A 40702-nucleotide genomic window follows, 5' to 3' on the forward strand; every position below is an offset into this window, starting at 1 on the left:
GGCGATTCCACTTGCGGTGCCCGGAAGCGCACCTGAAGGTCTCGTTCGGAACCGATCCGCTCGCCAAATCCAAGAATAAACAAATCGGTCAAAAACATCATTATATCCACACCCTTCAGAGTCAAGACAAACCGCTATGCGGTGCCAAAATTTGAAAAATGGAACATGCCGAAGCTATCTTCGGTCAGCCATTTTTTACATAACTAGTTGAATCTCAACGCTTAATTTCTCTCCCGCTTTCTCGTCACGCATGTCATTCTGAACGATTTGAATGTTTTATGCATTTTTCCCGAATTGACGGCTCATTTGCCTGAACTTATCATGCCCGAAATGGGAGGCTTGACTTAGTCATGGAAGCCATTGGTTGGAACCGCGCATGTCGGGGAACGCAGATGGGCTGCCCGCACTGGCCGGCGGTAGAATGAGTCCATGAGATTTTCAGAATTCCGGCAGGAAAAGATTCTTGAGATCCTGCGAGCCAACGAACGCGCGAGCGTCAATGCCTTAGCGGAGCGTCTCGAGGTCAGCCCTGAATCGATCAGGCGGGACCTACGCATCCTTGAAATCAATGGCTTCGCCCGAAGGGTCTATGGCGGTGCGGTCATCACACCCAACGAGGCCGACAAGCCCTTCGTCGAACGCAACAAGGTCAACGCGCCGGAAAAAAACCGGATCGCGGAGAAGGCAGCCAGCCTCGTTCGCGACGGGATGAAGATATTCGTCAGTTCCGGCACCACGACGCTCGCTTGCGTGAAGCAGCTGCACAAGCACCAAGACCTGACCATCTTCACAAATTCCATCGCCGTCGCGGCGCACTTCTTTTCGCACGGCTGGGGCACCAGCGTTCGCGTGCTCGGCGGCCCGATGGTGCCGGAGTACCAAGCAACCTTCGGCCACGCGACCATCACCGCGCTCAATGGCCATCGTTTCGATGTGGCGCTGATGGGCGCCAGCGCCGTTCACTACGACCATGGTTTCATGGGCTTCGGCGAGGACGAGGTCGCACTGCACGATGCCGCGAGACTGCAGGCTTCCACCACTATCATGGTGGCCGACGCATCGAAGTTCGGACGCTTCGGCTCCGTGCGTGCCTTCGGCCTTGGCGATGCGCATCACGTCATTACGACCAAGGGCGTGGGCGAGGAGTTCGTGCAACGTTTCGGCGAACTGGGCGTCGACCTCATCAGGGTCTAGTAGCGGCGCGCATTTCAAAAACTGCCTGCCCCCAAATCTTTCCTTTACACAAGGCACCAGAGCGATAGCATCGAACTGGCCCTGTCAGCGCCGTTGGCCAGACTTGCAGTGGCTTGTTCGAACAGTGCGCGAGACAATCCTAGCTTGACGGAAATGGCTCTGGCGGAAAAGGGCTCGACGCCCCGCAATGACTTGACGGAAGTCACCGGCCCTGCCGCGACGAACGCACTTCACGCGATTGTAGCGAAGGACTGGGATGGCCTTGTCGCTCGCGCGGCGACATCGCACTTGGACCGTCAGACATGGACTGCTGCCCGGGTAAACGTCGCGGCGGAGGCGGGCACGCCGGGTCTTCTGGTGCCTACGCATCGCGGCATCGACAGCACGAGGCTCGAACTATCGATGGAAGGCCATCGCCCTTCCCTGTTGCTGAAAGTCATTCATCCCGATCAGCGTCGCTATATCGATACGGCTGCTTCTTTCGACGCCCAGCGAAAGGCGGCGATACTCGGCTGCGCGCCCGACATCCTGGTATCGGACGCCGTGCGCGGCATCGCGCTGATGGAATTTCTGGGCGGATGGAGGACAGCACGCGTCAACGACTTGCGCAAGGCAGACGTCATGGATGCCGTGCTTGGCGTCAAGCGCAGAATCCATTCCGGCCCTCGCCTGACGCGTAGCTGGTCCGTCTTCGACAGGATCAGAATCCTTCAAGCGGAAATCGGACGCAACACGAGCGGTGCGCCGAGTGAACTGACCGCCTTGCAGGACGATGTGTTCCGTATCGAGCGCATGATCGAGGCTGCCGGTGTGGACACCGTACCGGCTCATGCCGATGGCCTCGCCTCCAACATCCTCATCGACACTCACGGCAAAATCCAACTCGTGGATTTCGACGAGGCGCGCAACGTCGACCCCTATTTCGAATTTGGTGTCCTGATGAACGAAGCCTTCGGGCCAGAAGAAGAGATGCTGCCTGCTCTGGAAATGTTCGAGGGCCGCGTGAGGCGTGAAAGCCTTCGCCGCGCCAAGCTCTATGCGATTGCCGATGACCTGGCGTGGACCATGTGGGGACTGGTCATGGACGCCGTCTCCACAAGGAAGGACGTCGAATTTTTCCGCTATGCATGTTGGCGCCTGATCCGGTGCCGCGCCACATTGGCCGGCGTCGATCTCGACCCCCGCGCCGGGTGGCTTTGAATGTCCGCCGTTGAAAAGGGCCTGGGTGAAGGCAACACCCTCGCCGAACGCCAACTCGAGGCAGCATTATCCAAGGTTACCACCTGGCAAGGCAGGGCCATTCGGTACCGGCCGATGTTCGGCGGCTTCAGCAACTCCAACTGGCGTGTCAGCGTGGCCGGCGAACAAAGCTCCTTTTTCGTCAAGTTGCCTGGCCCGGGCACGGAGCGCTTCATCAATCGCGCCGCGTCCTTGGAAGCGGGCCAGCGAGCCTACCTGCTCGGCATCGGGCCCCGGTGCTTCGACTATTTGAAAGACGAAGGCATAGAAATCTACGATTTCGTCGAGAATTCCCGCACATGCGTCACCAAGGATTTTCACATCGCCGGCGTCAGGGAGAGCACAATCGCGCTTTACCGCTCATTCAACGACTCCCCCCTTCTCGGCCTCACAAAGACCGTCTTCGACATGATAGAGGAACATCTCGAGCAACTGGCCGAACTGGCAGGGGAACTGCCCCTCGGCTTTCCTTCGATCCACGCACAGTATCGGGCAGCGCGTGCTGCGATCGAAGCCGCGGGGATCGATCTCGTGCCTTGCTACAACGATCCCGCCCCCGCCAACTTCCTGTCAACCAGCGATGGCCGTATCGTGATCGTCGATTTCGAATACGCCTCGAACAACGACCGTTGCTACGATTTGGCTACGTGGTGCTCGGAAATGTTCTTCGATGATTGTATGCACAACGAAGCCGTCGAAGCCTATTTCGGCCGCGTGGAGCCGGCCATTCAGGCGCGCATGTTCGTGTATCGGATGCTAGGCGATTTCAAATGGTCGCTCTGGGCCATGATCCAGATGGCTATCTCCGACATCGATTTCGATTTCTATAAATTCGGCGCCTGGAAGCGGATGAGACTGCATTCGACGCTGAACGACCAACGCTGGGGCCGATCGCTGACCTCGCTCTGATCCGGGCGTGATCCGAATCTCAAATTGCCGATTGGTTTGGTTTGCAGTCAGTGCATTAATCACGACCGCTCCAATCGGCATGGCGCATGCCCGTGTTGATCTCGGGCCGAGGCAGTCGCGCACCAGTATTCCATGTTGCTCAGCGCCAACCTCGCGCCCGACCAACCGCGTCCTGATGCTTGGCCCTTAGATCGTCGCGCGCGAATCTGGTGTTCGGGGTCATGCGGATGCCTCGGCATCGCTTATCTTGACCTCCACGCCCATGTCGCTCAGCCGCGCGCGCCAGTCCCCCGACAAGCCACTATCCGTAACGATCATGCTTCCGGCCGGAATCGAGGCGACCGCGAATGTGGCGGTTTGTCCGAATTTGCTCGAATCGGCGAGGATGACGACGCGCGAGGCCCGTCCGATCATGCGCGCGTTCACCCTGGCCTCACTGACATCGTAGGTGTAGATGCGGCCGTCGCCCGAGATCGCGCCCGCGCCAAGAAGCAGGACATCGAGCCAGATCGAATCAAGCATCGATTCCGCGAAGGGCCCGACCAGCGACACATTTTCGTCGCGCACCTGCCCGCCAAGGACAGTCACGTTCACCCTCGGCAGGTTCAGCAGCTCGATCGCCACCATCAGGCCGTTGGTAAAGACGGTGAGGGGCATTGGATTGAGCCGCAGATGCCGCGCGAACTGCAATACCGTCGTTCCCGCATCCAGAAACACGGATGAACCGGGAGTGATCATCGACGCAACCGTCACTCCATCGCGATCTCATCGCCTACACCGAAGTACTTGGTAATGAGCAGAATCAGATCATCGATCCTGTGAAACTCATTGGTCCGATGCTCGCTCGTTTCATCGCGACAGACCCTGGATTCGCAAAAGCACGACGCGCGACCTCCAAAGCTCCTGGACCACGACTAGATTGATGTTCGCCGCAGGAACCGACCTTATTCCGCATCGTTGCGCTCTCAATCAAGTAAGCTTCGGCTTTAACAAGAGTTGGATGAGCAGTTCGGCCATTGACCGCATGCGTTGTTCTTCCCGGTAAACGCGCTCGATCACGACAAGCCCTCGCGTATGCACAACGATCAGCCGCGCCGCATCTTTTGGCGTCAGCGTCAGTTGTTCTGCCGCGCCTGGTCGGGAAAGTCTTTCATGCAGAGCTGCTTCGATCTCGTCGAGCAGGTCTCTGATCTCCGAACGTATGGATTCGTCCAGCTCCTCGATGCCGACCGCGGTCTTTGTGCTCAGGCAACCCCGCGTGGGCGCACCGGTTCTCATGGACTCAATGACAAAGCCGAAGAAGCTTTCGAGCGCTTCGCGTAGCCCGGGCTTGTCCATAGCCTCGCGCATGCGGTCGACGTACCTGTCACGATACACGCCGAACACGCGCAGGAACAATGTCTCCTTGTCTCCATAGGCATTGTAGAGCGAACCACGCTGCACGCCTGTCGCCTCAGCCAAATCCTGCATCGTCGTTTGGGAATAGCCCTTTTGCCAAAAAAGGGTGAGCGCCTTGTCCAGCGCCTCTCCTTCGTCGAACTGGCGAACTCCGACCATCCTCCTGCTCCGCATAATTGAACACCGAAGAACACTAAATACCATCCTTGACACTCACGTCAAGTTTGACTACCACGTCAATAATGACATTCGTGTCAAAGATGGGCGCTGCCTTCGAGGATCGATGGCTCGCCGGTGTCCAACCTCTCCCTCTGGTGTGCTGATGTCCTCTCAAGCGGTTCCTCTTACCTCGGCCAAGATCGACCGGCTGCTCGTGCGCCGGTACATATTCGCAGGGCTATGCGCGAGTCTCGACAGTATCGGCCTGGCCCGCTTCGCTTTCACGCCACTCATTCCGGAACTGATCCAGGCGCACTGGTTCTCCGCTTCCAGCACGGCATATCTAGCTGCGGCCAACTTGGCCGGCTATGTGTGCGGCGCGCTCATCGGCCGGCCCATCGCCACGCGCCTCGCCAACGAGCACGTTCTGCGCCTCATGATGGTGCTGATCTCTGCCGCTTTCTTCGCGTGCGCCGTCCCCTTGTCGTTCTCGTGGTATTTCGTCTGGCGTTTCGTGTCGGGCATTGCCGGTGGCGTCGTCATGGTCCTGGTTGCGGCGACCATCTTGCCACACGTGCCGGCTGCGCGAAAAGGTGCGGCAGGGGGCGCGATCTTTCTCGGACTCGGTTTGGGTATCGCCGGTTCGGGAACCGTCATCCCCTTACTGCTTGAACTGGGACTTCCACAGACCTGGATCGGTCTTGGCATCATTTCCGTGATCCTCACGGCCGCAAGCTGGTTTGCGTGGCCCTCGAGCCAGTTGAATCCGCCCGCGAGACACCACGCCGCGCCGGCCGTTCACGCCGTGCGCTTCGGCCGGGATATCAAGCTGCTGTACCTGCAATATGCGCTGATGGCCGCCGCCGCAGTGCCGCCGATGGTTTTTCTCGTTGATTTCGTTGCCCGGGGCCTGAGCAAAGGCACATACATCGGGGCGGTGTTCTGGGCAGTCTATGGCCTGGGCGCCATTGCAGGGCCCCCGCTGTATGGACACTTGGCTGACCGTCTTGGCGCCCAATCGACAGTCAGGATTGTCTCCCTGGTCATGGCGGCTGGCCTGTTCGCCTTCTACCTAACCAATAACCTCATCTTCCTCGGCGCCGTAACCATCATCGTCGGAACATTTGCTCCAGGCATTGTGCCCCTGGTCCTTGCGCGGGTGCATGAGGTGGTAATCCACAATGCGACCCGCCAGAACGTCGCCTGGACTCGCGCCAGCGTCATCTCTGCCGCCGCCCTGGCGGTGGCGGCATATGCCTTTTCCGCGCTGTTCAATGCCACCGGTGGCAACCATCGTCTGCTGTTTCTGGTGGCGGCTGTGATGTTGGTTCTGTCCCTGCTCGCCGGCATCGCGACGTCAGACAATCCACCGACCGCAAAAAACCACGCGTGACAGCGCCTCTTCCATCATCCCTGCCGGCGCCGTCCGGCACATCACCCACATCGAAAGGACCAACTATGACTGCTCCTGTTGTATTGATCACCGGTGAACTGGCCGGCATCGGTCGTGCCACCGCATTTGCCTTCGCAAAGGCGGGCGCGCGCCTTGTGATTTCAGGTCGACGTGAACCGGAAGGCTTGGCTCTTACGCACGAACTGCAAAACACCGGGGCCGAGGTGGAATTCGTGCGTACCGACGTCCGGCACGAGAATGAAGTTCGTCAGCTTGTTGATTCTGCCGTTTCCCGTTTCGGCCGTGTGGACGCCGCGATCAATAACGCCGGCGTTGACGGCATTCTTGGCCCAGTCGTGGACCAGACTGCCGAAACCTATGCCGCGACTTTCGACACCAACGTCCTTGGAACTCTATTGTGCATGAAGCATGAGCTGCGGGTCATGCTCGCCCAAGGGAGCGGCAGCATCGTCAATCTGTCGTCTGCCGTGGGTAAGAAGGGCGCAGCTGGAGCGTCGGTCTATACCGCCAGCAAACACGCGGTGGAGGGCCTGACGAAGGCAGCGGCGCTCGAGGTCGCCGGCTCGGGCGTGCGTGTCAACGCGGTAGCCCCTGGTCCCACCGATACCGACATGCTCACTCGTTTTGCGGGCGGCGATGCCGGAAAGAACGGCATGGCGCAAGCGTTGCCTGGTCAGCGCCTGGGGCGGCCCGAAGAGGTGGCTGAGGCAATCGTATTCGTCGCTATCGGCAAATCATCATTCATGGTCGGCCACTCGCTTTCGGTCGATGGTGGCTACACGGCTTGAGCCGAATACCGGGCAGTATCCATTGGTCTGATGGTGACCGTTGCTACCCGACTCAGCCTGACGAAACCTCCCCACAACTTGCCAATGACCGGGATTAACCCGGCGAACGAAAAGGAAGAAGTGAGCGATGATGACGAGACGCGCAGCTCTGATGATAATGGGGGCTGGCTTGGTATCAGGATGCGTTACGCGTCCTGGAAACACGACGGCGAAGATGGCAGATGCGCCGATTGCCGATCCGTCTTTTCTACAGATGTATGCCGCGCTGGACAATGAACCGTTTCCAGTTCCCGCCGTCGATCTCAAGCATGTCGATCCGAAATACTGGCGTCGTGAAGTCGCCTATCCGACGCAGGAACGACCGGGCACCGTGGTCGTCGATCCGGGCGAGCGGCATGCATATCTCGTCATGGAGGGCGGCAAGGCGATCCGCTATGGCGTCGGGGTAGGCAAACAGGAAGCGTTCAACTTTCGCGGAGACGCTACGGTCGCACGAAAGGCGGCATGGCCGCGTTGGACGCCCACGCAAGACATGATCCGCCGAGAGCCGGATCGCTACACGAAATATGCAGGCGGCCTTCCAGGCGGCTATGGGAATCCCCTGGGGCCTCGCGCGCTCTATCTGTACAGGGACGGCGAGGATACGCTTTACCGCCTGCACGGGACCGTTGAGCCATGGACCATCGGCAAGATGGTTTCCTCCGGCTGCGTCCGCTTTCTCAATCAGGACATCATCGACCTTTACGGCCGCGTCCCCGTCGGCAGCAAGGTTGTCGTCCTGCCTGCATCAACCATCGTCGCCTGAACGCGATATTCATGGAAGGACAATGCCATGAAAAGAAAATCCGCAATCGATATCGTTCATCAATTTTGGAACGAGGTGTGGCGCTCCCCACAAAGGCCGGAGGCTATTGATGCATTGGTACACGAAGACTTCGTGATCACATCGGGCGGTCACGAGATCCGGTCGCGTGACGCATTCAAACAATGGGTCATCGGCTTTCAGCGCCAGATCAAGGACCTGGAATTCGAAGTTCTCGATATCTTTCAAAGCGACTGCGGGACGCGCGTTGCCACGCGTTGGCGGCTCGTTGGCCGGAACAATGGATTTCTGGGAACCGAACCGGATGGGACACCCATTACGATGGTGGGCAATGCCATCATTGCCGTCGACGACGACGGGCTGCTCCGTCACAATTGGGTCGACCGAAACGCCTACGAGGTCCACGGTCATCTCGTCGGCAATCGGCGTATCGTGTAGCCGAGATCGGATGCGCCTTCCCGTGCGGCCAGCATCTTGGCGTGGAAGCTCATCGCGACGATGCAACCGGCGGAAAAGCAAGTCCGGAAGGGGAGCGGCGCACCGGCTTGCCCTCGTCGGCCTGCAAGGTGGCGCCATTCCCCAGGGCAAGCCCGAACGGCAAGACGAGCGTTTCCTCAACGCCCGTTCCTGCTGGTTGCATTTGGATGGCGAGCACCCGCTGGTGGGATTTCCTGTCGGTGAGTTCCTGGCTCAACGCACAGACCTTTTGGTTTCTGCCATTGGCGTCCAGGACGGAGCAGGCGACGTTCCAGTCATCATGCGCTGCCCGCAGTGATGTCGCCCCTTCGGGAAGCCTCGCGTTCACGGCAGACGCAGTCCGGATCGCAACCGGCACAAAGCCAAGAGCACAGCGACAAGGAGCAATAAGCTTAGACGAATGCATTGCGGTAGCGGCTTCAGAAGCGGACATTAAGCGTGCCCTTGAGGCTTTGCTGTTGGGCGTCTGCTGCGAGTTGGGCCTCGTAGGCGATGCCGAGGGACGCGTTGGATGCGATGGCGAAGTCGACGCCGCCCTCAACGATGGCGGCGTCCTTGGCGATCGGAGTGCCGGCGACGGTGAAGGGATCGGAGCCGGCGAAGGCGAAGGTGGCGAGCGGGGCGGTGTCGCCGAAGGCGTGGCGCCACCCGACCGTACTGCGGGCGGTGGCGGTGATGCCGGCGAGGAGGAAGTCGGTTGAGCCATGCAGCCCGACCGTGGTGAAGGAAACGCCGGTATCCATGTCAGGTGCGGTGACCGCGGCTGTGCCCCCATGCTCGCTGAAGCCGTCGGTGTGCAGGTTGACGTAGGCGAGGTTGGCGAAAGGCTCAAGGCCGATGCCGCCGAGCTTGATGCCATAGCCGAGCTCGCCGAAGGCCTGGACGGTGCCAGCGTCGTAGTCAGTTGATAAGCGGTCGGCGAAGCCGTGGAAGGCGACGGAGCGGGCGGTTGAGAGGTCGTGCCGGGTATAGGCGGCCCCTGCCCTGAGGCCGAAGGCACCCCATTGTCCACCGCCGTAGAGGCCGAAATGCCAGTTCTGGCTGTTGCCGGAGGAGGCGCGGCCGCGTGCGTCGAAGCGGGTGTAGCTGTATCCGGTGAGTAGGCCGAGGCGGATGTTGTCAGTGAGGGCCGCGTCGACGCCGCTGAGGAAGCCGCCGGTGGAAGAGGAGATGGCGGCGGCGTTGCCGTCGCCGTCGCGGTTGCCCCAGGCGCCGAAGCCCATAGCCCAGGCAGCGATGCGCCGGGTGTCGGCGGGAGCCAGAGCAGCGTGCTTACCGTCGGCGCCATAGGCGAAGACGGGCACGCCTTCGGCACCGACGGTGCCGAAGGCGGAGCGGATACGGGCAGTCGCGGCATCGCGCACGAAATGGCTGTCGTCGATCAGGACGCCGTTGGCGGATGCGTGCACCTCGCCCGATAGCTGGTCGAGGGCGTCGCGGATGGTAGGATCGTCGTTGGCGAGGGTGAGGATGGCACCATAAAAGGGAGCTGGCAGGGCCGAGCGTGTCGAGGCCGCCGGCGGTGCCCTCTGGTTGCGGGTAAGCGCCTTGTCGGCGAAGGCGATGTCGTTGCGATTGAGCCGCAGGAAAACGTCGTTGGCGAGGCATCCGGAGTGGTTAGATCGCGATTTGAATCACTCGCTCTCGCCGCTAATTCCGTCTTGCTTCTCCCTGACAAATTCCGAAACACGGCGGCCTACGGCTAGAATGTGATGCTCGACGGCCTTGCCAAGTGCGCCTGGCCGCGGGGACCGTATCGTCTCGATGATTTCCAGATGCTCCTGGAAAGCCAGTTTGGTGTGGCCGACACGCCTTCCAAAAAAATTCATGACTCGTCGTAACTGCGTTTCAAGCCTGGACAATTGTGCGATCATCAGGGGATTGCCACAGCGGCTGATGAAGAGCTGGTGAAACTCGAAGTCGGCGTCGTTGAAAGGTTGCACATCGTTCTGTTCCAGCTGTGCCGCGATATAGTCGAATTTGGAGGTCACACGCTCAAGCTCCATGCGAGAGATCAGGCCTTCGGACTTGTCGGCCGCATGCTTCTCAAGAACGCATCGCAATTCATAAAGCTGCAGAACCTTGCCGGCTGTGATCGGCGCTACGCGTCGGCGCCCATCCACGGTTTCGATGAAACCCTCCTCTTCCAGCCGCCTGACCGCCTCGCGCAGCGGCGAACGGCTGATGCCCAGCCGGCGCGCGATGTCGGCCTCGACAAAGGGAAGTCCGGGCTGGAGCTGGCAGTTGATGATCAGCTGCCGGATGTTCTCATAGGTCTGTTCCGATATCAGTTCGGGACGCTCGATGCGCTGGATCGAGTTCTCGTTCATCAATCGCGGACTGTTGCCTATTTTCATTCTCATCACCCCGAAGTCGCTGCGCGGCGTCCTGTCGCGAGCGCTGCCCGCTAGTCTCTAGCGCACTTTTGATAGCCGGTCCGACCGTTTTCTCGCCTGGCGGGAAACCGGTCCCTGCCAGCCCGCGAATTCGACCGTCCTTGTCTGCGCCAGAGATCGAAATTAGCAGATGCATCAAAATCTGTCGACAGCCGACCGAGCGTGTTTTGCAGAATGAAACCAATTAGTGCCTAAAAGATAAAATCTAGCAATAACAGATGTTTATGTCGATGCTCGCATACCGGACGAGCATGCGCGATTGCTAAAATGGATGCTGTCTGCAGCCAAAAACGAAACTTTCTTCCCTCACTTGTCGACAGGCGACACATGTGCAATAGATCGCCGTGTTGGTCTCTCGAGAGGAGCGGTGGACTGCATGACAACGAACGCCAAGGCTGCTGTCCTGCACGAGGCCGCCGCCATTCCCTTCGACACTAATCTCCTGGATCGGCTGATGGACGAAGCCGGGATCGACGTGCTCCTGGCAACGTCGAAGCATGCCGTGCAATACCTGCTGGGCGGGCACCGCTTCTTTTTCTTCGACTATATGGACGCCATCGGAACCGACCGGTACCTGCCGATCGTCGCCTACTTCAAAGGTCATCCCGAGATGACGGCCTATGTCGGCAACGAGATGGAGAACTACGTCAACGAGATCAGGCCCTTCTGGCCAGCCGAACTGAGGCTCAAGGCGTGGGGAGTGGGCGATGCCATCGCACTTGCGGCGGCTCATATCAGGAAGACAGGACTGCCGGCGGCCCGCATAGGCGTCGAGGCCTCCTTCATGCCCGGCTCCGGCTTCGCCGCCATCCAGAGCCAGTTGCCCGGCGCCGCGATCGTTGATGCCCTGCTCGTCCTCGAGCGGCTGCGCGCCCGCAAGAGCGACGCCGAGCTCGAAGATCTCCGGGTCGCCTCCGACAAGGTCGTCGACGCCATGCTGTCGGTGTTGCCGCATCTGCGCGAGGGCTCGAGCAAGTACGACATCACCCAGCTCATCAAGGAGGCCGAGGTCTCGCGTGGGCTCAATTTCGAATACTGCCTGATCGCCATGGGGTCGTCGCTGAACCGGTCGCCGTCGCCGCAGTCCTGGCGCCGGGGCGAACCGCTATCGCTGGATTCGGGCGGCAATTTCGGCGGCTATATCGGCGATGTGGCGCGGATGGCCGTGCTTGGCGAGCCCGATGCCGAACTTGTCGACCTGCTCGGCGAGATCGAAGGCATCCAGCAGAAGGCCCGGTCCGTGGTGGCGCCCGGCACGATCGGCAAGGGGATCTACGACGCCGTCGACGGCGACCTGAAGAACTCGCCCAACAGCAAGCACCTGCGCTTCTGCGCCCACGGCATGGGCCTGATCACCCATGAGGCGCCGCGCCTGACCAGCACCGGGCCGGTTCCCTACGAGGCGACGGATGCTCTGCTGCCGCTGGAGGCGGGCATGGTCATTTCCATCGAGACGACCCTGCTCCACCCACGGCGCGGCTTCATCAAGCTCGAGGACACGATCGCGGTGATGCCGCATGGGTACGAGGCCTTCGGCGACCAGGGCCGGGGCTGGAACGTCGTCGCCTAGGCATCTTCAGGACAGCGTTTCTTTCGGCATTCGAGCCCGTGATTGACGAGGCAGGTTTATGAAAACATCGCGCATCAGCAGAAGCGCTCTTGACGGCCTCACGCGGTTCGACACGGCAACGCTGTGCAACGCGCTGGAGGTTCTGCGGCCGTCCTGTCGCGACAAGGGCTTCACGCGGCGCCCGCTGATCGCAGCGCGACCCGGCCTGCCCCCGGTCGTCGGCATCGCGCGGGTCGGAACGATCCGCGCTGAAGCGCCGGCACAGGCTCCGGTGCAGGATCGCATCAGTTGGTATGAATACGTCGCCGCCGCCGACCTGCCGACCATGGTCGTGATCCAGGACCGCGACCCCAGCCCCGGCACTGGCGCGTTCTGGGGCGAGGTCAACAGTCTCGTCCACCAGACGCTCGGATCCGTCGGCTGCGTGACCAATGGTTCGTTCCGTGACGTGATTGCGCTTGCCGAGGGTTTCCAGATCCTGGGCGGCCATGTCGGACCGAGCCACGCCCATGTCCACATCGCCGGCTTCGGCGAGCCGGTCGAGGTGAATGGCATGCTGGTGAGCGATGGCGACATCGTCCACGCCGACTACCAGGGCGCGGTGGTGGTTCCGGCCGAACTGATCGACGACGTGGCCGAAGCGGTGGCCCTGGTGACGCGCCGCGAGAAGCTGATCCTCGACGCCTGCCGGGACAAATCCTTCACCATCGCAACATTGCGAGCCGCGATGGCCCGCTCGAAAGACATCCACTGACGCTGCAGGCTCGACACCGTCGCCACGCAGCGCTCATGCAAGCACAAAGGGAGGTCACATGAAGGAACTCAACGTTGGCATTCTGGGAGCCGGTTTCATCGGCACCTTCCATTCCTATGCGCTGAGACTGCAGCAGTTGATCAAGGAAGCGCCGAAGGCGAACCTCAACCTCAGCATCGTCGCCGACCGCGACCAGAAGGCGCGCGACACGCTGGTGAAGCGTTTCGGCTGGGAAAAGGGCGTGGACGACTGGCGCGCCGTTCTCGATGCCAACATCGACATCTTCGTCAATGCCGGACCCAATGTCCTGCACGCCGAGCCCTCGATTGCGGCGCTGAAAGCCGGCAAGGCGGTCTTCTGCGAAAAGCCGCTCGCCATGGACGCGGCCGAAGCCTTCGAAATGTGGAAGGCGGCCGCCGAAGCCAAGGCCGTGCATCAGGCAGCCTTCGTCTACCGCTTCGTGCCGGCTCTGCGCTATGCCCGCGAGTTGATCCAGTCCGGCGCCATCGGTGAAGTCACCCATTTCCGCTCCGAATATCTGATGTCGAACTACCTGCAGCCGGGCCTCGATTTCAGCTGGCGGCTGGACAAGAAGATCGCCGGCACCGGCACGTTCGGCGACCTCGGCGCCCACCACATCGATCTCGCCCGCTTCCTCGTCGGCGAAATCAGCGAAGTCGCCTCCATCGGCCGCACGGTGGTGCCGCAGGTGGCCGGCAAGAAGGTTGAGGTCGACGACGCGTTCGTCTCGATCCTGCAGTTCGAGAGCGGTCCGATCGGCGTCATTCAGGCGTCCCGGGTGGCTGCCGGCCATGGCCATACCTCGGCCATTCAGGTCGACGGCACCAAGGGCTCACTCCGCTACGACGTCGCGCGCCTCAACGAACTCGAGATTGCCGAAGGGCTGGCCTCCGGCTTCCGCACCGTCCAGGTCATCAAGGAAGAGCATCCCTTCTCCGACTTCTGGTGGGAGGGCGGCGTCCAGGGCAGCCACCCGATCGGCTGGGTTGAATGCTTCGTCCAGCAGATGAACCATTTCGTCGAGGCGGTTCTCGGCAACCGTCAGGTGTCGCCGCTGGCGGCCACCTTCGAGGACGGCTACCGCGCCGTCGAGATCGCCGACTCGATGATCCGCTCCTGGCAGAGCGCCCGGCGAGAGCCGATCATATTCCGTTCACTTTAGACCACGCAACAAGGGAGGAAGACGTGACTGTGAGAAAGCTTGACGATCTGACACGCCGTCAGATCATGCAGGGAATGGTGGCCATGGCCGCCCTGGCCGTCGCCGGCACGCGCGGCGCACTGGCGCAGACCGCCAATGTGACGTTGCCGGTGATCTCGAACAAGAAGTTCGAGGGCACCAAGGTGATCGTCGAGAGCCAGTCCGGCCCGGTGATCAGCGGACCGATCCAGATATTCGGACCGGCCTGGGAAAAGGCCACGGGCGCCACCATCGAGCTCGTGACCTATCCGTTCGGCCAGATGTTTGAGAAGCTCCGCACCGAGCTCAGCTCCGGCGCCTACACGTCCGATCTGATCAACTACCAGACCACATGGGGCGGTGACTTCATGGGCGGCGGGCTGATGGAGGAAGTGCCCGAGGATGTACTGAAGCTCGTCCAGGCCGACGACATCTACCCGATCTTCCGCAAGGCGATGAGCTTCGACGGCAAGACGTACGGCCTTGCCTATGACGGCAACGCCCACAACCTCTTCTACCGCCGCGATCTCTTCGAAAACGCCGACTACAAGAAGAAGTTCTCCGACCAGCACGGCTACGAACTGTCGCCTCCGGACAGCTGGGAACAGTTCTACGACGTTGCTAAGTTCTTCTCGTCCTTCGACTGGTCCGGCACCGGCAAGAGCTACGGCTTCGTCGAACCGATGGGACGCGGCACCGGCGGCGTGTACTTCCTGGTCGGCCGGGGCGTCAGCTATTCCAAGAAGGCCGGCGACCCCTACGTCTTCTTCAATCCCGACGACATGTCGCCCCGCATCGCCGAGCCAGGCTGGATCCAGGCGCTGGAGGACTGGAAGAAGGATCTCGACGCTGGCCCGCCCGGACTGGCGCAATACGGCTTCTCAGAGTCCCGCCCGACATTCGTCAGCGGCCAGTCGGCGATGATCACCGACTGGGGCGACATCGGCACGCTGTCCTACTCGGAAGGATCGAAGGTCAAGGGCAAGACCGGAACCGCGCTGACGCCCGGCGCCAGCAAGGTCTATGACCGCACCGCCAAGGACTGGATCAAGCCGGAGGGCGGCTCCAACCATGCGCCTTACCTCGGCGTCACCGCCTGGTTGTTCGGCGTGCCCGTCACCGCCGAGAACAAGGAAGCCGCCTGGGATCTTGCAGCCTTCTTCTGCAACCCGGAAGCCTCAACCAAGCTCGTCGCCTTCCCCGACAGTGGCATCCAGCCGTCGCGCGCCAAAACCATCCAGGACCCGCAGCCGCTGATCGACGCCGGCATGGATCCGGCCGACGCCAAGCAGTATCTTGAAGCGATCGGCAAGGCCGTCGGCCATCCCAACGCCGTGCTCGACCTCTCGATCCCCGGCAGCGGCGAGTACTACAACTCGCTCGACGTCGAGGCATCGCGCTTCATGGCCGGCGAGATCAGCGCCGAACAGGCGATGAAGAATGCGAGCGACGCCTGGAACCAGACAACAGACAGGTTGGGCCGTGACAACCAGTCCAAACTGTACAAGGCCGCGCTGGCAGGCTGATAATCGGGGCGTCGCGGCCTGCCCGCGGCGCCCCATTCCCCGGGAGGAATGCAAGTGGAGCGTCAGGGAAAGAAACGCAGCCTTATTCCGGTGCTGTTCGTTGCGCCCGCCTTGCTGCTGGTCATCGTGCTGACCATCATCCCGCTTCTGTCCTCGCTGGCGCTGTCGTTCCTCAACTGGGACTTCGGCAACCGTATGGCGCCGGTGCGCTGGGCGGGACTGAGCCACTGGGCGCGTCTGTTTTCCGACGCGCATTTTCACTACGTGCTGTTCACCACCCTGCTCTATTTTGTGGTCGGCATACCCATCCAGTTCTTCATCGGCCTCGGCTTGGCGCGGTCGCTTGACCGTGCCCGAAGGCAGCAGAACTGGCTTAGGATCATCTTCCTCATTCCGATGATGCTGAGCCCGGTCGTCGTCGCCTTCGTCGTCGGCCGCGTCATGTTCAACGAGGCCGTCGGCCCCGTGAACGCCGGGCTGATGGCAGCGGGACTGCCGCCGGTCCCCTGGCTCACCAACAGCATTGGCGCTTTCGTCACCGTGCTCATCGTCGACACCTGGCAATGGGTCCCCTTCTTCATGCTGGTGCTGCTCGCCGGGCTTTCGGCGCTCTCCAATGAAGTCGAGGACGCCGCCCGCCTCGACACGACATCGGACATCCAGGCGTTCTGGCGCGTCACCTTCCCCATGCTCCTGCCATGGTCGGTCACCGCCATCGTGATCCGTTCGATCGAGATGCTGAAGATCGCCGATGTCATCGTGGTGCTGACCAATGGCGGGCCTGGCATCGCCACCGAATCACTGACCCTCTATGCCTATCGGGTAGGCGTCGTGAATTTCGACCTCGGCTACGCCGCCACGCTCGCCTTTTCGCTGGCAATCGTCGCCACCATCGTCGCGACCGCGATTCTGGCCGCGACCCGCCGTCTCGTGGAGCGTCTGACATGAGCAGGATGAGACGCAGGATTCCGGTCTGGCGCATCGCGCTGCAGGTCGTCTGGTTCATCATCGTCGTCTTCCCGCTCTACTGGATGACGATCACCGCGTTCAAGGAGCGGGCCGACGTCTTTCCGTTGCCGACCTTCATTCCCTGGGTCGATTTCCAGCCGACGCTCTCGGCCTTCCAGACAGTGTTCGGCCAGTACCGCTCGCAGCTATTCAACGCGCTAGCCAACTCGGCCGTCGCCTCCCTGGTCGGCGCGTTCGTCGCCACCTTCGCTGGCGCTCTGGCCGGCTACGGTCTCGCCCGCTTCGACTACAGCAAGTTTGGCTGGAAGAACGACAACATGGCGTTCTTCTTCATCTCGCAGCGCATGATGCCGCCGGTGGCGGTCGTGTTCCCTTTCCTGCTGATGTACCGCTATGCCGGCGTTCTCGACCGGGCTTGGTCGCTCGGCATTGCCTACGCGCTGTTCAACCTGCCGCTGGCGATCTGGATCACCCGTGACGCCTTCCGCGCCGTGCCGGTCGAGGTCGAGGAAAGCGGCCTGGTCGATGGCTGCACCCGGCTCGGCGTGTTCTTCAAGATTTCCCTGCCGATCGCGTTCCCCGGCCTGGTGACGGCATTCTTCGTCTCGATAATCTTCGCCTGGAACGAGTTCCTGTTCGCGCTGATCCTCACTTTCCGCCGTTCGCAGACGCTGCCTGTGCTGATTTCGGGGCAAGCCAATGAACTAGGCGCCTATTGGTGGATCATGTCAGCACTGGGGCTGATCGGGATCATCCCCATGGTCGCGCTCGGATTGTACGCACAAAAATGGTTGGTGCGCGGCCTCTCGGCCGGCGCTGTGAAAGGTTGAAGGCAGATGTCACGCGTCCTTTTTGATCACGTCTGGAAAAGCTACGCCAGCGTCGAGGTGGTGCGCGATCTAAACCTGTCGGTCGAGGAAGGCGAGTTCCTGGTCCTGGTCGGCCCCTCAGGCTGCGGCAAGTCGACGACGCTGCGCATGCTGGCGGGGCTGGAGGAGGTCACCAAAGGCGACATCCATATCGGCGAGCGCAACGTCACCTTCGCCGAACCCCGCGACCGCGACATTGCCATGGTGTTTCAGTCCTATGCGCTTTATCCTCATATGTCGGTCGAGGAAAACATCGGCTTCGGCTTGCGCAACCGGGGCGTGGCGGCTGCCGAAATCGCCAAGCGCGTCAAGAATGTGTCGGCAATGCTGGAGATCGGCCATCTGCTCGACCGCCGGCCGCGCAACCTGTCGGGCGGCCAGCGCCAGCGCGTCGCTCTTGGCCGCGCAATTGTGCGCGAGGCCGGCGTCTTCCTCATGGACGAGCCGCTCTCCAACCTCGACGCCCAGCTTCGCGTGAGCATGCGCAGCGAGATCATCAAGCTCCACCAGCGCATCCGCTCGACCACCGTCTATGTCACCCACGACCAGGTCGAGGCGCTGACCATGGGCTCGCGCATAGCCGTACTGAAGGACGGCCGGCTCATGCAAGTCGACACCGCCGAGAACCTCTACGAGCGTCCCGGAAGCGTCTTCGTCGCAACCTTCATCGGCAGCCCGGCGATGAACATCCTGACCGGGACCGTCGAGGGCGGCGATGGCGGTCCGGGCATCCGCTCGCGTCAGTTCAAATGGCCGAACGACCCCGGCGCGCCGCTGAAGCCCGGCGCCTCGGTGATCTTCGGCGTGCGGCCGGAGCATCTGATCGTCGGCGCCGAGGGCGAGGCCGGTAATCCGGCGACCGTGACCCTGATCGAATCGACCGGCAACGAGGCGGTGGTGCTGCTCGACCTGGGCGGCGACGTGCTGAAGGCGAAGGTGCCCGGGCGCGTAAAGCTGAAGGTCGGCCAGACCGTGTCGGTCAGCGCCGAACGCAAGGAACTGCATTTTTTCGACGCGACCACCGAAGCGCGCATCGACGCCTGACGGCGTCCATTTCCGTTCACCGCCCGGCCGTGCCGGCGGGCGCAATCCGCAACCGGAGTACAGTGTCAATGAAGCCAGTCAACGTAGCCATTCTGGGCGCCTGCGGATGGATGGGAAAATGCCATTCCATGGGCTATCGCAATGCACCGCTGATGTTTCCCGAGCTCGGCTCCATTGCCAGGATCGCCTGTCTGGTGGACGACGCGGCCGATAGGCTGGAACAGATCAAGGGTGCCTATGGCAACGTCAAGACCTCCACCAACTGGCACGACGTGCTGAGCGACCCAGAGGTCAATCTGGTCGACATCTGCTTGCCGGATCATCTGCATTTCGAGGTGTCCAAGACGGCCCTGCTGGCCGGCAAGAATGTCTATTGCGAGAAGCCCTTCACCGCCACGGCCGAGGAAGCGCGCGAACTGGCCGATCTCGCCCGCGAGAAGGGACTGGTGACCCGCGTCGGCCATAATTTTCCGAGGAATCCGGTGCACGACCTGACCAAGGAACTCATCGACAATGGCGAGATCGGCGAGATCGTCTTCTTCCGCGCCTCGATGCATGTCGACGTGCTGGCGGATCCGCGCACACCCTTCATGTGGCGCTGCGATGGCAATCTGGCGCCGACCGGCGTCGTCGGCGATGTCGCCTCGCACCTGTTTTCCTTCATCCACCGTCTCATCGGCCCCGTCGACGAGCTGATCGCCGACGTCGCCACCGTCACGCCCGAGCGCACCTACAGCGAAGGCTTCGGCTATGGTGTCCAGACCAAGGCGCAGGAAGGCGGGGTCAAGCGCTCGGTCACCAATTCGGACATGGTCAACCTGATGTGCAAATTCGCCAATGGCGGCCGCGGCGTCATCGATGTCAGCCGCGTCGCCTCCGGCCGGCGCTTCCTGCAGAAATACGAGATCTATGGAACCAAGGGCGGCATCGAGTTCAACTATGACGAGGTCAACCGCCTGCGCTTCTTCTCGATGGACGACGCGCCAAACCGCCAGGGCTACCGGCTCATCGACGTCGGGCCAGAAAACAAGAACTTCGCCTCGCTGTTGCCGGTTGCCAATTTCGGCCTGGGTTATAATGAATACAAAGCGATTGAGGTCTCTGAAGTTATACGTTCGGTAGCTACCGGCAAGTCGGCATGGCCTACCTTTAGTGATGGCTATGAGATAATGCAGATTCTAGATGCATGCTTTTTATCGTCAGCCACAAGGCGATGGACACGAGTGTAGCGACCCCTGATTCGGAGGATTTACACTGTTCGCCTACAGTACGCTGGTTAGCCACGGGCTTTCCGTATCGGCCCGATCGCTTTGAAACGGGGCGATCAACTATAAGTCAGGTCTGGTCCGTCGACGTCTATTGGTGGAAACAACCGAAGCATGGGGAGAACAGCAGTCCTCGCTTACAACAGATGAGTCTAATAACGTGCTTCGCAATGGGGAACCTAGTCTAACGCGACATTGAACGTCAGCTTCTCTGCGCAACCCGAATCTGCTTGTGATGCTCGCAATGTCCGCTTTTGGGAATTCGCACAATGACCTGAAGGACCGGCATGTGGACGCAAAGCTGCCATTCGACAGTCGGGGCAGCGGCAGGCCGGCTTCTTGAATCAATTTCGGCGAACTGCCTCGTGGCGCATTGGTGCAAGCTTGCCGATCTCCCGAAGGGCCTGACCCTGCATGGTTTGAGGAAGTCGCTCGGTGTTTATCTGGCGGAGGCCGAGGCCTCGACCAGACAGCTCATGGACGTACTAGGGCACGACGATATCGATCATGCGGAGCTCTATTCGCGCGAGGCATCGCAGGTTCGCCTGGCCGTACAGGGGATGGACAGAGTCGTGCGTCTCGTGACGCGCAAACCGATGCTTGGCGAACCTATTGGCGAATCTCGTGGCGAACCACCTCGTAAAGCATTGATAAATAACGATAATGGTGGTGCTGGCAGTCTGTGGCGAACCAGTCTCTGCCAATTTTTCCCTGATAGCCGTAGAAAAACAGGGATTTGCGAGCGACTTGATGGTTCCGACCTGAATTCTCGTGGAAGTTTGCCTCGTGAATTGAATGCGTTAGCGGCAATTTCCCTACGCGTCATAACAGGGAAATTGCCGTCACCTAACAGGGAACTCCGAAGCGGACCTCGCAGCGCTGGACCTCATTGTCCGTTGACCGACACCGACACGTCGACGTCCTTCATCAACTGAAATCGATCGTCATAGGACTTATTGAGGCAGTCTCTGTTTCCTCCGCACGCATTGCGGTGCTGCAGCCATTCGCGTTGGTTGGCGAGCAATGCCTTACGGACCTTCGCGTTGTTGTAGCCTCGAATGTACCAGTAGATAGCATTCATTGCTCGGTCCTTAGCCCACAAGCGGTCATCAGAGCATAGGGCCATTTCGGTTGCCGTTCCTGCTTTCGAACAGTCGAAGCTGGGACTGCCGATTCCGGTTGGCTGTCCATGGTCTGCAATGAACGCAGCCGTTTCTAAGCAGACTTGAAGAGCTCCTCGGTTCTTTAGCGCCGACTTCACATCCTCGAGTATGGGTGTCCACAAGCTTATCCAATTCTCCTTGCCCGCAATGCGATTCCCTTCGTCGAAAGCTTGCCTGATGGCTTGATTGATGACGCCTTCGTCGGGTGTGAAGAAGCCCGAGCAGCGTGATTTCAGCAAGGTGTAGGAGACGAATCTGTCGGCAAAGATATCAGCAGTCGGTGCATCCTGAGGTGTGGTTACTTGCCCGCCATCCTGCTCGAAAACATCGATCCCAAGCGCCCTGGCGCTTTCTGCTGACAGGAGCAGCATCTCGGTGGGCCCGGGAACCGTGAAGAACCGAATGGCTTCGATCCGAAGCCCAAGGTGAGTCAAATACGAGCCTACCTCTGCGTTTGCGACCCCGCTCTCCTTGTACTGGCCGTTTTCCTCCGTATAGGCAGCATGAAATCCGATCTTCGAGGTGGATGACATATAGCGGCGGGTGCCGGCCACCCAAATTAGGCCGCACGCGGAATAGCATTCTCCGTTCGCACCTACCGAGGTCACATAATTGTTGAGCCGAATTCGGGCGCCGATCTGGAGGGCTTCCTCAATCAAGCCGCCGGGGCTTTGCAGGATAACGAGAACGCTCCCGCGGTTCTGAACAAGATCGTAAAAGCGATCGGCATCGCCCTGGATGATCTCCCCCGTAATGCTGACGACATCAACTGTGCCATTGGAGCCAACGAACTCAATATTTGCCGCTGTTGCGCTACCCGAGATCAGCACTAACGCCAACCACGCGCCCAAGATTGCCCGACGCATACCCGTAAACCCCTGCTTCCCAATATTCGCTGTAGCAAAACGAACGTTGGGATCAAGCGAGATTCTCAATCTTCTCGATCACATCTGAAGCCTGGCGTAACGCCCGCCTCCAGTTGCTGACGGTCAGCCCAAATGCTTCAGCACCTTGACCTGCTCTAGCGCGACTTTCACCAGTCGCGGTCCCAGCTGCCGCGCGATCTGCAGGAGCTCGGCCTCTAGCAGAGCGCGCTCACGCGAAACAACCCGTCTTTTCTCCAGGCCCTCGAAGAAATCTGTCATGGGTACGTTGAGCACGCGTGCGAGCTCGGCCAGGGTTTCGATGCTGGGCAACTGCTTGCCTCGCTCGATATTTGAGACGCTCTCAGGCGTGCGGCCAATGCGGTCGGCCAGCGCCTCCTGGCTGAGCTTCGCGCCGCGCCTCGCGGCCTGAACCCTCGCGCCTATAGCCTGCTTTAAAGAGTCGCTCATACTTGAAGCGTGACTTCGGCATTTCGAGTTGACAACGAAGTCAGCTTCAGCATTGGTCGATGTCATGAAGTCTACTTCTAGCTCAACAAGAAACATGCACGGCACGCGTAGTCAGGAAGGCGTCAATCCCGCATGAGCGCTCTGCTCCTATCCGCATTGAATGAAACCGCCACGCCCCTGACCCGCCACTCCCTGGTGCGGAATGCGGCAAACGTCGGAGGTCAAGCCTCCGCCGCTCCTGTCCCGCAGCTCTATGACGAGCGCTGGCTCAGGGATCTGCTGTTTCGACATCCTGAGTTGATGGTGCTTGAGCGTTTAGACGCCGGCCTTGGAGACATAGTGCCCCTCTGCTGTGAACTTCCAATATCTCGAATTGGCGGGACCGTGTTCGCCGACCTTCTAGGAGTCACCAGGACCGGCCGACTAGTCGTTGTCGAATGCAAGCTTTGGCGCAATCCGCAGGCCCGTCGAGAAGTGTTGGCGCAGATTCTAGAATACGCCGCGCTGCTGCGACGCTGGAGTTTCGGCGATTTGACTTCAGCGCTAAAACGCAAGCTGGCCACAGTTGAGCCAAACCCGATCTTTGCCGCGGCGAAAATACTCTGGCCGGACCTCGAAGAAGCGCCTTTCGTCGACGCGGTAACCCGGTCGCTAAAACTAGGCGACTTTCAGCTGATTGTTGCCGGCGATGGCATCCGCTCTGACATGCACGCAATTGCGGATCATCTCAACGCGCAAGGCGCTGGGTTGGCGCAACTGGCACTGCTCGAAATCCAGCTTTGGCAAGCGGCGTCGGGAAACATCCTCGTCGTGCCCACGGTGCCGCTGCGCACCGAGGTTCTACAGCAGAGAGTATTGGTCGACATCGGCGGCATGCCGCTCCAATTGGAAATCCCGGAGGTCGCAAGTGCCCTGCCCGTCGACACCATGGAAAACGTTGTCGATCCTGAACGCAGCAACCGGAGAAGCATGAACCGCGCCTTCTGGCAGCAGTTCATCGATCAGGTGCGATTCGACCATCCCGATCAGCCGCCGCCGCGCCATGGCGGTGACAACTGGGTCAGGGTTCCCCTGCCCGAGCCGCTCGGCTGGATGACAGCCTTTCGCTCGACTGGCACCAGGGCTGAGGTCGGCTTGTTTCTGACATTTCGCGACCAGGACGGGCAGACGCTGTTTGATGATCTCCAAGTCGACATCGAACAATTGCGCAATGAAAGCGGTCTCGATCTGGTCGCACGGTTGAAAACGGCCGCACCGTTCTATGCGGAGCTCGGGGTCTTTAGGGCTCGGTCTGAATTCACAACCGATGAACAGCAACTCGACTGGCTTTGTGATGCGGCCAATCGGTTTGTCTCCCTTATTCGACCTCGGCTTAGCGTCCTCGTTGAGGCCGCCGAATGACACGGCTCCTGAAATGGGAACGACTGGCCCTCAAGGGAGACTTCTCAGCCATGCCCTCGCCGTTCACGTGGGCACAGTCAGCGCGCTTGGCTCATTTCCTCAACGGCTATGAGGTCGCCGGAGGAATGAACCGCCTGGCAGATCTTTCCAACGTCATGTCGGCTCAAGCCAGCACGACCGGCAAATGGCAAGGCAGTGCTCTTGACCTTTGGCTATGTCTCTTTTTCCAGCACCGCGCACATCGCCATATGGGATTGGAAGATAGCGACCCGAGGCTCGACGAATTATGCGAGACGCTCCGGGTGGCCCTCAACCGGCTGAACCGGGAGGAAGCTAAGGTGTTCGCTTCTTACCTAGCGAAGGATGCCGTTTAAGCGAGAGGCTTCGATCTCGGCACTTGCCCGATCGATGTACCTGGATGTCAGCCGTTCGCGGCTCGATCCCCTTCATGCTCTCACGAAACTCGATCCATTCCTCGATAAGTCGCAACCGCCTCCCTAGGATGCCTCGAACGTACGTTTCAAGCTAACACCATCTGGTTTTGCCGCCAGCAAAGATCCGACAAAAAATTTTGTCAGCCTCTGCTTTATATCGAAGCTCACGCCAAAATTTTTTGTTGAGCTGTACTGATATCTTTCAGGATTTACGGCCACGGAATTTCTTCCAGCCGACGTCTCTGTGAATAGCGCCTTATTTTTCTTTCCGTGAATCAAGAACACTGCGATTTTTGGACTTGACGCGCTGGCCGTTCCGGCGCTCGACGTTCAGAGGATCTCATGGTCACCAACATCAACACCGTTTCGATCGACACACTCATCCCCTACTCCAACAACGCCCGCACCCACTCCAAGAAACAGATCAAGCAGATTGCCGACAGCATCATAAAATTCGGCTTCACCAACCCGGTTCTGGTCGACGAGAAAAACAATGTTCTCGCCGGCCATGGCCGTCTGGCGGCTGCGCGGCTGTTGGGCTGGAAGGAAGTTCCAACCCTCTCCATCACCCATCTCAACGAGACGCAGAAACGCGCTTACATTGTGGCGGACAACCGGATCGCCGAGAAGGCTGGCTGGGACAAACAACTCCTGGCCATCGAGCTCCAAGCGCTGGCCGATCTCGATTTCGACGTGAGCCTCACTGGCTTCGACATTCCCGAAGTCGACCTGATCATCGCCGAGTTCTCACCCGACAACCAGGACGATGCTGACGAGGAGGAGGAAATCGAGCTTCCAGCGAAGGACGCCGGCCCAGCTGTAGCCCGGCCTGGCGATGTGTTTCTGCTCGGGGATCATCGGCTGATCTGTGGCGATGCCCTCTCCACCGAAGTTCTCGGAACGCTCATGGATGCTGACAAAGCGTCCGTCTGTTTCACCGACCCGCCCTATAACGTCCGCATTGGCGGACACGTCAGCGGCCTTGGCAAGACCAAGCACCGCGAATTTGCAATGGCGTCGGGCGAGATGTCCGAGAGCGAGTTCGCAAGGTTCCTCGAGCAGTCCTTCTCCCAAATCGCCGCCTTCTCCAAACAGGGTGCGATCTCCTTCGTCTGTATGGACTGGCGTCATATCGCCGAAACCGTCGCTGCGGGCAAAGGAGCGTTCGGCGACCTGCTCAATTTGTGCGTTTGGAACAAGACCAACGCCGGCATGGGCAGCCTCTACCGCTCGCAGCACGAGTTGGTGCTGGTGTTCAAAAACGGCGCCGAGCCGCACCGCAACAACGTCGAGCTCGGCAAGCACGGCCGTCATCGCAGCAATGTCTGGACCTATCGCGGCGTCAACAGCTTCGGCGCCGAGCGGATGGATGAGCTGGAAGCACACCCGACCGTCAAGCCGGTCAATATGGTTGCTGATGCACTGCTCGATGTCAGCCGACGAGGCGACATCGTGCTCGACCCCTTCGGAGGGTCTGGGACAACCCTGCTCGCCGCACACAAAACCGGACGGCGAGCCCGTCTGATCGAGATTGATCCTCACTACTGCGATCTCATCATCCGTCGCTTTGAGAAGCACACAGGAAAGGAAGCCAAGCTCGCGGCCACAGGCGAGACTTTCGAGGAATTGAGCGAGCGGCGCGGTGTCGCTGCCGCGCCCGCCGCACCGACTTCGTCGGCGACGATTGAGGCCAGCCAAACCGCTGGAGGCGCACTGTGAAAAACCGAAAGAAGAAGCCCGCCGAGTACGACGTCGGCTACGGTAAGCCACCTGTAAATTCCCGCTTCGAGAAGGGCCGGTCTGGAAACCCGAACGGCCGTCCTAAGGGAAAGAAGAACGTGAACACGATGCTACGCGACGCGTTCTTCGCACCGATCCAGATCCAGCAGAATGGCAAGACGACAGCAGTTACCGCTCTCGAAGCCATCATTTTAAAATTGCGCAACAACGCCATTGGCGGCGACTACCGTTCGGCGGTCCAGGCACTTCAACTCGCTGCGCGTTCAGTAGAACAAGAAGAGAGTGGCCAGCCCGGCGCAGAGACCAGTCCACTCGGTGAACAAACAATGATTGAGCTGATGCGGGACTATCTCGATCAGAAGGCATCGCCACCGCGCGACGAAGAAAACGATGGGGCCTCGGGCGGCGACAAGGAGGACGAACGATGAATGTCCCTTTCGCTAGGCCGGACGGATCGCAGCCTGCATCGACCGCCATGCTGAGCCCTATTCAGATGCTGTTTAGCGCAGCCCGCAATGACCTTGCGACCTTCGTGGCGTTGGCATTTTCCGTCGTTGATCCCGGTGCGAGATATCTTCCTAATTGGCACATCCGCGCGATCACCCACCAGCTTGAGCGCGTGTTGCTCGGTCATTGTAAACGGCTGATCATCACCATGCCCCCGCGATCGTTGAAGTCGGTCACCACTTCGGTTGCATTTCCCGCTTGGGTTCTTGGTCGCGACCCATCGAAGAGAATGATCTGTGTGTCATACGCTCAGCCGCTGGCGGTCAAGCTCGCGAACGATTTCCGAACCGTCGTCGACACCGCCTGGTACCGGTCGATATTTCCCACCTTCAAAATCAACCCGCGCAAGAACACCGAAAACGAAATGCAGACGACGCTTGGCGGCGGACGTCTCGCCACCTCAACGGGCGGACAGCTAACCGGCCGCGGCGGCGACATCATCATAATCGACGATCCATTGAAGGCAGATGAAGCCCACTCGGAATCGGCACGCAGCAAATGCGCGGAATGGGTTCGCTCAACGCTGATGTCGCGGTTCGACAATCCGGCCAAAGGTGCTGCCGTGCTTGTCATGCAGCGGCTCCATGTCGACGATTTGGCAGGCATCCTGTTGGAAGCTGGCGGCTGGGAGCACCTGAATCTTTCGGCCATCGCGGAACAAGATGAGCGTATTCAGACGGGGAAAGATCGCTGGCACGACCGCAAAATCGGAGATCTTCTGCATCCATCGCGCTATGGCATGGCTGAACTAGATGGCCTGAAGCTAGCCCTGGGCTCCCTCAATTTCTCTGCCCAATTTCAGCAAGCGCCCGCGCCACCGGATGGCAATATCGTCAAGCGCGCCTGGTTCCGCTACTACGATCCCGGTCAGCTCGATCTGCGTTCGATGACGATCGTTCAAAGCTGGGACACGGCTGTCAAAGGTGATCCGAGTTGCGACTATTCCGTAGGAACGACCTGGGCCAAAGATGGCAACAACTACTACCTCCTCGATCTCGTGCGCGTCAGAGCCGCCTATCCCGAGCTCATCAAAGCGGTCAAAAACTTCCTTGCCAAGCATGACCCCGAAATCATTCTGATCGAAGATGCCGGCTCTGGCTCAAGCCTCATTGCGGATCTGGACAGCCAGAACATCAGCACCACGCCGATCAAAACCCGGATCGACAAAGAAAGCCGGCTGTCACGTGTCGGCGCGATGATCGAAAACGGCAACGTCCATTTGCCCAAAGATGCACATTGGAAGGATGATTTCCTGGTCGAAGTGCTCGCGTTTCCGAACGGCAAGCACGACGATCAGGTCGATTCCATGACCCAGGCGCTGATCTGGATGAAAGACGACAAGCCAACTGGCAGATTCTATGTTGGGACGTTTTGATGCGAATGGCTACTTGCGCCACCCTTTCGAGTTCGTCCAACGCCGAATTCGACCTGCGGAACCGTCTAGTTCAACAAGCGATCGCGGCCAGTCCGCGCGAGCCATCACTCAGCGAGCCCGACAACACGATTCTCATTGCGCAGGTCTTTGCGTGATCGCCGACAAGGACAAGGTCCTTCGCCAGGACCGACTACCAGTGCCTTAGGCTGGATTGACCATTGCAAGTCAGCCGATCAGGCGGCTTACCCGATCGAAGCAGCTACGTCTCTGATTGCTTAAACCAGTCCCAGCGCATCCGCCTGCAGAGAATACAGTAATGGGCAAACCGGTCGCGCTCATGACGGGCAATCCAAAAGGCATACGGCGCTGTAAGATGGGGGGTACGGGGTTCGGGGCGCATGCCAGTTGTCCGATCATCCGCAAAGAAATTTTTAGCAAATATTCCGACCCCCGGCTTGGTACGATTCCAGCTCTTGTTTTTTTCCAAAAGTGGCGCACGAATCGACGTCTTGGGGTAGGAGGCGATCATGGGTGCTCAGACATCCCGTCTACTGTCACACACAGCTAAGGACGTCATCTGTGCAGTGTTGAAGGACGCCCCCGTGGGTAGTGTGGTCTCCGTTAAGGCGACCCTCGAAGCTGTTGGTAGGGAGGGTCCTCAGCTAACTCAGACGGAAGCCGCGGATGTCGTCCTCGACGCGATATAGCTCTACGATGCGCCGGAGCGCCTCGCTCGCGATCGGCGTCGGACCGGCTGCGGCGAGTTCGTAGAAGCGCCGGCGCACGTGCGCCCAGCAGAAGGCGAGCGTTGCGCCGCTCTTGTCGGCGAGCACCCGATAGCCACCATATCCGTCGACCTGCAGGATTCCGGTAAAGCCTACGAGATGAGCAATCGGTCGCTCCGCCTTTCGGTCCGGCGCATAGACATAGGCGACGCCCGGTGCGTCGCTTCCGTTCCATGGTCGCAGCAGCCTTTCCATCCTCTCTCCTTGCAACCCAAGTGGAAGCAATGTCGCGCTCCTCGCAACCAGGAGCCCGAGTGATGAAAGACCGAAGCGATCAGGCGTCAAGCTGCAATGGGAGGCAATTCAGGGTTGCATGCCTTTGTCCGCCGTGCCAATTTGGTCTTAGCGAAATCGGATGCTGCTTGAGGGCGTCGCAACCGATCAAACTTGCGGTGGACGCCCATGCTCAACGATCTTGTCGATAAGATCTACGAGGCGGCTTTTGTGCCTGACTCGTGGGTCGATGCTCTTGAGGCAGTCGCGGGGGCTTCGGAATCCGCGAGCGGGACGATTTTCGTATTCAATGAAGGACGGCCGCCCCGTGGCCGATCGACGCTGAACGTCCAGGCCGAGCTGGACGCATTTATCGCCGGTGACAGCTGGAGGAAATCCGACAGCGTCCAGAGCATGTACAAGTTGCAACCCGCGGCATTCGTTCAGGTCGATGATTTTCTGACAGCCGAAGTGCCAATTTCGCTTGCTGCCCGGCTAACACTGCTGCGCCTGCTTGCGCAGGCTGGCAAAGATATCGCCGAGCCGGGCGGCGCTGTTGGCCTGGAAGTTCGGAGAGCCAAGATCACGCAGCACCGTGTAGTTGCCGGTCTTGTTGGCCTGGTCGAGTGCCAGCAGCGCATTCCGCGTCAGGATCAGCACGCCATTGCGGTCGATATCGGCGGGCCGAGCCGCCTTCTGCCCGACCCTCTTCTCCTTGGCTTGCCCATGGGCGGGCAGCGGCCCAAGGATCGTCGCCAGCGCCAGAAGAGCGCCGGCGACGATCGCCCCCCGCCCAAGACAGTCTGACCACACGCCGGTCCGCCGCGCGCGTGCGGTTGATACTGCCCCAGTCAAGATCAGTTGAGGGTCCAAGAAGCACCGAGGCTGACGCCGACATCGCCGTGGTTCGTCGTCGCCGAGATCGCGCCGTTGAGACGAAAATCCAGACTGGGATTGTAGCCGAGGCCGAGCGCGAGGCCCGATTGCCCCTTGAAATTGCCGAAGCCGCCGGCGAGCGAAAGTTTGCCGGGCCTGTCGTCGTAACGCAGTCCTGCCGTTGCCAGCGCGAGCGCCGTGCCGGCGCGTGCTTCCGAGCGGTTTTCGCTGATCTGGTTGCCAAGATCCTGGACACCGGATTCCAGCGCACCGACGCGGCCGTCCAGAAGCGCGATATTGTTGGTGTTTGTTGTCACCCGGCTGTCGAGGCCGGCGATCTGGGTGGTGTGCACATTCAGCGTGTTGGTATTGTTGGTGATGCGGGTCTCGTGGTCGGCGAGCTCAGCCGTATTGGTTGTGATCTGCGCGGTGTTGTTCGTGATGCGCATCTCATGATCGGCGAGCTCGGCGGTATTGGCTGTGATCTGCGCGGTGTTGTTCGTGATGCGCGTCTCATGATCGGCGAGTTCGGCCGTATTGGCGGTGATCTGCGTCGTGTTGTTGTTGACCGTCGTGCTCAGATCGGTGATGTCGCTACTGTTCTGAGCCACCTGTGCTGGCAGGTTTTCCAGCGTCGCGACATCGAAGGTGGAAGCAGCCAGGTTGCCATCGCCGTCCGTTGTCATCAGATAGGTCATTCCGCTTTGCGCGCCCTTGCTGGCCTGCGAGTTGACCCCTGCAAGCGTATAGGTGTTTCCAGCCGTGCCGAGCATCACCTGATTGTCGCGAGTGGCCTGCGCATCGCTGCCTAGAGCCATCGCGCCATTGAAGTTGGCGCCGGCGTTGGCGCCAAGGGAAGTCGCATTGGCGGCATTTGAGCGGGCGGAAGATCCAACGGCAACGGAATTGTTCTGCCCTGCCGCGGTGGCGCCTGCCCATGCGTCAGTGCCAATGGCCACATTGTCGGTGTTGCTCGCGCCAAGCGAAGCCCTTGTATCAGCGCCGACAGCGACATTGTCGCCCCCTGCGGCCCAAGATTGGTAGCCAAGGGCCGTCGCATGATCGCCGGCCGCCGAGCCGATGCCGTAAGCGGCGCTTTGTTCGCCAGCTAGCGAATTGAAGCCGCACGAAAATCCTCCGCTTCCCTCATCCAGGCACTCATCAGCCAAGGCTCTGCCCGGTATGACTGGCAAGGCCACAAGGGCAAGAACCAGAAGAGAAACCGCGAACCGGATTGGCTTGATGGACGTTACTCGCAACGGGTCTTGGATCTGTAATTTTGTGCCGGCAAGCATCATGCCTGAGTTTCCTGTCTTGATAGGAGCGATACATTCGCGCCAAGACTGAAGTTGCCGACCGATCGCGAACAGTCGTCAAATGACGACTGTTCGCGGGTTTGCGGGCCGCTGGCGGCTTCTCAGGAGCGGCTGTTGCCGCAAAGTAACACATTCATTTGCACTAATTATCGGCACGGCATTGGGAGGCAATATCCGTCCAGCGACAATGCAACTTACACGTGAGCATCTATGTGCTAGGCTTCTCGGCCACTTGCGCAGCAGGGGAACGACCATGGCTTACGCCAGCATCGAAGCGGTCTCGACGGTGGTTGGCCAGATCTATGAGGCCGCCTACATCGGCGTTCTCGCACCTGCCGTTGGGGGTGTTTGTGGTGAATGGCCATCAACAGATCGCACAGATGAACGAAGCGGCCGAGGCGATGCTGCAGCGGCCCGACAGCCCACTGAAGCTGCATGGCGGCACAATCGTCGCCCGCGATCCCATGGATGCCCAGAAGCTCCAGCGGCTGGTCGCGGACACCTGCACGCTTCGTGACGGCGCCATGCCCGGGACGGAGGAACACTGATAATGCCATCTGATCACGAGCGATCGGAACGGGCACGGCTGGTGCTGTCAGTTGCGCCATTCGTCGACGCCCGCGCCTATGGTCTGGGCATCGAACGTCGCGCTGTGATCATGGTCACCGAAGTCGCCGGGCGCACACACGATGGCTTCGATACGCGTGTCCGAAAGCTGTTCGATCTGACCCCGGCGGAAGCCCGGCTTGCCGCGGCTTTGGTGTCTGGGCGAACGCTGAAGGAAGTCGCAGCAGACTCAAGCATCACGGTAAAGACCTGCCGCACTTATATCGAACGGATTTTCGCCAAGACCCGCACGCGCAAGCAAAGCGAGCTGGTCGCGCTTCTCAAGAGCGCGGAAACGCTCCGGGGCTTGGACAGGTAGCCGGCACCGCCGGAGCTTGACGAGGCCGTTACACCACAGGCGAGTTGCCGCCAAGGACCAAAGCTCTTAGCTGCTGTTTTTGGATCTGCACTTCAGGCTATGGTGATGCGGCGCCGAGACCTGCCCGCGCTTCGGGATTTCAGCGGTTGCTCCGAGACCGACTGGGCGTCTCTACCAGCGCTTCCAGAATGGAGCTTAGAGCCCGGAATCCGGTACATGAGCCCGGCTTTGCCCCTGCGGTCAAATCGAAAAAGGTCTCAATGGACGCAGGCCAGCCAATCACGTAGTCCTGAACCTCGGTACATCCCTCTCGCGCGAGAAAGGACCGCTGAGCTTCAGTCTCGACACCCTCGAGGGCGCTGATCTACGAGGCGCAAGAGGTCGAGGTTTAAGTGTTACTTATGTCTCGTCGGGCTAGCCTTCCATTTTGATGCGCGTTGAGGATACCGGCCACCTCCTGGGCATACTCCATTTCGAGGTCGATGGAGGGATGTCCCTCAAGTTCAGCCGGCAAACCGGTGAACAAGTCGAACACCGTCCACGTCTCGTCAATCTCTTTCCTGATGCGGTACCTTTGAGCTATCATTGAGGGAAATCTAGCAGCCTGATTGACTTCGGCAATCAACCCCGATCGCCGCTTGTTGGCCGATGGCAGCCCAATGTTGGACGGCTGGCCTGGCTAAAGCGAAGCCAGCAGCGACTTCGCGTGTTGCGCTCCCCGTTTTGTCCGCGTCTATTCCGGAGAGACCGACCATGACCACTCCAAATTCTACACCTGTCGATGCGGTGCTGGTAGCGATCGATATCGCCAAAGATACGCAATGAGGTGCTGATCGAAGCGCCGAACCAGAAACGCCGTCGCCGGCTGCAGGTCCTCAACAATCGTCCCGAACATGATCGCCTGATCGAGGCTCTGCAAGCCAACGCTCCTGATCGTAGGCGGCTTCATAGATCCGGCCAACAACTGTCGAAATCGCTTCGATGGCGATGTCAGCCATAAGTTTTACTCAATACTGCGTAAAGGGATTGAGAACGTTGGCACACAGAAGCCCACCCGCAAATTCATTGTAAATGAACATTGTACGTACGAATTCTCCAGTGCGAAAATTAGGGCAATAGAATATGTGACCGGCAAGCAACACACTGGTACCGGATGCCCTTGATTGCGCGGCAAAAACTTCGAACAGTCGTCATATGACGACTGTTCGAACTCTCATCCCGTCTTCAATGTTCGATTCATAAGGTGAGCGCGCCTGTTTGGCGGGTCGCCTATCGGGCATGTGGCGGCGGACCTTCAGTCGCACGGAACGGAAACGGGTGGGCGATGGGCGTTTGGGGGTTGCTCGGCATTTCCGGAGTGGCGGAGCGAGCGGGTGGAGCATGCCCTTCCGGGATTCGCCACTCTGCCGGCGTCGTCGCGACGCTCTTGTCATCCGCGCCGGCCAGCGCCGCAAAGCCAATCCCTGTCAGCGTGGTCGGCCTGTCGGTCGTGATGTTCGTGCACCACGCATCCGCCACGGAGGGCGCAGGTGGGGACGACTATGGACATAACAGCTTGTCCTATGGCGGTGCCGATACCTACGGCGAATCTTCAATTGCTGTCGGGGGTTTCGCCAAGACCGGACGCGATGATACCCCTTCCAACAACGATACGGCCGTTGGGGAAGATGCCAACGCTTTCGGACAGAGTCTTGCGGTCGGTTCACAAACCAAGGCAGGATTCGCCAATCAGATCGAACCGAATCTGTACCGTACAGCCATTGGTCCCGTAGCAGAAGCCGGGCAAGGCGCGAATGGCCTGGTGCTTTCGACGCCGGTTGGTTGCCTCGCCAAGACCAAGGCATCCTATGCAACCGCATTAAGCTCCAACACGGCAACAAACTTGGATAACCAGGTCGCCATCGGCAACGGTGGAAACACCTATACGCTGGCCGGCGTCAACTCGCAGGCGAGCAAGGATGCGCAGGGCGCCGCCACCTATCCGATGACGACGGACGGCGACGGCAATTTGGCTGCGTCCATATTCGATGTCGTCACATTGGATAAAAATCTGCCGGCACAGCTCGCCCAGAGCGGCACGGACATCACCAATCTGAGCACTACGGTCAACAATCATACAACGCAGGTCCCGCCACAGGCGAGTGTCGAAGGTGTCCTCGGTTCAGCGGTTGCTGAGGAAGGTCGGATCGACTGCCTTCATATGAGGGCTGGCCCCGAGGCTTTGCACCTGTAAGTTGTTCCAAACACAAGGGCTGGGAGGTGGCTCGATGTCATCCAATTTCAACTCAGAAGCTTCCGCAGCACTGGTCGACGAAGTCATCCTTTCGGGAACCACGCGGCATCAGGGCACCCGTTTGCCTGTCTCTGGCATCGCCCTCGCATGGACCGCCACGCTCAAGGGTCCGCTCGTCGGGAAGGAGAGGACGGTCGTGCTCGGCGAGACGGTCAGCGGCAGGGATGGCAGCTTTGCGCTGCACCTTGCCGATACGCCTGACGTGCGCGAGGCCTATCGCTTTCTCCGCATCTCATCGGAATCCACGTCCGTCCTTGCCGCGAGCGGGAATAGGCTCGCGACAAGCGCGATCGAGCCTCCGAAAGGATCGCGCAGCGGACTGGCGCTCTTCGTCAAAGTCAAGCCGCGGACGAAATCTGTTCCGAAAGAGGACCTGAAATCACTCGGCGCCTTCCTGGCTGTGAACCGGCTGGCGACAGCAGGAGATCTCAGCAACCAGCTCGCCACGCCTTGGCTCGACAGCCCCGTCACCACATGGACGGCCGAGGCGCGGCTGAGGGCGCTGGGTGATTTAGACATCGAAATGAAGAAGGCCGATAGGAGCGGCAGCAGAAACGGCCGCGATCAATTGCTCGATTTCGAGATTATCGACGCGGGCCGCCTCACTGGATCGGTGACGGACCAGTTGGCGCCCGGCCCATGGCCGTTCGGCGACAAATCCGATCTCGGTCTCTACCGCGATTATCTGCGAGGCGTCTGGGTGAGCGCAGCGCGCTTCATGCACGAGATGCTGCCACTGATCGGCAAGCGCGATGTGCCGGCTTCGACGCTCGAAACGCAGCTCAATAATCGCCTGCATCAGAATTTCCGAACTTTCGATGAGACGCAGAAGAATCCGGCAACCTTGCTCGCAGAAATCTTAAAACCGGCGCTCACGACGGCGAAGGAGGCCGGCGGCTTCGGCAAGACGGCGGTCGAGGTGCCGGCGAAGACGGCGGGCGAATCCTCCGAGGACTATCTGACGAAGCTGGTCCAATTGTCGGGTTCGAGCCGAACCGAGCTGGAAAAACGGCTCCGTGTCCGCTTCGATACGCTGGCGGGAGCGACGACATCACGGATGCAGCTCAACGTCGACGCGCTGCGCGGCTTCCTCTCGGACAGCTTCCAGGCGCCGTTCGACCCGTATGATGCGAAACCCGACATCTATACGGATCCGCTGCGGCCTAAGCCCATCATTCCGCGTCAGTTTGCCGGCAAAGCGCCATTCTATCTCCAATATGAAGAATGGCTTGAGCGGCGGAAGCCATTTTATTGCGAGAATCTCTTCGATATTCGCCGCACGATCCCCGACTTCTCGCCGGCTTACCGAAATGAGTTCACCCAACTGTGGGGGAAAAGCGATTTCGACGCTGCCAACGGCGAGCAGGAATTCAGCGAGGAAAACCAGCCGCCGACGGAAAGCACGGACGGAGTCGGCGCGCTTATCGTCTCCTTGTTCACCGTTGTCGACAAGCTGAAGGGTGCGATCTGGCAGATCGACAACAATGATTTCGGCGGCGCGATGACTTCGTTGACCGAGACCGGCACGCTCGGAGGCGTCATTCTGAGCGAGCTTCTGAAGCAGGGTTGGTACCGGAGCGAGTTCATCTTCCAGCCACGAAACTTTTCCGACAAGGAAAGGCGCGCCCTCGATCTCGAGGAGAGGGCCGCGATCGACACGAGCACGCTCGAAGGCCTGGCCACCCTTGAGACCTTCTTTCAGGCCCCCGACTTTCCTCTGTACAATCCGTTCTGGCCGATAGTCGAGAGCTTGCCAAATGTGTCGATGGACGAAGGCCAGACCATGCGACGGGTCAAGGCGCCGCTGGAGTGCGGCGTCCTCTATGTCCACTGGCTGGAATATGTCCTCGGTGTGACCATCCCCGCGCTACGAGCCTGCATCGCTCAGGCGCTCGGCGACTATGCGACGACCGTCAGGGAACTCGGGGCGCTTACCGGGATCGCGGTCGGAGTAGCCGAGCAGGAAACCATCGATGCCTATCATGGCATGGGCGAACTGGCGCCTTCGGCCAACCCAGTCCGGCTGCTGTTCACGGACGAGACGCTGCCATATACCACCAGCGTTTCCTACGACGAGAAGGGCGCGCGCGAAAACACCTATCCGCTTAGGACGTTCAGGACAGAACCATATAGGGACTTCGCGCTCTCGCCCTGCGAATGGCGAGCCTTCAAGATCGCCCAGGGCCGTGCCATGCTCGATTGGGCCGAGCAGCTTTTTCGCACAGACGATCCGTCCGGGATCCGCCGCGCCCGCGAACTCTATAAGGGCGTATTGTTCCTGCACGGTGCCGATCCGGGCACGATACCGACCTATCCCAAGGACGGCGATCCGATCCTCGTCATGGTCATGCTCATCGGAAATCCGGCCATCCGGGCGCAGGTGGAGCGCGCCAATTACGGTTTGTTCCTGATCGAGGAGGGGCTCAACGCCTATGGCTGGCGCGAGGACATGGTGCCGATCCTCCGCTATCGGCCGCTGAAAGATGCAAGCGACGGCCTCGCCGCGGCCGCGAAATCCGCGCAGAATGATTTCATCGCCTATACCGACCGCTTCGAGCAGGCGCAGCTCGACCGCATGTATGCCGCGCTGTTGGCCGAGAGGGCGGCGGCGAGCGTGGGAATCGCCAACGAACAGATCGCGATCGCTCAGAACGACGTCAAACTGGCGCAGGAACAGGTCAAGGCGATCAAGAAACAGATCGAGAAAAAGCAACAGGAAATCGACGACCACGACAGTTTCTTCAACCAGTTCAAGGACTATCTGGGCGGCGCCAAGAGCGCGCTCGACAAGCTCACCAAGAAGGACAAGAGCGGCGAATCGACTGGTAGCAAGGCGATGGTCGAGCTCGGCGCGCTCGGTGGCGGCGGCGCCATGATCATGGGCGGCATGGCGGCCTTCGTGTACGTCTCGTGGATCAGCATGGAAGGCATGGAGAAGGAGGCGAATCGGCGGGCCGACGAGATCAAGCGGCTGCGGGACGTCGCCCTGCCGGCCGCCATGGCGCAGGTCGCCATCCGTCGGCGCACCGTCACGATCGCCGACTATCAGAAGCGCATCGCCGAAGCCGACCGGCAATATGCTGATGCCCTGATGCGCTTCGACCGTGATCGTTTCCTGAGCGCGGACACCTGGGCCAAGCTCGCGACGGTCGCCGAGCGGCTGATGGTCTATTATGTCGACAACGCCGCGCGTATGGGTTGGCTGGCCGAACGGGCGCTTGCCTTCGAACAGGCGCGACCCCTCAACATCATCCGCAAGAACTATCTGCCGAGGGCAATGCGCGGGCTGACTGGTCCGGATACTTTGCAGGCCGATCTGGCGGCGCTCGAAAACAGCCGGCTTTCTGGCGTCAAGCTCACCATGCCGGCGCGGCACACCACGTCACTCGCCCGTGAATTTCCGTTGGCGTTCGGCGCATTGAAGCGGACCGGCCGATGCAGCTTCGCGACGAAGGAGGCATCGCTACAGCAACATTATCCGGGCCTTTTCGGCTTCCGCATTCGTAGCGTCGGCGTGGAACCGCAACTGACCGGCGCCGATCTCGTTCGCGGCACGCTCCGCAATCGCGGTGTCTCGTGCGTCGGAACGGACGGCGGTGCATCTGAACAGCTGCTGATCCGCTTCCCGGACGCCCTGCCGATCTCCGAATTCCGCATGAAGGACGACATGGACGTCTTCGGGCTTCCGGGAGAAACGCTGCTGCAATTCGAAGGCAGCGGTTTCACGACCGAGTGGGAGATCACGCTCGCCCCGGATTCGGCGGTCGACCTGGTCGACCTGCTGATCACATTCGACGGCTTCGGCTTTTATAGCGACGCGGCGTTCGTCGAACCCGCAACGGGGACAGGCTCCTCGACCCGGTGCATGCTTTTTGCCGGTTCGGCAGTCAATCCGACAGGCGTGGCGGCCCTTCGGAATGGAAGCGCGAACCAGCTGGCGCTTGATCTTTCCGGCTTCGGCGCGACGGACGGGACGGCCCGCGCGATCTCGAATATTGCGCTTCTCTGCATCGGCGGCGAAGGTCCGGCTTCGGTGCTGCTGACGGCCACCGGGACGGGGGAGACGGCCAGTGCCGCCTTCGCGCGGGGCATCGCCCTGTCGAACATGGCGCCCTTGGATGGTAGCTCTGGCGCGATGCCGCTGAACGCCTTCCACGGTGTCCCGGTAGATCAGCCTTTCACGCTGGATTTCGGCGCGGCGGACCTCTCTGACCTCACGGATGTCGCCGTTCTGCTCGAATATTCGACATTCTAGAAACATACCTCCGAATGCGGGGCGGCAATCTCATGGGACTGGCAATGTCATGGTAGTATGCGATGGCGAATTGGCCGACGATCTCGGACAGTGCGACGACGGAGCAAGGGCGAACGGTGCGCCCCGCCTCGGCTATTCGATGTCGGCTGGCCTGGTAGCCCGGCTGAGATCGCTCGACATCGGACTGGCATTCACCTCCTATCAGTCCGGCCTGCTCTACCTGCTCGGTCGTAACCCCGACACGGGCGGGCTCAATGTCCACCAGACGCCGATCCTGCGGCCGATGGGGCTTGCGCCCGTGCCTGACGGCTCGTTCGTGCTGGCGGCCGGATTCCACCTCATCCGCTTCGTCAATACGCTGGAGCTGCATCAGCGCGCCAACGCGATCTTCGACGCGTGCTACGTGCCGCGCACCATGTATATAACCGGCGAACTCGATGCGCATGACGTCGGCGTCGACGCGTCCGGCAAGCCGATATTCGTTAACACCCGCTTCAACTGCCTGGCCACCGTTTCCGACCGCTACAGCTTCGAGGAAGTGTGGCGGCCGCCCTTCGTGTCGGCGCTAGTGGACGAGGACCGCTGCCACCTGAACGGTCTGGCGATGCGGGAAGGCGAGCCGGCCTATGTCACGGCCGTCAGCCGCTCCGACACGATCGACGGCTGGCGTGATCGGCGCGCCGACGGCGGCGTGGTGATCGATGTGAGGACCGGGGAGATCGTGTGCGAGGGGCTTTCGATGCCGCATTCGCCGCGCCTCCATAACGGCAGGCTGTGGTTGCTCAATTCGGGCACCGGCGAGTTTGGCACGATCGAGTTGCCGAAGAACGGCGGCAAGGGCCGCTTCGAACCGGTCGCGTTCTGCCCGGGCTTCCTGCGCGGGCTTGCGTTCTCGGGCCGCTATGCCTTCGTCGGTCTTTCCAAGCCACGGTACAAGCGCTTCGAGGGGCTGGCATGGGAGGAGCGTCTCAAGGCCGCCGACTCGGAGCCATGGTGCGGCATGCAAATCATTGACCTTGAGAAGGGAAGTTGCGTCGACTGGTTCCGCATCGACGGTGCGATCACCGAACTATACGACCTCGCCGTGCTTCCTGGAGACACCTGCCCGATGGCGGTGAGCCCCGGTTCGCCGGAGGCGGCGAGCGTCGTCAGCCATGCACCGAGCGAGGGGCGGGCGGGCGTTCCCGGTCTGCTGAGTCGGCCCGGACACGGCGTGACTGAAGACCGTCACGAGGAGCGGAGGGGCGATCATGAATGAACGCACAACAGTGAAACCGGGAATGCCGACCGGACGGGGACGGGGCCTCCGGCGCCATCTATTGCTTGGCACCGCCCTCGCCACCAGCGCCTTCATCGGCGGCTATCGCGGCTATGTGCGGCGCGCCTATGCGGGCTGTACCGGCGGGGGCGGCACCTATACCTGCGGCGACACAACGACGACGACGCAGACCTTGACCGGCACCCCGCTCGTGGTGACGACCGCCCCCGGTTTCAGCATCGACACCACCGGCCCCGGCGGCAGCGCCTTTTTGCTGAGCGGCACGAATGGACTGACATTCACAGACAACAATCAGTCCACCATCACCGGCGCCGTTTTGGGCATTTACGCCCGAAACGATGGCAGCGGCGCTCTGTCGATCACCGCAACCGGCACGGTGACGGGAAGGGGCAGCTACGGGATCCTAGCGCGTGCCAGCGGCAACGCCACCGGCGTGACAATCGAAGCCGTCGATGTCAGCGGCGCGTACAGTGGGATCGGCGCCCGCAACGATGGCAGCGGCGCTCTGTCGATCACCGCGACCGGCACGGTTACGGGAACGGGCAGCTACGGCATCTTTGCGGTGAACGGTAGCACGGCGACCGACCTGACGATCGAGGCAGCTGATGTCAGCGGTGCGGATCGCGGCATCCTTGCCACCAACAATGGCAGCGGCGCACTGTCGATCACGGCGACCGGCACGGTGACGGGGGCGAACGGCTCCGGCATCTATGCAGTAAACGGTACCACGGCGACCGACCTGACGATTGAGGCCGTCGATGTCAGCGGCGCGACCCGCGGCATCGACGCCCGCAACTACGGCGGCGTACTG

At 60.5% G+C, this 40702-nt stretch carries 38 protein-coding genes and 3 pseudogenes (1 of these 41 running past the window's edge); 29 read left to right on the forward strand and 12 right to left on the reverse strand.

Translation table 11 applies throughout. From position 1 onward, the window contains the following. Positions 1 to 98: the beginning of a hypothetical protein gene (locus LB533_RS28250; protein ID WP_224678714.1), read on the reverse strand. 166 nt of this gene lie to the left of the window's left edge; 98 of the gene's 264 nt are visible here — the first part of the coding sequence; it begins with the start codon at positions 96 to 98; the stop codon falls past the left edge of the window. A 331-nt stretch (positions 99 to 429) separates the two neighbouring features. On the opposite strand from LB533_RS28250, the gene LB533_RS28255 reads away from it, so the two are divergent. The 3 genes from LB533_RS28255 (at position 430) to LB533_RS28265 (ending at position 3342) form a co-directional block, all read left to right on the forward strand. Then, positions 430 to 1194 (forward strand): DeoR/GlpR family DNA-binding transcription regulator, encoded by a 765-nt coding sequence (locus LB533_RS28255; protein ID WP_140642327.1) that lies wholly within the window; start codon positions 430 to 432, stop codon positions 1192 to 1194. 153 nt (positions 1195 to 1347) lie between these two features. Further along, on the forward strand, positions 1348 to 2394 hold the full coding sequence (locus LB533_RS28260; protein WP_224678715.1) for a phosphotransferase: 1047 nt from the start codon (positions 1348 to 1350) through the stop codon (positions 2392 to 2394). Next, complete coding sequence (locus LB533_RS28265) at positions 2395 to 3342, forward strand: choline kinase family protein (protein ID WP_224678716.1); 948 nt, start codon at positions 2395 to 2397, stop codon at positions 3340 to 3342. Between the two features lie 219 nt (positions 3343 to 3561). Here LB533_RS28265 and LB533_RS28270 read toward each other — a convergent pair whose 3' ends face one another. Beyond that, complete coding sequence (locus LB533_RS28270; RefSeq protein ID WP_411970910.1) at positions 3562 to 4095, reverse strand: DeoR/GlpR family DNA-binding transcription regulator; 534 nt, start codon at positions 4093 to 4095, stop codon at positions 3562 to 3564. Between the two features lie 14 nt (positions 4096 to 4109). Between LB533_RS28270 and LB533_RS28275 the strand changes: the two genes are divergently transcribed. Next, complete coding sequence (locus tag LB533_RS28275) at positions 4110 to 4265, forward strand: DUF2274 domain-containing protein (RefSeq protein ID WP_411970913.1); 156 nt, start codon at positions 4110 to 4112, stop codon at positions 4263 to 4265. 46 nt (positions 4266 to 4311) lie between these two features. Here LB533_RS28275 and LB533_RS28280 read toward each other — a convergent pair whose 3' ends face one another. Then, positions 4312 to 4899 (reverse strand): TetR/AcrR family transcriptional regulator, encoded by a 588-nt coding sequence (locus LB533_RS28280; protein WP_224678717.1) that lies wholly within the window; start codon positions 4897 to 4899, stop codon positions 4312 to 4314. 163 nt (positions 4900 to 5062) lie between these two features. On the opposite strand from LB533_RS28280, the gene LB533_RS28285 reads away from it, so the two are divergent. The 4 genes from LB533_RS28285 (at position 5063) to LB533_RS28300 (ending at position 8362) form a co-directional block, all read left to right on the forward strand. Continuing rightward, positions 5063 to 6292 carry a YbfB/YjiJ family MFS transporter gene (locus LB533_RS28285; RefSeq protein WP_224678718.1) on the forward strand — a complete coding sequence of 410 codons (1230 nt, stop codon included), beginning with the start codon at positions 5063 to 5065 and terminating at the stop codon, positions 6290 to 6292. Positions 6293 to 6357: 65 nt separating this feature from the next. Further along, positions 6358 to 7101, forward strand: a complete 744-nt coding sequence (locus LB533_RS28290) for an SDR family oxidoreductase (RefSeq protein ID WP_224678719.1) — start codon at positions 6358 to 6360, stop codon at positions 7099 to 7101. A 127-nt stretch (positions 7102 to 7228) separates the two neighbouring features. Then, on the forward strand, positions 7229 to 7906 hold the full coding sequence (locus LB533_RS28295) for a L,D-transpeptidase (protein WP_224678720.1): 678 nt from the start codon (positions 7229 to 7231) through the stop codon (positions 7904 to 7906). Positions 7907 to 7933: 27 nt separating this feature from the next. Further along, positions 7934 to 8362: an ester cyclase gene (locus LB533_RS28300; RefSeq protein ID WP_224678721.1), complete on the forward strand. Its 429-nt coding sequence runs from the start codon at positions 7934 to 7936 to the stop codon at positions 8360 to 8362. Between the two features lie 49 nt (positions 8363 to 8411). On the opposite strand, the gene LB533_RS28305 is transcribed toward LB533_RS28300, so the two are convergent. The 3 genes from LB533_RS28305 to LB533_RS28315 all read right to left on the reverse strand — a co-directional run bounded on the left by LB533_RS28305 (position 8412) and on the right by LB533_RS28315 (position 10758). Beyond that, positions 8412 to 8729, reverse strand: a complete 318-nt coding sequence (locus tag LB533_RS28305) for an invasion associated locus B family protein (protein WP_224678722.1) — start codon at positions 8727 to 8729, stop codon at positions 8412 to 8414. A gap of 91 nt (positions 8730 to 8820) precedes the next feature. Next, entirely contained in the window at positions 8821 to 9987 is a 1167-nt protein-coding gene (locus LB533_RS28310; protein ID WP_318012514.1) for an autotransporter outer membrane beta-barrel domain-containing protein, read from the reverse strand. A 48-nt stretch (positions 9988 to 10035) separates the two neighbouring features. Next, positions 10036 to 10758 (reverse strand): GntR family transcriptional regulator, encoded by a 723-nt coding sequence (locus LB533_RS28315; RefSeq protein ID WP_224678723.1) that lies wholly within the window; start codon positions 10756 to 10758, stop codon positions 10036 to 10038. Between the two features lie 415 nt (positions 10759 to 11173). Between LB533_RS28315 and LB533_RS28320 the strand changes: the two genes are divergently transcribed. The 9 genes and pseudogenes from LB533_RS28320 to LB533_RS28360 form a co-directional block, all read left to right on the forward strand. Then, a complete protein-coding gene (locus LB533_RS28320; RefSeq protein ID WP_224678724.1) occupies positions 11174 to 12367 on the forward strand; it encodes a M24 family metallopeptidase in 1194 nt (397 codons plus the stop codon). A gap of 58 nt (positions 12368 to 12425) precedes the next feature. Then, positions 12426 to 13121: an RraA family protein gene (locus LB533_RS28325; RefSeq protein ID WP_224678725.1), complete on the forward strand. Its 696-nt coding sequence runs from the start codon at positions 12426 to 12428 to the stop codon at positions 13119 to 13121. A gap of 58 nt (positions 13122 to 13179) precedes the next feature. Next, positions 13180 to 14304 (forward strand): Gfo/Idh/MocA family protein, encoded by a 1125-nt coding sequence (locus tag LB533_RS28330; protein ID WP_224678726.1) that lies wholly within the window; start codon positions 13180 to 13182, stop codon positions 14302 to 14304. A gap of 23 nt (positions 14305 to 14327) precedes the next feature. Then, positions 14328 to 15848 (forward strand): extracellular solute-binding protein, encoded by a 1521-nt coding sequence (locus tag LB533_RS28335; RefSeq protein WP_224678727.1) that lies wholly within the window; start codon positions 14328 to 14330, stop codon positions 15846 to 15848. Positions 15849 to 15902: 54 nt separating this feature from the next. Then, on the forward strand, positions 15903 to 16796 hold the full coding sequence (locus LB533_RS28340; RefSeq protein ID WP_224678728.1) for a carbohydrate ABC transporter permease: 894 nt from the start codon (positions 15903 to 15905) through the stop codon (positions 16794 to 16796). Beyond that, a complete protein-coding gene (locus LB533_RS28345; protein WP_224678729.1) occupies positions 16793 to 17647 on the forward strand; it encodes a carbohydrate ABC transporter permease in 855 nt (284 codons plus the stop codon). Before LB533_RS28340 ends, LB533_RS28345 begins: the two co-directional genes overlap by 4 nt. Positions 17648 to 17653: 6 nt before the next feature. After that, on the forward strand, positions 17654 to 18730 hold the full coding sequence (locus LB533_RS28350) for an ABC transporter ATP-binding protein (protein WP_224678730.1): 1077 nt from the start codon (positions 17654 to 17656) through the stop codon (positions 18728 to 18730). Between the two features lie 68 nt (positions 18731 to 18798). Further along, positions 18799 to 19959 (forward strand): Gfo/Idh/MocA family protein, encoded by a 1161-nt coding sequence (locus LB533_RS28355; protein ID WP_224678731.1) that lies wholly within the window; start codon positions 18799 to 18801, stop codon positions 19957 to 19959. Between the two features lie 323 nt (positions 19960 to 20282). Further along, positions 20283 to 20576: pseudogene (locus tag LB533_RS28360) on the forward strand (tyrosine-type recombinase/integrase); the annotation flags it as partial. A 305-nt stretch (positions 20577 to 20881) separates the two neighbouring features. Here LB533_RS28360 and LB533_RS28365 read toward each other — a convergent pair. Both LB533_RS28365 and LB533_RS28370 read right to left on the reverse strand, forming a co-directional pair. Then, a complete protein-coding gene (locus LB533_RS28365; RefSeq protein ID WP_224678732.1) occupies positions 20882 to 22024 on the reverse strand; it encodes a lysozyme inhibitor LprI family protein in 1143 nt (380 codons plus the stop codon). Between the two features lie 123 nt (positions 22025 to 22147). Beyond that, entirely contained in the window at positions 22148 to 22558 is a 411-nt protein-coding gene (locus LB533_RS28370; RefSeq protein ID WP_224678733.1) for a helix-turn-helix domain-containing protein, read from the reverse strand. Positions 22559 to 22624: 66 nt separating this feature from the next. Between LB533_RS28370 and LB533_RS28375 the strand changes: the two genes are divergently transcribed. The 5 genes from LB533_RS28375 to terL all read left to right on the forward strand — a co-directional run bounded on the left by LB533_RS28375 (position 22625) and on the right by terL (position 27949). Next, positions 22625 to 23893, forward strand: a complete 1269-nt coding sequence (locus tag LB533_RS28375; protein ID WP_224678734.1) for a hypothetical protein — start codon at positions 22625 to 22627, stop codon at positions 23891 to 23893. Continuing rightward, positions 23890 to 24267, forward strand: coding sequence for a hypothetical protein (locus LB533_RS28380; protein WP_224678735.1), 378 nt, complete (start codon positions 23890 to 23892; stop codon positions 24265 to 24267). The genes LB533_RS28375 and LB533_RS28380 overlap by 4 nt, the downstream gene beginning before the upstream one ends. Positions 24268 to 24669: 402 nt before the next feature. Continuing rightward, the gene (locus LB533_RS28385; RefSeq protein WP_224678736.1) at positions 24670 to 26046 is read left to right on the forward strand and encodes a site-specific DNA-methyltransferase; all 1377 of its coding nucleotides are present in this window, start codon (positions 24670 to 24672) and stop codon (positions 26044 to 26046) included. Beyond that, positions 26043 to 26495 carry a DUF5681 domain-containing protein gene (locus LB533_RS28390; protein ID WP_224678737.1) on the forward strand — a complete coding sequence of 151 codons (453 nt, stop codon included), beginning with the start codon at positions 26043 to 26045 and terminating at the stop codon, positions 26493 to 26495. Before LB533_RS28385 ends, LB533_RS28390 begins: the two co-directional genes overlap by 4 nt. Next, on the forward strand, positions 26492 to 27949 hold the full coding sequence (terL, locus tag LB533_RS28395; protein WP_224678738.1) for a phage terminase large subunit: 1458 nt from the start codon (positions 26492 to 26494) through the stop codon (positions 27947 to 27949). Before LB533_RS28390 ends, terL begins: the two co-directional genes overlap by 4 nt. Before the next feature lie 259 nt (positions 27950 to 28208). On the opposite strand, the gene LB533_RS28400 is transcribed toward terL, so the two are convergent. Both LB533_RS28400 and LB533_RS28405 read right to left on the reverse strand, forming a co-directional pair. Further along, entirely contained in the window at positions 28209 to 28478 is a 270-nt protein-coding gene (locus tag LB533_RS28400; RefSeq protein WP_224678739.1) for a hypothetical protein, read from the reverse strand. A gap of 148 nt (positions 28479 to 28626) precedes the next feature. Continuing rightward, a pseudogene (locus LB533_RS28405) lies at positions 28627 to 28914 on the reverse strand (IS66 family transposase); the annotation flags it as partial. Positions 28915 to 29136: 222 nt separating this feature from the next. On the opposite strand from LB533_RS28405, the gene LB533_RS30240 reads away from it, so the two are divergent. Then, a complete protein-coding gene (locus LB533_RS30240) occupies positions 29137 to 29754 on the forward strand; it encodes a hypothetical protein (protein WP_411970911.1) in 618 nt (205 codons plus the stop codon). 50 nt (positions 29755 to 29804) lie between these two features. Here the strand turns inward: LB533_RS30240 and LB533_RS28415 are convergent, their stop codons facing one another. Continuing rightward, the gene (locus tag LB533_RS28415; protein WP_224678740.1) at positions 29805 to 31121 is read right to left on the reverse strand and encodes a YadA-like family protein; all 1317 of its coding nucleotides are present in this window, start codon (positions 31119 to 31121) and stop codon (positions 29805 to 29807) included. A 398-nt stretch (positions 31122 to 31519) separates the two neighbouring features. On the opposite strand from LB533_RS28415, the gene LB533_RS28420 reads away from it, so the two are divergent. Further along, positions 31520 to 31687 (forward strand): hypothetical protein, encoded by a 168-nt coding sequence (locus LB533_RS28420; protein WP_411970912.1) that lies wholly within the window; start codon positions 31520 to 31522, stop codon positions 31685 to 31687. A 41-nt stretch (positions 31688 to 31728) separates the two neighbouring features. Beyond that, the gene (locus tag LB533_RS28425; RefSeq protein WP_224678742.1) at positions 31729 to 32064 is read left to right on the forward strand and encodes a helix-turn-helix transcriptional regulator; all 336 of its coding nucleotides are present in this window, start codon (positions 31729 to 31731) and stop codon (positions 32062 to 32064) included. Positions 32065 to 32939: 875 nt separating this feature from the next. Here the strand turns inward: LB533_RS28425 and LB533_RS29975 are convergent. After that, entirely contained in the window at positions 32940 to 33062 is a 123-nt protein-coding gene (locus LB533_RS29975) for a hypothetical protein (RefSeq protein WP_263487753.1), read from the reverse strand. Positions 33063 to 33388: 326 nt separating this feature from the next. On the opposite strand from LB533_RS29975, the gene LB533_RS28435 reads away from it, so the two are divergent. From LB533_RS28435 to LB533_RS28450, 4 genes and pseudogenes are all read left to right on the forward strand, one after another. Next, positions 33389 to 34297 (forward strand): hypothetical protein, encoded by a 909-nt coding sequence (locus LB533_RS28435; protein WP_224678743.1) that lies wholly within the window; start codon positions 33389 to 33391, stop codon positions 34295 to 34297. 34 nt (positions 34298 to 34331) lie between these two features. After that, a complete protein-coding gene (locus tag LB533_RS28440) occupies positions 34332 to 38612 on the forward strand; it encodes a hypothetical protein (protein ID WP_224678744.1) in 4281 nt (1426 codons plus the stop codon). A gap of 70 nt (positions 38613 to 38682) precedes the next feature. Further along, positions 38683 to 39870: a TIGR03032 family protein gene (locus LB533_RS28445; RefSeq protein ID WP_224678745.1), complete on the forward strand. Its 1188-nt coding sequence runs from the start codon at positions 38683 to 38685 to the stop codon at positions 39868 to 39870. Further along, positions 39863 to 40702, forward strand: a pseudogene (locus LB533_RS28450) (hypothetical protein); the annotation flags it as partial. The gene LB533_RS28445 and the pseudogene LB533_RS28450, both read left to right, overlap by 8 nt.

The organism is Mesorhizobium sp. BR1-1-13 (assembly GCF_020165515.1).
Classification (GTDB): domain Bacteria; phylum Pseudomonadota; class Alphaproteobacteria; order Rhizobiales; family Rhizobiaceae; genus Mesorhizobium.

What these genes read in the sequence shown, in the direction of transcription:
- LB533_RS28260 (WP_224678715.1), top strand. Translation starts at nt 1,348, where the DNA reads ATGGCTCTGGCGGAAAAGGGCTCGACGCCCCGCAATGACTTGACGGAA.
- LB533_RS28385 (WP_224678736.1), top strand. Translation starts at nt 24,670, where the DNA reads ATGGTCACCAACATCAACACCGTTTCGATCGACACACTCATCCCCTAC.
- LB533_RS28420 (WP_411970912.1), top strand. Translation starts at nt 31,520, where the DNA reads ATGAACGAAGCGGCCGAGGCGATGCTGCAGCGGCCCGACAGCCCACTG.
- LB533_RS28325 (WP_224678725.1), top strand. Translation starts at nt 12,426, where the DNA reads ATGAAAACATCGCGCATCAGCAGAAGCGCTCTTGACGGCCTCACGCGG.
- LB533_RS28380 (WP_224678735.1), top strand. Translation starts at nt 23,890, where the DNA reads ATGACACGGCTCCTGAAATGGGAACGACTGGCCCTCAAGGGAGACTTC.
- LB533_RS28365 (WP_224678732.1), bottom strand. Translation starts at nt 22,024, where the DNA reads ATGCGTCGGGCAATCTTGGGCGCGTGGTTGGCGTTAGTGCTGATCTCG.
- LB533_RS28415 (WP_224678740.1), bottom strand. Translation starts at nt 31,121, where the DNA reads ATGATGCTTGCCGGCACAAAATTACAGATCCAAGACCCGTTGCGAGTA.
- LB533_RS28295 (WP_224678720.1), top strand. Translation starts at nt 7,229, where the DNA reads ATGATGACGAGACGCGCAGCTCTGATGATAATGGGGGCTGGCTTGGTA.
- LB533_RS29975 (WP_263487753.1), bottom strand. Translation starts at nt 33,062, where the DNA reads ATGGCTGACATCGCCATCGAAGCGATTTCGACAGTTGTTGGCCGGATC.
- LB533_RS28290 (WP_224678719.1), top strand. Translation starts at nt 6,358, where the DNA reads ATGACTGCTCCTGTTGTATTGATCACCGGTGAACTGGCCGGCATCGGT.
- LB533_RS28440 (WP_224678744.1), top strand. Translation starts at nt 34,332, where the DNA reads ATGTCATCCAATTTCAACTCAGAAGCTTCCGCAGCACTGGTCGACGAA.
- LB533_RS28315 (WP_224678723.1), bottom strand. Translation starts at nt 10,758, where the DNA reads ATGAAAATAGGCAACAGTCCGCGATTGATGAACGAGAACTCGATCCAG.
- LB533_RS28370 (WP_224678733.1), bottom strand. Translation starts at nt 22,558, where the DNA reads ATGACATCGACCAATGCTGAAGCTGACTTCGTTGTCAACTCGAAATGC.
- LB533_RS28435 (WP_224678743.1), top strand. Translation starts at nt 33,389, where the DNA reads ATGGGCGTTTGGGGGTTGCTCGGCATTTCCGGAGTGGCGGAGCGAGCG.
- LB533_RS28300 (WP_224678721.1), top strand. Translation starts at nt 7,934, where the DNA reads ATGAAAAGAAAATCCGCAATCGATATCGTTCATCAATTTTGGAACGAG.
- LB533_RS28280 (WP_224678717.1), bottom strand. Translation starts at nt 4,899, where the DNA reads ATGGTCGGAGTTCGCCAGTTCGACGAAGGAGAGGCGCTGGACAAGGCG.
- terL (WP_224678738.1), top strand. Translation starts at nt 26,492, where the DNA reads ATGAATGTCCCTTTCGCTAGGCCGGACGGATCGCAGCCTGCATCGACC.
- LB533_RS28330 (WP_224678726.1), top strand. Translation starts at nt 13,180, where the DNA reads ATGAAGGAACTCAACGTTGGCATTCTGGGAGCCGGTTTCATCGGCACC.
- LB533_RS28375 (WP_224678734.1), top strand. Translation starts at nt 22,625, where the DNA reads ATGAGCGCTCTGCTCCTATCCGCATTGAATGAAACCGCCACGCCCCTG.
- LB533_RS28285 (WP_224678718.1), top strand. Translation starts at nt 5,063, where the DNA reads ATGTCCTCTCAAGCGGTTCCTCTTACCTCGGCCAAGATCGACCGGCTG.
- LB533_RS28265 (WP_224678716.1), top strand. Translation starts at nt 2,395, where the DNA reads ATGTCCGCCGTTGAAAAGGGCCTGGGTGAAGGCAACACCCTCGCCGAA.
- LB533_RS30240 (WP_411970911.1), top strand. Translation starts at nt 29,137, where the DNA reads ATGCTCAACGATCTTGTCGATAAGATCTACGAGGCGGCTTTTGTGCCT.
- LB533_RS28355 (WP_224678731.1), top strand. Translation starts at nt 18,799, where the DNA reads ATGAAGCCAGTCAACGTAGCCATTCTGGGCGCCTGCGGATGGATGGGA.
- LB533_RS28400 (WP_224678739.1), bottom strand. Translation starts at nt 28,478, where the DNA reads ATGATCGCCTCCTACCCCAAGACGTCGATTCGTGCGCCACTTTTGGAA.
- LB533_RS28255 (WP_140642327.1), top strand. Translation starts at nt 430, where the DNA reads ATGAGATTTTCAGAATTCCGGCAGGAAAAGATTCTTGAGATCCTGCGA.
- LB533_RS28350 (WP_224678730.1), top strand. Translation starts at nt 17,654, where the DNA reads ATGTCACGCGTCCTTTTTGATCACGTCTGGAAAAGCTACGCCAGCGTC.
- LB533_RS28320 (WP_224678724.1), top strand. Translation starts at nt 11,174, where the DNA reads ATGACAACGAACGCCAAGGCTGCTGTCCTGCACGAGGCCGCCGCCATT.
- LB533_RS28345 (WP_224678729.1), top strand. Translation starts at nt 16,793, where the DNA reads ATGAGCAGGATGAGACGCAGGATTCCGGTCTGGCGCATCGCGCTGCAG.